The organism is Helcococcus massiliensis, assembly GCF_900258485.1.
GTDB lineage: Bacteria > Bacillota > Clostridia > Tissierellales > Peptoniphilaceae > Helcococcus > Helcococcus massiliensis.
The window spans coordinates 1-57,671 of sequence record NZ_OGVE01000001.1; the positions used below are offsets into that span (position 1 = coordinate 1).

The following is a 57,671-nucleotide window of genomic DNA, read 5'->3' on the forward strand; positions in this document are numbered from 1 at the left end:
CTAGAAAAGAAGTAAAAGCTGATGAAAATGGAGATTGGTCATATAGCTTTGAAAAGCTAGCTAAGTATGAAAATGGTGAAGAAGTATTCTACACCGTTTCAGAAGAAAAGGTTGAAGGCTATGTAAGTCAAGTAAATGGTTATGATATAACCAACACCTACAAACCAGGAAAGACAAGCATAAATGTTGTAAAACACTGGAACGATAAAAATAACCAAGATAAGCTAAGACCAACAAGTATAAGCATAGTACTTCTAGCAGATAGTAAAGAAACTGATCAAAAATTAGTATTGAACAAAGAAAATAATTGGTCAGGACAATTTGCAAACCTTGATGAATACAAGGATGGTAAGAAGATTGTCTACACCATTAGAGAAGAAAAAGTAGAAGGCTACACAAGTGAAATTACTGGTAACCAAGCTGACGGTTATGTGGTAACAAATACACATAAACCAACAACTCCACCAACACCAGAAATGCCACCAAAAACACCAAAGACAGGTGATGATACAAATATCGCTTTATATGCGGGTGTTGGTTTAGTTGGACTAATAGTATTATTATTTATTAGTTACAAAAAAAGAAATAAATAGTTAATTTTAAAAAAGGACTTTTATGAAATATAAAAGTTCTTTTTTATTTTAATAATTTTATTGAAAAACAATTAAACACACAAATTTTCCCATTCTCCTCCAATAATGGTATAATTTTATTATGAGTAAAAAAGGAAAAGATATGAAAGATTTAATAGGAAAATTAGATATAAATAAAAAGGGCTTTGGCTTTGTCATACCAGATGATGAAAATGAACAAGATATTTTTATTGCTAAAGATGATTTAAATAGAGCTTTAGATAATGACAGAGTTAAGGTTAAGATAACTAAAGAAGCGGGAGATGGAAATAGACCTGAAGGAAAAATTATAGAAATCATTTCTAGAAACCAAGACATATTAATCGGTGAATTCCAAAAGGTTAAGAAGTATGGATTTGTTATATTGGATGATAGCAATGCCAGATATGATATTTTTATACCCCAAGAGAATATAAATGGGGCTAAAAATAGAGACAAAGTTATAGTAAAAATAGTTGACTTCAAGAAAAAAGATAAAAATCCTACAGGAAAAATTGTTGAAGTATTAGGAAATATAAATGATACAGGTATAGAAATACTTTCTATTGCTAAAAAGTTTGACTTGCCTGATGAATTTTCTTATGAAACCTTAAACTATGCTAAGTCTTTACCAGATAAACCTAGCAAAAAAGAAATTTCTAAAAGGATTGATTTTAGGGATTTATTTACAGTTACCATAGATGGTGAGACAGCGAAAGACTTTGATGATGCTATTTCCATTGAAAAAAATGGTGAGGCTTATGACTTATATGTCCATATAGCGGATGTAGCCAATTATGTAACGGAAAATTCAGCTATCAACCAGGATGCCTATGAAAGAGGAAACTCGGTTTATCTATTGGATAGGGTTATACCTATGCTACCAGAAGAGTTATCAAATGGACTATGTTCATTAAATCCTGGTGTGGATAGGCTAACTGTAACAGTTAAAATGAAGATAGACAAAAAAGGTAAAGTTTTAGACTATGACTTTTATGAGTCTGTTATAAAGAGTGACTATAGGTTAATATACGATCAAGTGTCAGACTTATTAGAAGGAAAAAATAACATTTATAATGATGATATATTAGTAGAAAAACTTTACTTAATGAAAGACCTTCACCAAATTTTACAAGATAAACGTGAATTAAAAGGGGCTCTAGATTTTGACTTTAAGGAAACTATGATAGTTTTAAATAAAGTTGGTCGTCCAATTGATATAAGAGAAGTTGAAAGACGTGTTGCTAACATGATTATTGAGTCATTTATGATAGTGACCAATGAAGTTGTTGGGGGTCATTTTGCCAATATAAATGTTCCATTCTTATATAGAATCCATGAGGCGCCAAAGGAAGAAAAGGTTACTGAATTTAGAAATCTGATAGCTAAATTTGGACTTCAATTAAAGGGACAGGAACTTTATCCAAAAGACTTCCAAAATATATTGAAAGAAGTAGAAGATTCAAATCTATTCTATTTAATTTCTAATATAATGCTAAGGACAATGACCAAGGCTGAATATAGGAGAGAAGCTGATATCCACTTTGGTTTAGCGACAGAAAATTATTCACACTTTACAGCTCCGATTAGAAGATATAGTGATCTTGTAGTTCATAGGATCTTGAAGGCTAGCCTTCACAACAATTACAAAGAAGCTAAAAGAAATTATTTGAAAAAACTTGATAAGATTGCCGAACATGTATCTGAGACAGAAAGAAAGGCTGAAGAGGCTGAAAGAGATGTAGAAGACTTGAAAAAAGCAGAATACATGTATGAAAGAATTGGCAATGAATATGATGGTATAATATCATCAGTTACCAGCTTTGGTATTTTTATAGAGTTAGAAAATACTATAGAAGGTATGGTTCATTTTAGAAATCTAAATGACGACTATTATGAATTTGATGAAGAAAACTATGTAATTGTTGGTCAAAATACAGGAAAAACCTATACTTTAGGTCAAAAAGTAAGAATAAAAGTAGATAATGTAAATGTCAATTTAAGAGAAATAGATTTTTCAATTATAAGTGATGGTGAAAATGAGTAAAATATTAGCAAGAAACAAAAGGGCCAAGCATGATTATTTTATAGAAGAATATTTTGAAGCGGGCTTAGTTTTAGAAGGAAATGAAGTTAAAAGCATAAAAGCTGGTAAGGTTTCTATAAAAGAGGCCTATTGCCAAATTAGAAATGGTGAAGCATTCATAATAGGTATGCATGTCACACCTTATACTCAAGCTAATAACTTTATAAACCTTGATCCTATAAGAACTAGAAAATTATTGCTTAATAAAAAAGAAATTAAAAAGATAGGATCAAAAACTGTAGAAAAAGGATGGGCTCTTTTACCTTTAGAAATTAAAGAAAAGAATGGTTTGATAAAGATTGATATAGGCCTTGGAAAAGGTAAGAAGCTTTATGATAAAAGAAAAGACTTAAAGGAAAAAGATGCGAAGAGAAGCATTGAAAGGACCATGAAGGAGAGGTATTAATGGAAATTAATAATTATCTAGATCTTTTGAGCGAAAGTAATGCAAAGGCTGGTGGAGGATCTGCATCTGCTTTTGCAGGAGCTATGGCAACTTCCTTGATATTAAAAGCTTACAACATGATTAAAAAAAGAGATCCAGAATTAGATGATAAGTTACAAGAACATTATGAACAAGATTTATTAAGATTAAGAGAATATTATAAGGAAATGATAATTACTGATGGTAAGCTTTTTGAAAAAGTTTTAGAAGCCTATTCTTTACCAAAGGAAACTAATGGGGATAGTATATATAGGAAGCAAAGGGTAGAAGAGGCTTATAAAGATGCCTTTGATTCACCATATAATATGATGATCCATGCAGTAAAACTATATGACTATATATTCACTATTAAGGATTTTTCAGATAGGATGTCTGATTCAGAACTTTTAATAGCACAAACTCTTATTGATGCTTGCTATAATTCATCTAGGGTAAATATGGCATTAAATAAGAAATATATTACTGATAAAGACTTTTTAGACAAGAAAAAACACAATATATTAAAAATAGAACAAAGTTACGTATATAAGAGGAAAAAGTTTTTCGTTTTATTTTTATCTAGAGATTAGTTAGGAGAAGATATGATACAAATAGTTACAGATTCTGCCTCAGATATCACTCAAGATGAAGCTAGAGAATTGAATATTCATGTAGTACCTTTGAAGATAGAATTTTCAGACGGTGAAGTACCTAATAATTCATTGGAAGACTATCAAAAGTTTTTTAAAAAGCTAGAAGAATCTAAAGATCTTCCAAAAACTTCTAGTCCAAGCCCAGCTTTATATTTAGATATATATACAAAGGCTGAAGAGGATAATAACCAGGTAATAGTTATTTCTCTTTCAAGTGGTTTAAGTGGGACTTATGAATCATCATTATTAGCTAAAAATATGATAGACTATGATGATATTTATGTGATTGATTCTTGCCAGGCTATACCTGCTCAAAGGCTATTGGTTGAACATGCAGTTAAGATGAGGGACCAAGGCCATAGTGCAGAAGAGATTGTAAATGAAATTGAGACTTTAAAACATAAGGTGTCTGTATCTGGTTTGTTAGATACGCTTACTTATCTTGCGAAAGGTGGTAGGATACCTAAATCAATTGAATTGTTAGGAAATGCCTTATCTATAAAACCAAGTATAATTTTAGAAGATAAGATTTTACAATCATTAAAATTATCAAGGGGTAGAAAATCAGGTAAAAAAGCCTTGTGGAAGAATTTTGAAAAAGACTTTGATCCATCATATCCGGTTATTTTCGCCTATACTTCAAATGAAGAATTGGGAAAAGAATTTATGGAAGAAACTAAGGAAAAATATGGATTAACAGATACTAAACTAGTAGCTATAGGTGGTGTTATTGGCACCCATGTTGGAGGAAATGGTATCTCTATAGCTTATGTAAAGAAAGATTAAATAATATTATAGATTTTAGTAATTTTGTAATAAATATGTGTTAAAATATGAAAGACATAAAATTACAAGAGGAGTTGAAATGGAGTTTTTTAAGACTTTTTTTAGGGGAAGCGAAGATGCTTTTGTATTCCCTAAGTATGGAAAGGTTCACCTACTTATGCTAGCAATATTTTTTGTAGGTATATATTTTATTTACAAAGGATATTTTGGCCTTAAAGATGAAAAAAAGAATAAGAAATTTATGAATACAATGTTGGCTATTTTATTTATAGACCAAATCGTGCTATATAGTTGGCAAATCGGATCTGGATATTTCAATTGGGCTATGAGTTTACCTTTGTACCATTGCAGGATATGTGTATGGTTTTTAATCATCGGCATATATTTTGATAGACCCGTGGTTAAGACGCTTGGTTTATATTGGGGCATACTAGGATCACTATTAGCAATGTTACTACCTGATTTATATAAGTTTTCATTCCCACACTATACAAATGTTCAATTTTTCATTGTCCACATATTGATGGGTTGGGTAATAAGTGATTTAATATTTAGGAAGAAATATATACCAGGTAAAAATGAAAATGTAAAAGCTTTGATTTTTACAAATTTCTTTAATTTAGGTCTAATAATCTTTAATTTATCTATGAGAAAGTATTGGCCAAATGTGAATTATGGATATATGCTTGAACTACCAATCGAACAAAACCTTATACCTAGTTCAGCCACACCAGTAATCATGTTTTTAATGTTTAATTTTGTTATGCTTGTATTTGCGGGCGTAAGTGTACTTGCAAGTAATAAAAGGAAAAATGCTTATGAAGAAATTGACTGCTTATCTGAATAAAAACAAAGAATTATTATATGTTTTAATCTTTGCAGCCTTTTCTGCAATAACTTTTGAATTATTCAACAAACCATTCGGTACTGTTACAAATATAAAAATAGATTTTGATGATAAGATTCCATTTATAAAGGAATTAATACTTGTATATCATACTTTTATGCCTTTACTTATCTATACAGGATTTATTCTTTATAATGACAATAAAGAAAACTATAGAAAATATGTAGCAGCCTTATTTTTATCACAAATAACAGCTTATATAGTATATATGCTATTTCAAACTGAGGTGCCAAGATATGACACTAATCTACTAGGAGATGATATTTTCTCAAGATTGGTGAAGCTTACCTATATGGTAGATAACAACTATTCAGGAGCGCCATCCTTACATGTTTGCCATACGCTTTTAGCATCCATATATTTGTATAAGAGTGGCATCGAGAGAAAATATGTAATCCCATTGATCTTATATCTAATGCTAGTTGGAGCAACTACAGTTTTAGTAAAACAACATGTAGTTTTAGACATACCAGCAGGGATAGTCCACGCTGTAGTAAATTGCTTGATAATAGGATTGATATTTAGGAATAGAAGTAAATCAGAATAGAATTATTTTAGATTGTTTACACTTTTGTAAGCAATCTTTTTTATTTTAAAGCATTTTATTGACTGTAAAAGTCATATTTGATATTATCTTGTTATGATAACCAGATAATAAAAAAGTGAGGATATTTTGAAAAATATTAAAGACTTTAAATGTCCCTCATGGGAAGATTTACCAAATGAGGGGCTTCGATCTAAGCAAGTGATTGAGTATATTGAATCAGCTCTTAGTCCCATAGTTATAGAAGGACCTATAATAACAGCAACCATGATTCAAAATTATAGGAAATGGGGAGTTATAGATAGAAAACCTGGTCGTATGTACTATAGGGATGATATTGCAAGGTTAATAGTTATATCTATTTATAAGCAAATATTGACTATAGATGAAATAAAAAAAGGAACAGACTTAAGCCTTAAGCAGCAATCTCTTGAAAAATCATACAATAGCTTTGCTAGTGTTTTGACCGATGCTATCAGTTATATAAATAAGGCTTTTGATAATGAAGGAAATCTAACCATAAAAGAAGAAAAGTTTAACTATAAAGAAGTAGGGCTATCAGTATTAGCCTTTGCCTATGCTGCAAGACTACTAGGAACCATAATTATAAAACAAAATGGTATTAAAAATTTAAGGAGTATTTTATATGAGTAAAATTGCAATTTTTGGAGATACAGCCCAAGATTTAACTATAGAATTAGCTAAAGAACATGGTATTGAATTAATACCATATAAGTTAGAAATAGATGGAAAAAGTTATATAGATCAAGTAGAAATTCAATCAAGAGAGTTTTATGAAGGAATGCCTACTTACAAGGACCTTAAAACTGGGACACCAGGACTCCAAGAAGTCATAGAAGTTTTGGATAGACTAAAAGAAGAGGGGTGTACCGATGCTATAATGATAACTTGTTCAAGTAAGTTAACAGGTATGTACAATGTATATAATTCTGTAAAACATATGTATGAAGGTATTAACCTACACCTAGTAGAAACTGACCAAATAGCCTCAAGTACTGCCTTGGTTACTATCTATGCAGCCAAATTGAGAGATGAAGGCTACCAAGTGGATGAGATTTTAGAAAGAATAAATAAGATTTTAGACAAGGTTAATATTTTTGCCTTATTTAGAACCCTAACCTATGTAGCTAGGGGAGGAAGATTTAATAAGTACAAAGGTATGTTAGGAAACTTACTAAATATTCAACCTCTGCTTACACCTATAGATGGTGAGGTGGGTATTGTTTCAAGACCTAGAGGTAAAAAGAAGAGTCAAAATGCCTTAGTAGAAGCAGTTAAAGACTATATTGGTGATAGTAAAGACTACTGGTTATCTATCTTTTCAGCCGATAATGACAAGGAAATGTCTGAAATAAGAGAAAAGTTAAAGGATGAATTTGATAAGGCTAAGTTCGTTTTAGAAAGTGAACTTACACCTATGCTTGGCGTACATTCAGGACCTGAAGCTGTTGGGGTAGCTATATTAAAATTTGATTAATGTCTTAATTTGTTACATAATATATTGTTAGTAATAAAGTAAGGAGTTAATATGAATAATGAATTTAAATCTGTTACAGATAGATTTTTAAGATATGTAAAAGTAGATACCCAATCTGATGAAGCATCTGAAACATTTCCAAGTACAGAAAAGCAAAAAGACTTGGCCAGACTTTTATTGGAAGAATTAAAAGATTTAGGAATAAAAGCTGAGATGGATGAAGAAAATTGCTACGTATATGGCTGGATTGAATCAACTATTCCTAATGAAAATGATAAAAGAAATAAATATACTTTAGCATTTGCATCCCACATGGATACATCACCAGCTGCATCTGGTACAATTGTAAATCCACAAATAGTTGAAAATTACCAAGGACAAGTTATAGATTTAGGAAATGGACTAAAATTAGATCCTAAAGAATTTACTTCTCTAAATATGTTTATAGGGCAAGATTTGATTACTACAGATGGTAAGACCTTGCTAGGAGCTGATGACAAGGCTGGAGTAGCTGAAATAATGACAATGGCAACTTACCTTGTAAATAATCCTCAAGTAGAACATGGGCCAATTGCTATTTGTTTTACACCTGATGAAGAAATAGGGGCTGGAGTTGCAAGGATAGACTTAGAAAGATTAGGAGCAGACTTTGCCTATACTGTTGATGGAGGAGAACTAGGGGAGTTACAATACGAAAACTTCAATGCTGCCAGCGCTAAAATCCAAATAAGGGGTAAAAGTGTCCACCCAGGTTCTGCCAAAGGACTTATGGTAAATGCTGCAGATATAGCGGTAGAATTTGCTGATTCTTTACCAAAAGATCAAGTACCTCAAAAAACTGAAGGCTATGAAGGATTCTTTTCTCTACAAGGTATATCCGGAGACGTATCAAATGCTAGTCTATCCTATATCATAAGAGACCATGATATGGATAAATTTGTTGAAAAGAAAAATCTAATGGCTAAAATAACAGAAGAATTAAATGAAAAATATGGTCAAGGGACAGTAAGTCTTGAATTAAAAGATTCATATTTCAATATGAAAGAAAAAATAAAAGACCACATGTTTTTAATTGAAAAAGCAAAAGAAGCCATGGAAAACTTAGACATAGAACCACTTATAGCGCCAATAAGAGGTGGTACAGATGGTGCCCAATTATCATATATGGGACTTCCAACTCCAAATATTTGTGCTGGCGGGATAAATTTCCACGGAGAATATGAGTATGTAAGTATCCAATCAATGGAAAAGATAAGTGAACTCTTGGTTGAAATTGCAGTTAATATATTTAAATAGTGTAATATCATAGATTAAAAAAATCGGAAAATTAGTATATTCTGGTTTTTTTTATATTAAAATTTATAATTATAAAATATTCAATGATTGAAAAAATATAATATAATTAATAGGAAGGAGGAAATATGGTTTTAGATAAATTAAAAGGTAAACTCATTGTTTCTTGTCAAGCATTGGAAGATGAGCCGCTTCATTCAAGTTTTATTATGGGAAGAATGGCTTTAGCTGCAAAAGAAGGTGGAGCTTCAGCTATCAGAGCTCAATCATATGATGATATTGTTGAAATTAAAAAGAATGTGGACTTACCAATTATAGGTATTGTTAAAAGGAATTATTCAGATAGTGAAGTCTACATCACACCTACAAGAAAAGAGGTTGAAGAACTATTAAACAGCAAGTGTGAAATCATTGCTTTAGATGCTACTGACCGAAAGAGACCAAATGACGAAAAAATTGAAGATTTAGTAAAGCTAATACACGATAATGGTGTTTTGGCTATGGCTGATTGTTCAACTGTTGAAGAATGTATACAAGCTGAAAAAATAGGCTTTGATATCATTTCAACTACCTTGTTTGGCTATACAGGCTATAGTAGAAACTTTGACGGACCAGACTTTGAATCTATTGAAAAGATTCTTGAATCTACACAAACACCACTAATTGCTGAAGGAAAAATTAATACACCTGAAGATTTAAGAAAAGTTTATGAGTGTGGAGTTTTTAGTGCAGTAGTAGGTTCAGCAATTACAAGACCTCAATTAATTACTAAAAAATTTGTTGATGTTTTAGATAAATAAAATATAAAGGAGAAAATATGTTTAAATATTTACAAAAAATAGGTAAATCTTTTATGCTGCCTATAGCACTTTTACCGGCTGCTGGTTTGCTATTAGGTATTGGTGGGGCTTTTTCATCGGAAGCAACCATCCAAGCATATCCATTTTTAGGTAATGATGTGCTACAAGCCATATTTAAGGTAATGGCCGGTGCAGGAAATGTAGTTTTTGCAAATCTAGCCCTATTATTATGTATAGGTATAATGGTTGGATTAGCTAATAGAGAAAAGGGTGTTGCAGCCTTAGCTGGTGCAGTAGGATTCTTAGTAATGAACGCTACAATAAGTACCCTATTATCAATTTTCAATCCAGAAGGACAAGCAATTGATACTGGTGTTGTTGGTGCTTTAGTTATTGGTTTGATAGCAGTTTATTTGCATAACAAATATTACAATATACAATTACCACAAGTATTAGGTTTCTTTGGTGGTTCAAGATTTGTACCGATTGTTACTTCATTTATTGCAATTTTAGTAGGTATATTTTTTTATCTAGTATGGCCACCATTCCAACAATTACTTATAAAAGCAGGTATGTCTATAGCTAAATTGGGACCTATTGGTACATTTTTCTATGGATTCTTGATGAGATTATCAGGAGCTGTTGGTCTTCATCATATGATCTATCCAATGTTTTGGTATACAGAATTAGGTGGGGTAGAAATGGTTGCAGGTACACAAGTTGTTGGTGCTCAAAAAATATTCTTTGCCCAATTAGCTGATCCAAACCATGTTGGATTATTTACAGAAGGAACAAGATTCTTTGCAGGAAGATTCTCTACAATGATGTTTGGTTTACCAGCGGCTGCCTTGGCGATGTATCATACAGCTAAACCTGAAAATAAAAAGAAATTGGCAGGTTTATTCTTAGGTGTTGCTTTAACATCTTTTATAACTGGTATTACAGAACCTCTTGAATATATGTTCTTATTTGTTCAACCATTGTTATATGTATACCACGCATTCTTAGATGGTTTATCATTCTTGGTTGCTGACCTATTAAATATTAGTATAGGTAATACTTTCTCAGGAGGGGTAATAGACTTTACCTTATTTGGTATTCTTCAAGGAAACGCAAAAACAAATTGGATTTTACAAATTCCAGTTGGTCTAATCTGGGCATGTATCTACTACTTCTCATTTAGATTCTTGATTACTAAATTTAATATTTTAACGCCAGGTAGAGGTGAAGAAGAGGTTGAAGATGTAAAGGTTGAAACAAAATCATCCTTGCATGATGATGCTGAAACTATAATAAAAGCTTTAGGTGGTAGTCAAAACATTCAAGATGTAGACGCATGTATTACTAGGTTAAGAGTAAACTTAATAGATCCTTCAAAAGTAGACAAGCAAAGTTTAATGAATCTAGGAGCAACTGGTGTGCTAGATGTTCCTGGTGGAGTACAAGCTATATATGGAGCCAAGGCTGTTATATATAAAAATGAAATTAATAGCATACTTGGTTTAGATGATTAAAAATACAAAAGAAAAAGGTATCAAGTCTAATTAGGCTTGATACCTTTTTGTATCTATAAATTACTTAAAAGAGCATCTATGTCAATATCTGAAGGCATTAAAAATCCAAATTTAGGATTTAATGAATAATCTAATATTTGTGGACCGTCAACAGCGACATTTCTCTTAAATTGTTGGCTAGTAAATCTTCTTAAAAAGAATTTTAACCATTTCAATATAGTTTCTTTATCGTATTTATCTTCAAAAGCATTGATTGTCATGTGATAAATATCTTCTATCTTAGAATTGTTTCTAATTAAGTGATAGATGAAAAAGTCATGTAATTCATATGGGCCAACTGTATTTTCAGTTTCTTGTTTGATAGTTCCATCTTCATTGGTTGGTAGAAGTTCTGGTGATACAGGTGTGTCTATGATATCAGTTAAAACTTCACTTATCCTAGCGTTGTCAGAATGATCTTTTACATATCTAACAACTTCTCTAAGTAAGGTTTTAGGTAGGCCTGAGTTTACATTGTACATAGACATGTGGTCTGCATTATAGGTTGACCAACCTAGGGCTATTTCTGACATATTACCAGTACCTAAAACAATTCCGCCCTCTTTATTTGAAAGGTCCATTAGTATTTGTGTTCTTTCTCTAGCTTGAGCATTTTCAAAAGTCACTGATAGGTCACTTGGATCATGGTTGATATCTTCAAAATGTTGTAGCACAGATTTTTTTATATTTATGGTTAATATATTTGTACCGGCTTCTTTGGCTAGGTCTAGGGCATTATTTTTTGTTCTATCACTGGTGCCTAAGCCTGGCATAGTTACTGCATAAATATTTTTTCTATCCATATCTAACTTATCCAATGCCTTGCAAGCAACTATAAAAGCAAGAGTTGAATCAAGTCCACCTGATAGACCTAAAAATATTTTATTATCAGGTATTTGTTTTAACCTTCTAGCTAAGGCGTGGACTTGGATATCTAAAATATTTTTCATTATTTGTTGGTTGTTTCTTATATCATTTAAATATGGATGAATGCTTAACTTTCTCTTTAATTGATAATTATTTTGTGTAAATTCGATATCGCTTATATAAATATGGCTATTTGTTTTATTGCCTATAAATGAATTTGTTTCATCTAAGTTTATATCGTTATAGATAAGTCCATTATTGAATGAATCACTTGATTCTATGCAAGTTCCACTTTCTATAATATATTTTTCCCCAGTAAATACTGAGTCTGAGCTAGATTCATTTGATGATGGTCCAGCATAGACCAGGGTTGTTGAGGTCATTTTAGAAATATTTGTTAAGTCATTTTCTAAAGAGCTCATTTTTTTATAGTCTGTAGCCTTTGATCCTAGAACTGCAAGTATATTTGTGGATGAATCAATATTTGTATATTTAGAAAGTAGGTCCTCTTCAAAGACTATTTGTATATTTACATTATTTTTAGAGTCAGATAAGATTCCATCTACTAAAATAGGGAAGTCAACATTTTCTAAAATACCTTTTTCAAGTTTTGAGAAAAATAGGTCATTTGTTTTATAGCTTTTATTTTTATTTATAGACTGTAAAATAGATCCGTTTTTAATGGCAAGTCCTAGATTATAAGTCTGATTTCTATGTTTATATGATAAGCCTAAAACTATTAATGTATCTATATCTTTAGTAAATTTTAATAAATCTTTTAGGTATCTATCACTTGTAGATAAAATTTCATTTGAAGCTATCATTTGTCCAGCTGATACACCGGTAAAGGTAAGCTCTGGAAAAACTAAAAGATCAATATTCTTTTCCTTAGAAAATTCTATGCATTTTTTTATTTGTTTATAATTTTTATCTATATTTAAAATATTTGTTTCAATATTAGCAGCAGCTAATCTTATGAAGTTTCTATTCATAGTAATTCCTTTCTTTTATATCTATATTATAATACATAATAGTCTTTTATATAAAAAAACTCTACAATAGTTTATGGTCTAAACTAAGGTAGAGCTTATAATTTCATATAATATTATTTTTTGAAATAGGCTATGGCTATAGCTCCAGGTCCTGCATGGGTACCAACAACACTTCCGATACTTATGTGGTCATAGCTTTCAGTCCATAAGTCTTTTGAAGATTCAAAGTAATTTACTAAGTTTTCATCTGACAAGCCAGTGTAACCAAATAAGAATGGTAAATCATAATTTATTTCAGAATTTTCACTTAACTCTTTATTAAATATGCTTATAGCTTTTTTATTTCCACGTGCCTTAGCTGGTACAGTGATTTCGCCAGCTTCAATAGATATAAGAGGCTTGATTTTCAATATTTCACCTGCAAAAGCTGCTGCCTTCGATAGTCTACCACCCCTTTGAAGGTACTCTAGAGTATCAAATATACCTAATATTCTTATTTTCTTTTTCTTTTCTTCTAATTCATCTATGATTTCGTCTAAGGCAAGACCTTGGTCGATTAATTCAATCGCATATTCTATTAATATACCTGAACCAAGTGCTACGGATTCAGAATTAACAATATGAATATTATCATAATCTTGGGCTGCTAATATAGCACTTTGATAGGTCCCTGAAAGATTAGCAGCTAAGGTAATAACTAAAGCTGAATCATTTTTGTCTATTTGGTCAAATACCTTTATAAAATTATCTGGACCAGCTTGACTAGTAGTAGGAGAAAGATCGGATGTTTGTAATTTTTTGTAAAAATCGTAATTGCTTATATTTACTCCATCTATGAATTCTTCATTTCCAAAATTTACTGTTAAAGGGACTATATAATCTATTTTCTTTTTGATAGTTTCTCTAATATCTGCAGTTGAGTCAATTATAAGTTTTATTGACATTCTTACCTCCTAAGATCCTTATATGCGGATTGTAAATTTTCATTTATTGATTCTAAAGCTTGGTAGAGTATAGATCTTATATCTACTGAAAGATTTTTGCTTGCTAGGTCAACATATTCATCACTTAGAGAAGTTACCTTTGAAGCTATTTTCTTTCCTTTATCTGTTAGATAAAAGATTCCACCATATTTATTTTTGTTTTTAGATTTTTTTACTAAGACACCCTTATCAACCAGGGCGTTAGTCATACGTGATACATCAGCCTTATCTCTTCCTAGCTTATCAGAAAGTTCAGTAGCACTTAAACCCTCAGGATTTTTATAAAGGCTAGTTAGATATAAGAGATGAGAACTCTTAAGTCCATAAGGACTTAGCTCAGTTTGAGCTATTTTTTGCCAGTATTTAATTATTTCATTTATTAGATAGGTAAATTCTTCAAATCTTCCCATAAAAACTCCTAATTGTTGACAAGTCAAAATCTATACTAAGTAATTATAGAATAATTGATAAATTTTTACAAATATTTGATTCCATATACCCTATAGGGGTATACTAAGATAAGGAGGTATTATGAAACAAAAATTTGATATAGAAGGTATGACTTGTGCTAATTGTCAGTTGACAGTTGAAAATGCGGTGAAGAAATTAGGGGCAGGAGAGGTTAATGTATCCCTTTTGACTAATATGATGGAAGTTGAATCGGACTTAAAAGAAGAGGACATTATTAAGGCGGTCTCTGATGCTGGCTATAAGGCCATATCCAAAAATAAAGAAAACAAGAAAAATAAAGTTAAAAGTCCTAAAGAAATTTATGATAAACAAAAAAATGATATGAAAAAGAGATTGAAGGTTTCAATACCTTTTATGGTATTACTCATGTATGTTGCCATGGGGGATATGGTAAATCTTCCTACACCAAATGTTCTAAAAGGCTATGAAGGAGCTGGGTTATTTGCCTTTGTTCAATTACTTTTAAGTTTACCAATCCTTTATGTAAATAGGGCCTATTTCCAAACAGGTTTGAAGTCTCTATATAAAAAACATCCAAATATGGATTCCCTTGTTGCTATAGGATCTGGTGCGGCATATGTCTATGGCATATATGCAATTATAATGATCAACTATGGCTTAGGTATAGGATCAAATGACATAGTAATGGAATATGTCCATGATTTATACTTTGAAGCTGGAGCTATGATTTTAACCTTGATAAGTTTTGGTAAGTACTTGGAAGTTAGGTCAAAGTCAAAAACAAGTGATGCTATCAATAAACTTATTGAAATACAGGAAGATACAGTAACTGTAGTTGTAGATGGAGTTGAAAAAACTATAGATGTAGAAGACTTAAAAATAGGCGATATTGTAAAGATATTTCCTGGAGAAGTTATTGTTGTTGATGGTCTTTTAGTAAATGGGGCATCTTTAGTTGACACATCTGCAATAACTGGTGAATCAATGCCTGTTGAAGTTAATGAAGGTGATGAATTAATAGCAGGATCAGTAAATACAACTGGTACATTTTTAATGGAAGCTAAAAAAGTAGGGAATGATACTACAGTTTCTAAAATAATAGAATTGATGGAAGAAGCCTCTGCTAGCAAGGCACCTATTTCTCAAATGGCAGACAAGGTATCATATATATTTGTGCCTACAGTAATTGCTATATCAATCATTTCCTTTATAGTATGGATGCTTGTAGGAGCTAGTTTTACCTTTGCTTTTTCAATAGCTATAGGTATTTTAGTTATTTCATGTCCATGCGCCTTGGGACTTGCTACACCTGTTGCTATGATGGTTGCTAATGGTAAGGCTGCTGAGAATGGGATTTTAGTAAAAAATTCTGAATCATTAGAGATATTAAATAAGATTGATACTATTGTTTTCGATAAGACAGGAACAATAACTCAAGGAAATCCAGCCTTGAAGGATATAGTTTTATTAAATAATTCTGATTTGGAAGAAACTTTACAAATAGCAAAGTCCTTAGAAGCTAATTCCCAACATCCTTTAGCCCTAGCAATATTAAATTATGCCAATGAAAGGTCAATAGATACTATAGAAAACAAAAACTTTGATTCAATAACCGGTATGGGAGTAAAAGGGGAAATAAAAGGAAGTGAATATTTTATTGGTAATGATAAACTACTTAAAGAGTATAGTGGTTTAAATGATGGTCAATTAAAGCAGGTATTAGATTTAGCTAGTGATTATTCTAAAGAAAATAAGACTACAGTATTCTTATTTAGCGAGAGTGAAGCCATGGCAATTTTGACAATCCTTGATCCAATAAAATCAACTTCTAAAGATGCCATAAAAGATATTTCAAATATGGGAATAAAGACAGTGATGCTTACAGGTGACAATGAAGATACTGCCAAGGCAATCTCCAAAGAAGTAAACATAGATGAATACAAGGCAGGTTTGTTGCCACAAGACAAGGATCAGATAATACAAGACTTGCAAAAAGATGGAAAGTTAGTTGCCATGGTTGGAGATGGAATCAATGATGCTCCATCACTTATGAGATCTGATGTAGGAATAGCTATTGGAGCAGGTACAGATGTTGCAATAGAATCAGCAGACCTAATTCTTATAAAGTCAAACCTACAGGACATAGTTTCAGCTATAAAACTATCTAAAAAAACAATTAGAAATATAAAGGAAAATCTTTTCTGGGCCTTTATTTATAATATAATTTCAATTCCTCTTGCTATGGGTATCTTTTATCCAAGTTTTGGAGTAAAACTTAACCCTATGGTTGGAGCCTTTGCAATGACAATGTCATCCTTATTTGTTGTAGGTAATTCATTAAGATTGAATAATTTCAAAATAGATAATAAAATAAAAGATGATGAAGATATTGACAGAAGTGAAGTTAATATTGAAAAAATAAATATTGATAAATTAAATAATATAAAGACTAAAGAAGAGGAAGGTAATAATATGAATAATGTATTGATAAAAATAGATGGTATGTCATGCCTACATTGTAAAAAGACAGTAGAAAATATTTTGTTTAAGTATGACGACAATGCAGAAATTTCCTTGGAAGACAAGAGTGCTAGATTGAAAAAGACAAAAGACTTTGACCAAGAAAAAATAGTGAAGGCTATAGAAGATGCTGGATATAAAGTATTGAGTGTAGAAGATGAAAGCAGATAATAAAAAAATTAAAAATAGGCTAAATAGGATAAGAGGACAAATTGATGGTATAAACAAGATGGTTGATGAGGATAAATATTGTCTAGATATTTCTGCTCAGTTGCTTGCTGTATCGTCAGCGATAAATTCTGTTAACCAGGAAATATTATCAGCACATTTGAAGTCTTGTGTTGCTGATTCCTTGACTTCTAATAATAAAGAAGAAGTTGATAAGAAAATAGATGAAATAGAAAAAATTATTAAAAGACTAAGTAAATAATTTTTTTTCATAAAAGAGGGTATATGATTAATATAGTTTTATTTGAACCGGAAATAGCAGGAAATACTGCAAATATAGTTAGGTCATGCAACCTAACTAAGAGTAATCTACATTTGATAAGACCATTTGGCTTTATTTTTGATGAAAAACACATGGGAAGAGGTGGTTTAGACTATTGGGAAGGTACCAATATTGTAATCCATGATTCTTTTGAAGATTTTATGGAAAGTGTAGAGGAAGGAGCGAATGTCTTCTTGTCTACAACCCATACTAATAAGTTTTATACAGATGTAGAATATAAGGATGGCGACTATATTTTATTTGGCAGTGAGTCTAAAGGTGTTTATGACTACATTCATGAAAGATTAGATAACCATGCTATAAAAATTCCTATTAGAGAAGATTCTGATAGGTCCTTAAATCTTGCTAATTCTGTAAATATAGTTTTATATGAAGCTATGAGACAATTGAACTTTAAGGGAATGAGGTAAAATATGCACGATGTAATTATTTTAGGAGCTGGTCCAGCAGGCTTAACAGCAGCCTTGTATGCTGCTAGGGCAGGCTTGGATACACTTATAATTGAAAAAGGGCAAGTAGGTGGACAAATATCTACAACCCTAGCTGTAGACAATTATCCTGGTATACTTGATGCTCAAGGTCCAGATATGTCTGAAGTAATGCTAGAACAAGCTCAAAGTTTCGGAGTAAAAAGACTTGTCGATGAGATTGTATCTATAGAATTAGATGGAGATACAAAAATATTGAAATCATCTAAGGAAACCTACAAGACAAAGGCTCTTATTTATGCAACAGGAGCTAATCCTAGAAAACTTCAAATTCCTGGTGAAGCAGAATACACAGGTAAGGGTGTAGGATATTGTGCAACCTGTGATGGTGCTTTTTACCAAGGATCTGATATTTATGTTGTAGGTGGTGGAGATGCCGCTGTTGAAGAATCAATATTTTTATCTAAGTTTGGTAAAAGAGTAATTATCCTATACAGGGGAGAAAAGTTAAAAGCTGCCCAATCCATCCAAGATAAGGCTAAAACTATTCCAAATATTGAAGTAAGATACAATGAAGAAGTTAAAGAAGTAATGGGTGAAATGTTTGCAACAAAATTAAGAGTTGTAAATAATAAGACTGGTGAAGAAAAAATATATACAGCAGAAGAGGGAGATCCAGATATAGGTTTATTCATTTTTGCTGGTTATATACCAAATACTCAATTGGTAGATGGTTTACTAGACTTAGAACATTCATATATAAAAGCTGGTGAAGATACTAAGACCAATGTTCCAGGAATCTTTGCAGCTGGGGACGTAAGAACTAAGACAGTGAGACAAGTGGTAACGGCAACCGCAGATGGTGCCGTAGCAGCACTAGCAGCAGATAAATATATTCAAAGCTTGTCTTAATATTATTATATTAAAAATAGTTAACAATTAATAAATATGACTTACGATTTCTTAACATGAAAAACTTATATTATGTTAAATAAATGTTAATCTATTGATGAAAAAAAATGACTGATGTATACTTATAGTGTATAAGTGATTAGAATCACAATATTTGCCTAGTCACGAAAAAATTAGGAGGGAAAATGAAAGTAGCAATAAGTGGTTTCGGTAGAATAGGAAGAGACGTTGCTAGAATTATATTAGAAGAAGGTAGAGATAATGTTGACCTTGTAGCTATCAATGATACAGGTGTTAAAGAAACATCTGCTAGATTGTTCAAATATGATTCATTATACGGTAAATTTTCAAAATCTATAGAACTAACTGATAAAGGTGTGAAATTTGGTGACAAAGAAGTAGTTTTTGTTTCAAATAGAAACCCTGAAGAACTTCCATGGAAGGAACTTGGAGTTGATTTAGTTATCGATTCAACAGGTGCATTCAACTCTCAAGAGGGTGGTGAAAAACACTTAAAAGCAGGTGCTAAAAAAGTTATCTTTACAGCTCCAGCAAGTGGAGTAGACAAGACTATTGTAATGGGAGTAAACCAAGATGAATATGATGCAGAAAAGCATAATGTTATTTCTAATGCGTCTTGTACAACAAATGCTTTAGCTCCATTAGTTAAAGTTTTACTGGAAGAATTTGGTCTAGAAAAAGGGTTAATGACAACAATTCATGCCTATACAGGTGACCAAAACATTCATGATAACAAGCATAAAGATCCTAGAAGAGCTAGGGCTGCAGCTTTATCACAAATTCCAACAACAACAGGAGCAGCAAAGGCTGTATCAGAAGTAATACCAGAAGTAAAGGGTAAACTTACAGGTCTTGCAGTTCGTGTTCCTACTCCAACAGTTTCTTTAGTTGATTTGACTGTTCAATTATCAAAAGAAGCATCAGTTGAAGAAATTAATGCTGCTTTCAAGAAGCATGCTGAAGGAGACTTAAAAGGAATCTTAGGTTATGCAGAAGATGAATTAGTTTCAATAGACTATCAAGGTGATAATAGATCTTCTATTTTTGATCCTTACTTAACTTATGCTATAGGTGACCTAGTAAAGGTTATATCTTGGTATGATAACGAATGGGGTTATTCATCAAGAGTTGCTGATTTAGCAGAATATGTTGCATCAAAATAGTTTTTCATAGGAGGAATAATGAAAAAAACATTAAAAGACTTAAATGTAGAAGGTAAAAAAGTTTTAGTTAGAGTTGATTTTAACGTACCTTTCTCAAAAGAAAATAAAAAAGAAATTACAGATGATTCAAGAATAGTTGCAGCTTTACCAACTATCAAATACTTAGTTGAAAATAATGCTAAAGTTATTTTAATGAGTCACTTAGGTAGACCAAAGGGTGAAGCAAATCCTGATTTTTCTTTAGAACCAGTAGCTGAAAGACTAGCTGAACTATTAAATGGAGTAGAAGTTAAATTCTTAGACTCTGATGTAGTTGTTGATGACCATGTTAAAGAAGAAGTTGCTAAATTAGAAGAAGGTCAAGTAGCTTTATTACAAAATACTAGATATAGAAAAGAAGAAACAAAGAATGGTGAAGAATTTGCTAAAGAATTAGCATCACTTGCTGACCTATATGTAAATGATGCCTTTGGTACATCACACAGAGCTCACGCTTCAAACGTTGGTGTTTCAGCAATCTTACCTTCAGCTTTAGGTTTCTTAGTTCAAAAAGAAGTAGAAATCATGGGTGGAGCATTAGAAAATCCAGAAAGACCATTTGTTGCTATCTTAGGTGGTGCAAAGGTATCAGACAAAATTGGAGTTATTGAAAACTTGATTGAAAAAGTTGATAGAATTCTAATTGGTGGTGGTATGGCTTATACTTTCTTGAAAGCACAAGGCCATGAAATAGGTAAGTCATTATTAGAAGAAGATAAGATGGACTTAGCTTTAGATTTAGTTAAAAAAGCAGAAGAAAACAATGTTGAATTATTATTACCAATTGACTTTGTAGTAAGTCCTGATTTTGGTGAAAATGCTAAGGGTACTGTAGTAGAAGAAATACCTGCAGACCAAGAATCATTAGATATTGGACCAAAAACAATTGACCTATTTGTATCAAAAATTAAAGATGCTAAGACAGTAGTATGGAATGGACCAATGGGTGTATTTGAATTCCCAGAATTTGCTAAGGGAACAAATGCTATTGCTAAGGCATTAAAAGAATCAGATGCAACTACAATCGTTGGTGGTGGTGACTCAGCATTAGCTGTTGAAAAAGCTGGTTATAAAGATGATATAACACATGTTTCAACAGGTGGTGGTGCTTCATTAGAATTATTAGAAGGTAAAGAATTACCTGGTATTGCAGCTGTAGAAGATAAATAATATAGGAGGAATGATGAGAAAACCAATAATTGCCGGTAACTGGAAGATGAATAAATCATATTCAGAAGCTAAGGTATTATTAGATGAAATTAAAAATTTAGAATTGAATGATGACGTTGAGGCTGTTGTATGCCCACCTCACATAAATTTAGCTTTAGCTAAAGAACTATTAAAGGGCACAAATGTTAAAGTGGGAGCACAAAACTCACATGATAAGGATTCAGGGGCTTATACAGGAGAAGTATCTCCAGCATTTTTAGAAGACTTAGGTGTTGAATATGTAATATTGGGTCATTCAGAAAGAAGAGAATACTTTGGTGAATGTGATAAATTCATTAATTCAAAAGTAAAAGCAGTTTTAGGTCACAACTTATCACCTATTTTATGTGTTGGCGAAACTCTAGAAGAAAGAGAAGCTGATAAGGCAAAAGACAAGGTTAAAACACAAATTGAGGCAGATCTTGAAGGAGTTGATGCTAAAGAATTTGATAAAGTTGTAATAGCATACGAACCAATTTGGGCTATAGGTACAGGTAAAACAGCTTCAGCAGATGATGCAGAAGAAATGTGTGCTTATATAAGAGAATTAATCAAAGAAAACTTTGGTGAAGAAGCAGCAGAAAAAGTTAGAATCCAATATGGTGGATCTGTAAAACCTGACAATGTATCAGAAATAATGTCAAAAGAAAATATTGATGGTGCCTTAGTAGGTGGAGCAAGCTTAGAAGCAGAATCATACCAAGCTTTAGTAAATTTTAAGTAAAAAGAGAACCGAGGAAAATGATGAGTAAGAAAGCAATGCTAATTATTATGGATGGCTGGGGATATGGTAAAGACTATGAAGGTAATGCCGTATTAAAAGCAAATACTCCAGTTTTCGATAGTAATTTAGAAAAATATCCAAATACTTCAATTAAGGCAAGTGGCCTAGATGTTGGACTTCCTGAAGGTCAAATGGGAAATTCAGAAGTAGGACATATGAACATTGGTGCCGGAAGAATTATATACCAAGACCTTACACAAATATCAAAAGATATAGAAGAAGGTATATTCTTCAAAAATGAAAGCCTAGTAAAGACTGTAAAACAAGCAAAAGAAACAGGTAAAGCCCTACATTTAATTGGACTTTCATCATATGGTGGGGTGCACTCTCACCTAACACATCTTTTTGCTTTACTAAAATTAGCTAAAGAAGAAGGCTTAGATAAGGTGTATGTACATGCTATCTTAGACGGTAGAGATGTATCTCCTACATCAGCTATTTCAGATATTAAAGATCTACAAGATAAGATAGATGAAATAGGTGTAGGTAAAATAGCTACAGTAATCGGTAGATACTATGCGATGGATAGGGATAAGAGATGGGAAAGAACTCAATTAGCTTATGATGCTATAACTTTAGGTGAAGGAAAGAAAGTTCATGATCCACTTAAATCTATCCAAGAAGAATATGACAAATCAACCCAAGAAAAGAATACAACTGATGAATTCATGACTCCAACCGTAGTAGTTGATAAAAATGATCAGCCAGTTGCAACAGTAAATGATGGTGATTCAATTATATTCTTTAACTTTAGACCTGACAGAGCAAGACAATTAACAAGAGCCTTAGTTGATGAAAACTTTGATGGTTTTGAAAGAAGAAAAAGAGTTCATACAAACTATGTATGTATGACAACTTATGATGCAACAATTGAAAATGTTGAAATTGCTTATCCACCAAAAAATATTGAAAAAACTTTCGGCGAAGTGGTTTCAAAAGCAGGCAAGACTCAATTAAGAATGGCTGAGACAGAAAAATATGCTCACGTAACATTCTTCTTAAATGGTGGAGTTGAACAACCATATGAAGGTGAAGATAGAATCTTAGTACCTTCTCCAAAAGTTGCAACATACGACTTAAAACCAGAAATGTCAGCTCCAGAATTAGCTGAAAAGGCAATTGAAAGAATCACAACTGATAAACCTGATGCAATAATATTAAACTTTGCAAATCCAGACATGGTTGGACATACAGGTATCATCCCTGCAGCAGTAAAGGCTGTAGAAACAGTTGATGAGTTGGTAGGAAAGATAGTAGAAGCAGGTTTAGAAAATGGCTATGAATTCATAGTAACAGCTGACCACGGTAATAGTGAGCAATTGATTGACTTTGAAACAGGAAAACCATACACCGCACATACTACAAACTTAGTACCAGTAATTTATATTGCAAAAAACACTAAAAATGTTACACTAAGAGAGGGTGGTAGATTAGCAGATTTAGCACCAACATTATTAGATATATTAGGAATCGATAAACCTGAACTTATGACAGGTGAATCATTAATTAAAAGGGGGTAATAACCATGGGTTATATTACAGATATTTATGCAAGACAAGTTCTAGATTCAAGAGGAAATCCAACTGTTGAAGTTGAAGTATTTACAGATTTAGGCGGATTCGGTAGAGCATTAGTTCCATCAGGAGCTTCAACAGGACAATTCGAAGCTGTTGAATTAAGAGATGGTGACAAATCAAACTACCTAGGTAAAAGTGTTTTAACAGCAGTTGACAATGTAAACACAGAAATTGCTGAAGAAATTATCGGATTTGATGTATTTGAACAAGTTGCTATTGATAGAGCAATGATCGAATTAGACGGTACACACAACAAGGGTAGATTAGGTGCTAACGCAATATTAGCAGTTTCAATGGCTGTAGCAAGAGCAGCAGCTGATGAATTAGGTATTCCACTATATAACTATGTTGGTGGATTTAATGCTAAAGTTTTACCAGTACCAATGATGAATATCTTAAATGGTGGTGAACACGCAGACAACAACGTAGATATCCAAGAATTTATGGTTATGCCAGTAGGTGCAGAATCATTTGCGGATGCTTTACAAACAGGTGCTGAAATCTTCCATAGCTTAAGATCAGTATTACAAGCATCAGGTCACAACACAGCTGTTGGTGATGAAGGTGGATTTGCTCCAAACTTATCATCAAACGAAGAAGCTTTATCAACAATCGTTGAAGCTATTGAAAAAGCTGGATACAAACCAGGTGAAGATGTAATGATCGCAATGGACGTTGCTTCATCAGAAATGCTAGATGAAAACGGAAACTACAACCTAAAAGGTGAAGGCGTAGTTAAGACAAGAGAAGAAATGGTAGACTGGTATGAAGAATTAATAGCAAAATACCCAATTATTTCTATCGAAGACGGTCTTGATGAAGAAGACTGGGATGGTTGGAAGTTATTAACAGATAGATTAGGTAAAAAAGTTCAATTAGTTGGTGACGACTTATTTGTAACAAATACTGAAAGATTATCAAGAGGTATCGAAGGTGGAGTTGCAAACTCAATCCTAATCAAGGTAAACCAAATTGGTACATTAACAGAAACATTAGACGCTGTAGAAATGGCTGCAAGAGCAGGATACACATCAGTAATTTCACACAGATCAGGTGAAACAGAAGATACAACAATTGCTGACTTAGCAGTAGCATTAAATGCAGGTCAAATTAAGACAGGTGCTCCATCAAGAACAGATAGAGTTGCTAAATATAACCAATTATTAAGAATTGAAGATGAATTATATGATACAGCTCAATTTAGAGGTAAAGATTCATTCTTTAACTTAAAATAGTTTGTATAGATAATTAAAAAAGTAGGACATGGTATAAATTACCATGTCCTTTTTCATTGATATTTCTAATATAAATTTACAAAAAATGAAATCACTAAGGCTGTTAATATTCCACTTACAGAAAGTGATAGAGATGCAATAGCACCTTGTTTTTCACCAAGTTCAAAAGCCTTTGAAGTCCCCATAGCATGGGCAGATGAGCCAAGGGCTATACCTTGGGCTACAGGACTTGTTATTTTGAATATCTTAAAAATATAATCACTTATGATTGAACCAAATATGCCGGTTAAAATTATTATTATAATGGTTATTGGAACTATTCCGCCAAACTGTTTACTTAAAACCATTCCTATAGCTGATGTGATTGATTTTGGTAGTAAGGATACATAATTTTCATGGCTTAGCTTAAAGAGAATGGCAAGAGGTAGTACTGTCATAGCTGAGGTGATTAAGCCAGATATTATACCTGCAGAAATCGCTTTAAAATCTGTTTTTAGTATATGTAAGTTTTCATATAGGGGAACAGCCAAACAAACAGTTGTAGGTGTCAATAAATATGAGATATACTGGCTTCCTTTGGTATAATTTTGATAGTCTATATCTCCGATTAGCAAAACTCCGATTACTAAAAGTATAGATACCAGTAGTGGGTTTAATATGGTTAATTTTGTTTTCTTTTTTAGTATTAATGCCACGTTATAGGCTATAAAGGTTAGGCTGATACCAAAAAATATATTTGATGTGATTATTTCTTTCATTATTGATCTCTTTTCTTAGTTAATGTTTGTGTTATTTTTCCGGAAACAATCATTACAATTGTCGTACTTACCATGATCACGAGGGAATAGGCAAGTATATTTTCTTTGAATAGGGGCCATACAGCTATGATACTTATGGCTGGACCTACAAACATTATTGACATATTATTTATTAAAAAAGTTGATGTTTCTTTGACATCTTCAACCTTTATAATTTTTGTGATTAACAATAAAAGCAATATGATAAGTCCATATACACTGGCGGGTATTGGAAAATCAATAAGTGTATTTAATAATTCACCAATAAAAGATATAGCGAATATTATAGTGAATTGTTTCATATAGTTCATAATAAACTCCTTAAGTTATGATATGATTATAATAACCTATTTTTAATATAAAGTGAAAGGAATTTTATGGAAATTAAAGTTGTTGCTACAGATATGGATGGTACATTCTTATCTGATGATAAAAAATATAATAAAGAAAAATTTAAAAAGGTATTTGAACATTTTGAAGAAAATGATATAAAGTTTGTTGCTATAAGTGGTAACCAATACTATCAAATAAAAACTTTTTTTGAAGATTATAGCGATAAAATCACAATAGTTGGTGATAATGGGTCAGTATTTTTTGAAAATAATCAAAAAATAAGGGTTGAATCCATGCCAAATGATGTTGTAGAAATGATCCTGCATTATCTATCAGATAAGGGATATGACCAAGACATGCTACTAGATGCTGAAAAAACTGCCTATATGTTGAAAGATATGGATTCAAATTACCAAAAGAATTTTATGTTTTACCATGAAAAGGTAGAATTGGTTGATTCATACTTCCCATTAAGAGATGATAATTATACAAAATTTACCTTCAATACAGATGTTGATGAGACTTATGGGGTTATAGACCATTTAATGTCTTCTTATGGTGACTATATCCAAGCTGTTACTTCTGGTAATGGTAATATAGATATAATTAACAAAGGAACAAATAAGGGATCTGCGATGAAGTATTTATTAGATAAATGGGATATAAGCCTGAAAATTTAATGGCCTTTGGAGATGGAGACAATGATCTTGAAATGCTTGAATTGGCAGGTCTACCATATTCTATGCCAAGGGCTAGTGAAAATGCTCATAGGATTGCTGGAAAAACTAAATATTCAAACAATGAAGATGGTGTATTAAATCAGATAATTGAATACTTTGATATAGAAATATAGGTGCTGCACATGAAATTAATTAAAAAACTTTCTATATTTTTATTAACTATATTATTAATTTTTAATAGTGGAGTAAATGTATTTGCTGAAAAAGAAAATAAAGAAATAGTTTTGGATGAAGAAATTATCTATATGGTTTTGACAGACAGGTTTTATGATGGGGATGAATCAAACAATAATCCTCGCAATATTGAAGGCTCTTACGACAAAGATCACTTAGAAGCCTACCATGGTGGAGACTTTAGGGGAATTATTGAAAAGATTGATTATCTAAAGGAATTAGGTATTACAACTTTATGGATTACACCTATAGTTAAAAATATTGAAGCCAATATGATGGAAAATGATAATGGTAAGCAGTATGGCTACCATGGATATTGGGCTGAAGACTTTACTGAATTAGATCCCCATTTAGGTAATGAAGAAGATTTGAAAGAATTAATTGACCTTCTACATGAAAATAATATAAAACTTATGGTTGATGTAGTTTTAAATCATTCAGGATACGGAACAAAAAACCAAGGACCTTTTGTAGGTATGCATAGGGAAGAAAGCAAAACTGGCGATATAGAATCTGAACTTGCAGGTTTACCAGATTTTAAAACAGAAGATAAAGAAGTAAGAGATAAAATTATTAAATGGCAGGTTGATTGGTTAAAAAAATTAAAAACTGATAAGGGAAATAGCATTGACTATTTCAGGGTTGATACTGTTAAACATGTAGACCATCAAACTTGGATTGATTTTAAATCTGCAGTTTTAGAAGAAGATAAAGATTTTAAAATGATTGGTGAAAATTTTGGAGCTTCTGTATTTAACCATGGTGGTTACTTAAGTCCTGAAATGATGGATTCACTGTTAGATTTTGAATTCAAGGATATAGCTAAAAATTATGTAAATGGAAGGATAGAAGATTCAGAAAAATCACTTATAAAAAGGAACCAAGCAATAAGTGAAGAAAAACAAATGGGACAATTCTTATCATCTCATGATGAACATGGTTTCTTGAAAATGAAACTTGGTGGAAATGTAGATAAGTTTTTACCAGCAGTATCCTTGCAATTGACAGCTAAAGGACAACCTGTAATCTATTATGGTGAAGAAATTGGGATGTCTGGTCAAAAAGATGACTTTAGTAAGGGGATATATAGTGAAAATAGGGCGGATTTTGAATGGGATAAAGTGAAAAATAATCCTATATTAGATCATTACAAGAAATTGATAGCTATAAGGAATGCCTATGCTGATATTTTTGCTAAAGGTGATAGGAAGACTATATATGCAGATAAAAAGGTATCAGTATTTTCTAGATCTTACAATGGTAAAGATATTTATGTTGCTTTAAATACAAGTGACCAAGACCAAGAAGTGACATTTGCTATTGATGATAAAGATATCAATTTAATAGATGTCTATGGCAATAGAAAAATTAATAAGAAGAATAATGAAATCACAGTTAAAATACCAGCTAATAATAAAGCTGGAACGGTGATTATGGTAGCAGATGATGATATAGCTGCAAGTTTAAAGACAAGTGATAATTCTATAATAGGTCAATACAAAATACATATATTGATAGTTATAGTGTTGTCGGCTATTTTAACTACTTTCTTTATATGGAAAAATAAGAAAAAATAATAATTTTTAATGGATTTTAGATTAAGCTAAGGTCCATTTTTTTTGTCAAAAGACCTAATATTTATTATACTAAATATGTGTCCAAAGATAACTCTGTTAAATAAAAGGACTGAGAGGTAATAATGATTGAAATCAAAAATTTAAAAAAGGTTTTTGATAATGGTTTTGAAGCGTTAAAAAGCATAAACCTTAATGTAGAAGAAGGTGACTTAGTTTGTTTACTAGGACCATCAGGTTGTGGTAAATCAACTATATTAAACTTAATATCAGGCTTATTAGATCCTACAGAAGGAGAAATTAAGTTTGATGGTAAATCTATTGTGGAACTACATCCAAAAGATAGGGGAATAGGACTTGTATTCCAAAACTATGCCCTTTATCCTCATATGACTGTTTTAGAAAATGTTATGTTCCCACTTACAGTTGGAAAAAACAAAAAATCTAGAAAAGAAGCAGAAGAAATTGCAAGAAAATATATGAAGATAACAGATATAGAAGAACTTGAAGATAAAAAGCCAGGAACTATGTCTGGTGGTCAGCAACAAAGGGTTGCTATCACAAGAGCCCTTGTGCAAAATCCAAGAGTTTTGCTTTTAGATGAGCCTTTAAGTAATCTAGATGCTAGATTAAGATTAAAAATAAGAGAAGAAATTAGAAGATTAGTAAAAGAGATTGGTATAACAACAATCTTTGTAACCCATGACCAAGAAGAAGCCTTATCAATAAGTGATAAGATTGTTCTTATGGATGAGGGTGTTGTACAACAATATGATATACCACACAACCTATACTTAGAACCAGCAAACTTATTTGTTGCTAAATTTATGGGTAATCCTGTAATCAATATTTTTGAAAGCAAGTACGAAAATGGTGTATTAAAAGCTGGGGAATTAAATATTAAATCATCTAAATTAAATCAAGAAAAATTTAAAACTCAGCTAGAAGAAAATAAATCATACTTTATTGGTATAAGACCAGAATACTTCTTAATGAGTAAAGATGATGAAGATGCAATTGATATTGAAGTAGAATCAATAGAGTTAATTGGTAAAGATTGTATAATAAACTTTGAATTAGCAGGTAAATTCGCCAAAACTATTATAGACTCAGACCATAGGGTAAGTCCTGAAGATAAGTTAAGACTTACTGTTGATTATGACAATATATACTTGTTTGAAAAGGATGGAAAGAGGATATACTAATGAAAAAATTATTTAGATATAGGGCTGAGAACTCACCGAGAGGTTGGTTATTCTTAGCTCCAGCACTAATATTTATTGCTATATTTAATGTTACACCTCTGATTAGAACATTTGTTATAGCCTTTCAAAAGGGGACATTGAACAATCCGGAATTTGCAGGTATTAGCAATTTCCAAAGAGTTTTAGCTGACCCGGTTTTTCATAAGGCTATAAGGAATACAGCTTTATATGCATTTATAGTTGTTCCAGCAGGTATGGTTATTTCTTTATTTATAGCCATGTCTATTCATAAAAGAATGAAATTGAAAAAGGTTTGGGAATCAATATTTTTCCTACCTTACCTTACATCTATGATTGCGATTGGTATAGTATTTAGATTTTTATTTAACCAAGACTATGGTTTAATAAATTATCTATTAGGGTTATTTGGTGTTTCAAATATTAACTGGTTGAACTCACCAGAAATGTCAATGACAACTGTTATAATCTTTGGTATATGGATGGGATTAGCCTTTAATATTATAATTTTATTAACAGGTTTAAGAAATATTGATGACTCTTACTATAAAGTTGCAGATATGTTTGGGGCAACTAAGAGAGAACAATTCTTTAGAATTACTCTACCACAACTTATTCCAACTATAACATTCTTATTATTAATGAATTTTATTTCTGCATTTAAAATATATGGACAAGTCTTTTCACTCTTTAATGGTAGACCAGGGGTAGCAAACTCTGCTACAACAGGAGTGTTCTATATATTTACAGAATTCTATACTAATAATAATTATGGTAAGGGTATGGCTGCAGCAGTTATATTATTTGTAGTTATTCTAATATTTACATTAATTCAAAGATTAATAATGAAGAAAATATCAAAGTAGGTGAATATGAAAAAGTTTAATGATTTAATAATGAAAATTGTAATCATTGCCTTAGCAATTATTACACTGTTTCCATTTGTGTATATGCTTTTATCTTCTTTGATGTCATATCAGGAAGTTAATTCAATACCTCCAACATTAATACCAAGTAAACCTTTATTCCACAACTATGTAGAAGCCTTCCAAAAGGCTCCATTTGCAAGATACTTCTTTAATACAGTATTTACAGCTACAGCAACTACTATTATGACATTGATCACAACAGTGCTGGCTGCATTTGCATTTGTTAAATTACAATTTAAAGGTAAAAATGTTGTTTCTTTAATATTTGCAGCTTTGCTGATGGTACCATATGAAATAACAGTATTTACAAATTATCAAACTATTCTTAAATGGGGATTTGTTGATACCTATCTTGCACTGATACTACCACATTGTGCATCAATATTTTATATATTTTATTTAAGAGGCTACCTACAATCAATACCAATGTCCTACTATAATGCGGCTAAGGTTGATGGGGCTTCAGACTTAGAATTCATATGGAAAATATTGGTTCCAATTTCAAAACCAGCCTTATTTACAATGGGGATATTAAGTTTCATATCCGGATGGAACTCATTCTTATGGCCAATCTTGGTAACTAACGAGAAAAATATGAGGTTGATATCAAATGGTCTTGCAGCCTTTACATCAGAAGCTGGTTCTCAAACCCAGTTACAAATGGCTGCTTCAGCAATAGCTATTGTACCAATTTTGATATTGTACTTTGTATTTAGAAGCCAAATTATGAGAGGGGTATCTAGAAGTGGACTTAAGGGATAAAAAGACAAAGATTACTTTTTATCAAGGAATGAGAACCATAGGTGGGACTATAATTGAAGTCAATTATGGCAAGGATAGTATTTATTTCGATTTTGGTTCAGAATTCAAACCTGAAATAGATGATAAGAATATAGATGGACTAACCAATTTGATCAATTATGGTTTTGCTGTTGATTTAAAAGGCATTTATGATAGGAAGCAAACTAAAGAAGATTCAGAACTTTATAGGAATAAGGGAGTCTTCATATCGCATATACATTTAGACCATACTAAGATGCTAAATTATATAGATGAAGAAATTCCTGTATATGCAAGTAAAGATACAGTCAATTTGCTTAAAGCATTAAATTTCAATAATGATTTTTTATATGCCAATTCATATTTAAAAGATAATACTAGGAAAGTAATTCCAGTAAACTATGGAGATGAAATCACTATAGGCGAAATACATGTTGAGTTTATAAGGGTTGACCATGATGGTTATGGAGCTTGCGGGTTTTTAATCCGTACACCAGATTTATCAATTGCATATACTGGTGATATTAGATTGCATGGCTATAGAAAAGAAGATAGTTTGAATTTTATAGAAAAAGCCAAAGACTGTGATATTTTAATTATTGAAGGTGTATCGGTATCTTTCATCGATGAGATAGATGAATTTAAAACAGATGGTGAACTTTCTGAAGAAGATTTAATAAAAAAATTTGATAAAATTTTAGGAGAAAATACAAGCAAACAATTAACCTTTAACTACTATCAAGCTAATATAGAAAGAATTTTAGAGATAGAAAAACTAGCTATTAAAAATAATAGAACATTAGTTTTAAATGATTTTTATGCTTATATTTTAAGAGCGGTTACAGGTAAAGAAGTTCATTTTTATGGTGATTATAAAAAATACAAGTTGGATGAAAGCTTAAGGGTGGATACAAGTGTATTATTAAAAGATCATTCTAAATACTTATGGCAATTATCTAAGGAAGAATTACACTTACTTGACCATATGCTTGTTGGGGGCATATATATACATTGCGATTCAGATCCATTAGGAGATTTTGACATAAATTACAAGCCTTTTATGGAAATGTTTAAAAAACATAAAATAAATGTAATAGAATTAAAATGTAGTGGACATGCCTTTCCTAAAGACTTGATATATATTATTGACCAAATAAAGCCGGACTTATTGGTACCAATACATTCACAAAAACCGGAAATGTTGTATAATAAATATGGTGATAGATTATTACCAGAAAAAAACCAAACAATTTATGGGAGGAAAAATGAAAAAAAGTAGATTGATAGCTCTTGTTTTAGCTTTAGTAATGGTTTTTGCAGCCTGTTCTAAAGGTGGAAACACAAAGGAAACTGGTAAAGAAACTGGAACTGAAACAGGTTCAGGCGAAAAACAAGAAGCAAACATTGTATTTTGGCATGCTATGAATGGAGCCCAAGAAGAATCTCTTAAAAAACTTACAGATGACTTCATGAAGGAAAATCCAGAAATAAAAGTTGAATTACAAAACCAAACAGGATATAAAGAGTTGCAACAAAAAATTACTGCAACACAAGTAAGTCCTAAAGATTTACCAACTATGACTCAAGCATATCCAGACTGGATGTATAATCCAATTAAAGATGGTTTAGTATATGATTTAACAGAATATACAAAAAACCTAGAAGGATATGATGATATCTTAGAAGGATTTAGAGAAGGTACTGTAATTGATGAAAAAGTTTATTCAATGCCTTTTAACAAATCTACAGAAGTTTTATTCTATAACGAAGATGCACTTAAAGAATTAGGTCGTGAAGTACCTAAGACACCAGAAGAAGTAGTTGAAGTATCAAAAGCTTACCAAGAAGCTACAGGAAAACCTGGTATAGGTTTTGACTCATTATCAAACTACTATACAACATATATCACAAATAAGGGACAAAAATTTGATCCTAACTTTGATATTAAAGGTGACCTATCTAAAGAAGCTGTAAAATGGCACTTAGATGGTGTAAATGAAGGATATATGAAGATAGCAGGTACAGATGATTACTTCTCATCATTATTAGGAAATGAACAAGTATTAATGTACGTTGGTTCAAATGCTGGTCAATCATATGTTCAAGAAGCTGTAGATGGTAAATTCACAGTAAAGGCAGCACCATCACCATTTGAACAAACTATCCAACAAGGTACAGACTTATTTGTTTTTGATTCAGCAACAGATGTTCAAAAACAAGCAGCTCAAAAATACTTAACATTCTTAACAAGTAAAGAAAGCCAAATTTACTGGGGTGTTCAAACAGGTTATGTTCCTGTAAGAAAATCTGCTTTAGAAGATCCTGAATATATGAATGCAGGTACACTAATAGCACCAATCTTAAAAGAAGCTACAGAAAAAATGTTTACAAACCCACTATTAGGTGGAGCTAACCAAGCTTATAGAGAAATTGGTGTTATGATGGAAACAGTATTAGCTCAAGGACAAGCAGCTGATGTTGATTCAGTATTAAGTAACTATGCATCAACAATTGAAGGATACTGGTCAAAATAGTTAAATAAGATATTAATTAAACTTCAAAATCCATAATATGGGTTTTGAAGTTTTTTTTGTTGAATAATAGCTGTAATATCAAGAAATAAAAAAGTGTGGTTTTTTAGATTTAATTTAATATGATATAATTAAATTTACGAAATAAAGGAGAACTTATGAAAATAGCTATTTATCATACAACAGACATGCATGGACATGTATTGCCTACAAACTATGTTGAATATCAAGAGCTGGGTATGCTTAAAATACTTTCTTTTATAGATGAAGATAGAAAAAACTATGATCATTCACTTGTTTTAGACGGTGGTGATTTAATTCAAGGTACAGTTTTAACTAGTTTTTTAGCAAAAAATCCTAATGAAGACAACCCAATCTTAAAATTACTAGATAATTTTTCTTATGATGCTTATGTAATGGGAAACCATGAATTTAACTATGGTATGGACCATTTGCTGAAATCCTTCCATAGGGTAAGTGACAAAATTTTGAATTCCAACATTGAAAATTTAGATTTCAAGTCTAATCCTTATAAAATATTTGATTTTGAAGGATTTAGGATTGCTGTTTTTGGAGCAACTACTTCGTATATTCCAAATTGGGAGCAAGAGAAAAATATTGAAGGTTTAGTCTTCCATGATCCTATAGAAATGTATAAGAAATACGAAGCTGAAATGAAAGAAAATTCAGATATGATTATTGTCTTATACCATGGTGGTTTTGAAAAATCCTTGGATGAACATTTTATTCCTACAGAAATTTTAAGAAAGGAAAACCAGGGAAGTGAGTTTCTCGAAACTTTTGATAGTATCGATGTTATGTTAACTGGCCACCAACATAGGGGCTTTATAACTAAACTAAAAGATGTAATTTGTAGCCAACCTATAAACAACGCCAGAAACTTTACTAAAATAATATACGATACGGAAAGTGATGAATGGTCATATGAATTGATTGATATTACAAGTATGGATATTGTAATCAAAGATGAATATGAAAGAGTTTTTGATGATATCAACAACGACTTAGATGAGTATCTAAACCAAGTAATAGGACACTTTGATGAAAGTATGAGACTTGGTGATAAATTTGATGTTAGATTAAATGGCCATCCATATATAAATTTCTTGCATGAGGTCCAATTAGATGCTTTAGATGCAGATTTTTCATCATTAAGCTTGTTTGACCAAGCAATTGGTTTTGATAGAGAAGTCACCATAAAAGATGTGCTTGTAAATTATCCTTATCCAAACACTTTGAAAGTAATGGAAATAACAGGTGAAGATTTAAAAGAAGCTATTGAGATTTCTACTAACTATTTCAAATTAGATGAAAATGATAATATTATTCTTAATCCAAGATTTCAAGTGCCTAAGGTGAGAAATTATATTTATGATTTCTTTTATGGACTTGATTATGTTGTTGACCTAGGCAATGACAGTGGAAAAAGAGTAGTATCAATGAAAAAAGATGGCAAAGATATAGACTTAGATAAGACTTATAGGATAATAATGAATAACTATAGGGCAAGCAATACTGCTGAATATCCTTGTTATCAAGATAAAGAAATAGTTGATGAAACATCTTTAGATATGAGTGAATTAATGATAGCCTATATAAGTAAAAAGAAAAATTTAAAAATTAATAAGACTAAAAATTTTATGATAACTAATTAATAGTAAACAGTAAATATTTATGAATTGAGATAAAAGAGATCAAATATATGAACTTATTTTAATTCAAAATATTTACTGTTTTTTATTTATCAATTTATCTCAATATTATGTATATATTAGGTGACATCGCTACCAATTTATATGAATATTTGCTATTATTAGAGTATGAATGTGAATATAAAATAAGGAGTTGAAATTGAAAAATAGAATATATATTACCGGGCATAAAAATCCGGACACAGATTCTATTGCATCAGCAATAGTTTATGCGGATTTGAAAAATAAAATAGATAAAAAAAATGAATATATACCTATTAGATTAGGTAGCCTAGATTTAGAATCCAAGTGGGTTTTAGATAGGTGGAAAAGCAAGGCTCCAATATATATAGACAACTTAAGGCCAACCATAGATGATTTAAATCTAGAAATGCCTTTAGTAGTTGATAGAGATATTTCACTATATGAAGCAGCCAATTACTTACAGCCTAAAAATGTTTCATTCTTACCTATAGTTGATAGAGAAAACAGGTTAGAAGGTATAGTAACCTTATCAAACTTGACTAAGTCATATATGAATGTATGGGATGATGATATCTTATATAGGTCAAAGACTAAGGTTGAAAATATAGTAGATGTACTTGCTGGAACATTGGTTCACAGTCCAGAAAAACCAAACTACATAAATGGTAGGATGTTGGTGTATGCTTCTGACGTTGATGAAAAGGGCCATGTAAGTCCTGGTGATGTAATCATAGTAGGAAATAGGAGAGATGCGCAAAGAGAAGCTGTTGATAGGAAAGCTGGTATCTTGATAGTATCGTCTGGATATTATGTTGATAATGATATTCTTTATTTAGCAAAGAAAAACAATGTAACGATCATAAAGACAAAATATAATTCATTTATGGTTGCTAGACTATTACCACAAGCCATTCCAGTAAGCTATGTAATGACAAGTGATAATCTTCTTTATTTCACTCCTGATGATGATATAGAAGAAGTAAGCAAAAAAGTAATGGATACAAGATTTAGAAATTTCCCTGTTGTTGATAAAAATATGAAGGTGATAGGGGAACTTACTCGAAATGATTTATTGATAGATAAGAAAAAGAAACTTATCTTAGTTGACCACAATGAGGCAAGCCAATCTATAGATGATAGAGATAGGGTAGAAATACTCGAGATAATCGACCACCACAGGGTAGCAAATATTTCTACAAGTAATCCAATCTTCTTTAGAAATATGCCTGTTGGATGTACATCTACCATATTAGCTATGATGTACAAGGAAAATGGTTTGGTACCTAGCAAGGAAATGGCAGGCTTGATGGCCTCTGCTATTATATCTGATACCTTATTATTTAGATCACCAACTACAACTGATATAGATATTAAAATATTAAATGAGCTAGCAGAAATTGCAGAAATAAACTTGGAAGAATATGCTTCCGAAATGTTCGCTGCCGGGACATCACTAGAAGGTGTATCTGCTACAGACTTATTGATAACTGATTCAAAGAAATTTGAAATAGACAATATAAAAGTAAGAGTTTCACAAGCATTCACTACGAATTTACCTTCAGTAGATAAGATGATTGCTGATATAAAAACATCAATGAAGCAGATAAAGGAAAATGAAAGAATCGACTTTTTTGCTTTATTTATTACAGATATTTTCAATGAACAATCTTTGGTTATAACAGATGGTGTATATAGTCAAGCCTTGGCTGAAGCCTTTAAACAAGAATTCATTGAAGATGGATATATGGTAAAAGACCTATTATCCAGAAAAAAACAATTTATACCGGTATTAACGACAACAATAAATAATTTTAATAAGGAAGGTTAGCATGAACTTAAATATTTTTTATAGAGAAGACTTAGATACTCCTATACATTTATATAACGAAGGTAAAAATTATGAATCCTATAAATTTTTAGGATCACATAAAATTAAGAAAAATGGTAAGGATGCGACTTCCTTTACAGTTTGGGCTCCCCATGCAAGAGAAGTTTACCTAGTAGGTGACTTCAACGGCTGGAATGAAACAAATATGCCTATGAAAAATATAAATAATTCAGGAATATGGAATATATGTTTTGATGCCTTTTATGAATATGATAACTACAAATATAGAATCATAGGTCCTGAAGGACAAGTTTTAATGAAAGCAGACCCTTATGCCTACCACAATCAATTTAGACCTGAAACATCAAGTAAGGTTTATGATTTAGAAGGGTTTAAGTGGTCAGATGATAAATATATGAAAAATAGGTATAAAAAAGACTTCCTAAAGAGTCCTATTTCAATATATGAAGTTCATCTTGGTTCATGGATGAGACATCCTGACAACACATACTATTCATTTGAAGACTTAGCAAGAGTATTACCTGACTATGTTAAGAAGATGGGCTATACCCATGTTGAGTTTATGCCAATAACAGAATTCCCATATGATGGATCTTGGGGTTACCAAGTAACAGGATACTTTGCTACAACATCAAGATTTGGTACTCCTAAACAATTTATGAATTTAATTAATGAATTCCATAAAAGAGATATTGGTGTGATTTTAGACTGGGTTCCAGTTCACTTTACAAGAGATGCTCATGGTTTATCAAACTTTGATGGTAGGGCAACTTATGAGAAAGATGATCCATATAAGGCTTCAAATGAAGGTTGGGGAACCCTATACTTTGACTATTATAAGGCACAAGTTAAAAACTTTTTAATCTCATCAGCCTTATTCTGGTTGACAAACTTCCATATCGATGGATTGAGGGTTGATGCTGTATCTGCCATGCTTTACTTAGACTACGGTGGAAAAAACTTACAAAACATGTATGGTGGAAATGAAAACTTAGAAGCTATTGAATTTGTTAAGGAATTAAACTCAGTTGTTCACTTATACCATTCAGATGCTTTGATGATAGCTGAAGAATCAACAGCCTTCCCACAAATTACAGATAAGATTGAAAATGGCGGTTTAGGATTTGATTTCAAGTGGAATATGGGATGGATGAATGACACCCTTCAATATTTCGAATTGGATCCGATCCACAGAAAATATCACCAAAACAAATTAACATTCTCAATAACTTATGCCTTTTCAGAAAACTATATTTTACCATTCTCACATGATGAGGTTGTGCACTTGAAAAACTCAATGTTAAATAAGATGCCAGGATACTATGATGACAAATTCAAAGGTTTAATGGCCTTATATGCATATATGTACGCACATCCAGGAAAAAAGTTAAACTTTATGGGTAACGAAATAGGTACTTTTGATGAATGGAACCATGATACTGAATTGCCATGGTCTGTTTTAGAATATGATAGACATAGGTGGTTACAAGATTTTGTAAGAAAATTAAATGAAGTATATAAGAGTGAACCTAGTTTATACGAAGTTGATGATTCTTATGATGGATACGAATGGATTGACTTCCATGATAGTGATTCAAATGTAATTGCTTTTGAAAGAATTGATTCAAAGGGTGAAAAGGTATTATGCTTCTTTAACTTCTCACCAGTTTATAGGGAAAAATATAAGTTTGGTGTAGATAAAAAAGGAATGTACAAAGTATTATTAAACTCAGCCCATAAAAATTTCGGTGGTCCAGTAAATAGAAACCAACCTTTATATTCTAAAGAAGAACCAGCACATTACAGAAGATACTCTGTATCTGTTGATTTACAACCATATCAAGCATTATTTATAAAATATAACAAGTAAAATTGAATAAAAAATAAGGAGGAGAACTTATGTCAAGTAAGGTAGATTTAGTAGCCATGCTTTTAGCTGGCGGTCAAGGTAGTAGGCTTAAGTACTTAACATCAAACACCGCAAAACCTGCAGTTCCATTTGGCGGTAAGTATAAAATAATAGACTTTGCCCTTTCTAATGCGAGAAATTCCTTGGTAGAAAATATAGGCGTATTAACTCAATATAAACACTTCTATTTGAATGAACATATTGGGATTGGTCAGCCTTGGGACTACGATAGGTTAAGTGGTGGACTAAAACTTTTACCTCCTTATTTTACAGAAGATGGGGGAAGGTGGTATAAGGGTACAGCCAATGCTATTTATGAAAATATAGATTACCTGGATAATTTAAATCCAGAATATGTACTTATCTTATCAGCCGACCATATCTACAAGATGAATTATAGAAAAATGCTAAGTTTCCATAAGGAAAAAGGAGCAGATCTTACTATTGCTGTAATGGAAGTTGATTGGGAAGAAACTTCCAGATTTGGAATAATGAATACCGACCAAGATCAAAAGATAGTAGAATTTGAAGAAAAACCTAAAAATGCTAAGTCAAACCTAGCATCCATGGGAATATATATTTTTAATTGGACTTTACTAAGAAAAGCTTTAATCGAAGATTACGAAGATAAAGAATCAAGCTATGATTTTGGTAATGATATCATTCCTAGATTATTAAAGTCAGGTACAAATCTATATGCTTATAAATTTGAGGGATATTGGAAGGATGTAGGTACTGTAAGGTCTTACTGGGAATCCAATTTGGAGCTAATAGAAGATAAAAATGGTTTAAATGTTTATGACCATGCTTGGAAGGTATACACTAAATCTAAAAATCTTCCACCACATTATATTGGGAAAAATGCACAATTAAATAAAACTCTAGTTAATGAAGCATGCCGAATTTACGGTAAGGTTGATAATTCTGTTTTGTTTGACCAGGTTACTATTGAAGAAGGAGCAGAGGTATATAATTCTGTAATACTTCCTGGAGTGGTTGTTAAAAAAGGTGCCAAAATCTTTAATTGTGTTGTGACAGAAAACATGACGATCAATGAAAATGAATTTTTTGGTGATATAGATGACGATAGTGTATATTTAATTTCACAAGCAGGTATATTAAAGGAATAGGAGGGTCTATGAAAAATTTAGCTGGTATTATAAAATCTGGTTTTGATAACAAGTCTTATGCAGGATTATTGAAAAGTAGACCTGACTATATGCTTCCATTTGGTTCAAGATATAGGCTGGTTGATGCATGCCTATCAAATTTTAATGAATATGGAATCTATAAGGTTTTATTACAAGGTGATAAAAATATAAAATCTACCTTAGACCATGTTTCAAATGGGGAACACTGGGATATGGACTTAAGAGAGGATGGGTTAGCTATTTCTGTACCTAGTCCTGAAGAGTACAATTCAAATAATAGGAGAATATATTCTTACTATAGTTCCATATCTTTTATAGATGAAGAATTCATTGACAACATTTATATAGCAAATCCTATGGTTGTTTCTAGGATAAATATAGAAAGTATATATGAAGACTTTTTAGAAAATGACTATGATGTTATGTTTTTATATAGAAAACAAGAAGACCATGAAGGAAAGTACCTTAATTCTAGAAAAGTAATTTTTGATGAAGATGGTAAGGTCCAAAATATTGGAGTAAATTTAGGCACTGAACCTATATTTAATTTATTTATGGACCATATTTTAATCAAAAAGAAAGTATATATAGACCTTGTGACTGAAGCTTTAGAAAAAGATAATGCTTATACCTTGACGCAAGCTATTATGAATAATAAAGAAAAGTTAAGCATTGGGTCTTATGAAATTATTAACCATGTAGAATATATTAAAGATTTAAATTCTTTTTATGATGCAAATATAAATTTATTAAACGAAGGGATTTATACAGACCTATTTCTAATGGGATCTGGAATTTTAACAAAAAATAAAGATGAACCATCTACTTTTTATGGTGAAGGCAACTATGTTAAAAATTCATTAATTGCTAATGGTTCATTTATATTTGGAAGAGTTGAAAATTCTATCCTATTTAGACAGGTTAATATTGATAAAAATGCACAAGTTAAAAACTCAATTCTATTCCAAGGAGTAATTATAGAAGACGGTGCACATGTTGAGAATGCTATACTTGATAAGAATGTTATTATCAGGTCTGGTGTAAAACTTATAGGAGATAGACATAATCCTATAGTTGTGGAAAAGAACAAAATATTGGAGAAATAGCATGAATATATTATATATAGCTGCTGAGGCTACTCCATTTATCAAAACAGGGGGACTTGCTGATGTAGCAGGTTCCCTTCCTAAAGCCATAAATAATCAAGGTCATGACATAAGATTAGTTTTACCTCTGCATGGCCAAATATATGAAAAATATATAGATAAGTTAGAAAGTTTAGGATCATTTGAAGTTGATTTAATTAAGAAAACTGTGGATGTAGAAGTATTTCATTTTAACAACCAAGGCTTAGAATGTTATTTCTTGGCAAATAAAGAATTTTTCGACAGAAATGATCTTTATGGTTATGAGGATGATGATTTAAGATATCTCTTATTTTCTAAGGCTAGTGTCTTACTTTTAGAATTTTTAGATTTTAAAGCCGATATCTTGCATGCTAATGATTGGCATAGTGGCTTAGCTATTCTATATCAAGATTATTTTGCAAGGATAAAAGATTTCTATAAAAATACTAAGAGTCTATATACTATCCATAATATTATTTATCAAGGAACTTTTGACGATATTATATTGGGTTATATGGAAATGGACTTGCTTAATATTTATAGAGAAAGCCTAGATTTTTATGGAAAAGTATCTTTTATGAAGGCTGGTATTATAAATTCAACAGCCTTTAATACTGTGTCGAAAACCTATGCTAATGAAATAAAACATAAAGAATATGCCTATGGCCTTGAAGAAGTGATAAACACTCATAAAGACAAGTTATCGGGTATAATAAATGGTATTGATTATGTAAAATACAATCCGAAAACTGATATGCGTATTGAGAGCAATTATGATGTAAATTCTATTGATAAAAAGCTTGCAAATAAAACTTATCTACAAAAACTATATAATTTAGAAGTTAATAAAGATATTCCTTTGATAGGAATGGTTACAAGATTAGCTCATATGAAGGGGATGGATCTATTATTTGAGGCCTTTGATCAACTTATACAAGAGGATGTGCAATTTGTATTGTTAGGAACTGGTGAAGCTAATTATGAAAATATATTAAGAGACTACCAAAACAAGTATCCTAAAAATGTTGCAGCAAGACTATATTTTTCAGACCAAGAAGCCAATGCAATTTATGCTGGATCTGATCTTTATATGATGCCATCCATTACTGAACCTTGTGGGATTTCACAATTAATAGCCATGAGGTATGGGGCAATACCAATAGTTACAGAAACGGGTGGCCTAGAAGATACTGTTCATGCTTATAACAAGTATACAGGAGAGGGAAATGGATTTTCTTTTTATGATAAAAAGCCAGATGTCTTATTAGAAACAACAAAAAGAGCTATAGAAACATATAGAAATAAGGAAGAATTTATTGGATTAATAAAAAATGCCATGAATTCTAAATATGATTGGGAAAATTCATCTAAGGAATATATACAACTTTATAGGAGTTTATAATGATTGATAAAAAGACTTTACATGAAAGTATTAAAAATAATCTATTTGAATTGTTCGCTAAAGATTTTACCTATGCTAGGGATCCAGAAATTTATACTGCTTTAGCAAATAGCGTAAGGCAATTAGTAGGAGAAAAATGGTTTCATTCTCTATATGACAACTTAGATTCAAGAAGACTTTATATTCTATCGTTTGAATATACTTTAGGAGATAGCTTACTAAAAAACCTAGTAAAATTAGACTTATATGATACTGCTAAAGAGATTTTAGCGGACTATTCTATTGATATTAAAGATATACTTGAATGGGACATAGAGTTTGCCTTAGGTTATGGTGACTTGGGATCTGTTTCAGGATACTTACTAGAGTATTTATCTAAATATCACAATAATATTTATGCTTACGGGTTGAGATATAGAAATGGTATGCTTAAGCAAGAAATAATTGATGGGGAACAAGTTGAAAAGCCTGATAATTGGAGGGTAAATAAAAACCCTTGGGAACATGAAAAAGGCTTTAACCATTGGGTTGATTTAAAAGATGACACTGTAAAGGCTATTCCTTACGATATTCCAATTTTATCAAGTGATTCAAACAATGTATCTACTTTAAGATTATGGAAGTCATATTCTGTAGAAGATTTGGACTTTGAAAAGTTTTCAAAGGGGCAAATTCAAGAATCCTATGAAAGAATTAATAGGGCAAATTCTATAGTAGAATTTTTATATCCTAGTGAAGACAATTATGAAGGTAAGAAGCTTAGATTAGAGCAAGAATATTTCTTTGCTAGTGCAAGCATACAAGACATTCTAAAGAAATATAAAAAATATATTGGTAAAGATATATCAAAATTAGCAGATTACATTACAATCCAAATCAATGATGTTCACCCAAGTTTGTCAATTTTAGTATTTATTGAATTACTAATGAAAAAATATGACTATAAATTTGAAGACGCTTTAGCTTTAGCAAAAGAAGTCTTTATCTTTATGCAATTGTCAATACTTCCTGAAACAATGGAAACATGGGATTTAGCCCTTATTGATAAAGTATGTCCAAATATGATAAATATTATTTATGAACTAGATAAGCATTTAAAATTAGACCTTTCAAATAAAGAGATTAATAATCCTGAACCACTATTAATAATCAGAGAAGGTAAATTAAATTCTATAAATGTTTTATACTATGTATGTAAAAATATTATTTCATTAGAGAAAAACCATAAAAACTTATTAGAAGATAAATATCTTTCATCTCAATATAATGCTTACCAAGCAAAGATTGATTTTATTAATTTTAGCTTTGATACTGACCAATATTACAAGGAAAGACAAATAAAAAGACAAGACAAGGTCTTAGAAATTACCGACCTAGAGGTTAAAGAATTGAAAGATATTAAGTTATCTAATAAAAAATATCTTTTAAATGAATTAGACCTAGATTTGAATTTATATAATTGCAAGTCCTGCTTTGTTATGCACTTAGGTAATTTCCATGAATATAAGAGACAAATTCTTTCTGTCTTATCTGTAGCCTTAAGCTATTACAGGATGAAAAAAAATCCAAACAAGGATATACCAGAAAGGACCTATTTCTTTGCTGGTAAATCATATCCAAACTATTATTTAGCTAAAGAGATGATTAAATTTATAAATGCCTTAGCTAAAACAGTTAATAATGATTTATTTATAAAAGATAAGATAAAAATAGTTTTTATTGAAAATTACAACTTATCCAAGACTGATATAGCAATACCTGCAAGCGACATATATTTAAACTTAGAGCAATTAAATATGGAATCAGACAAGGTATCAATTTACAAGTCTATAGCTAGTGCATCAGCCATATTAACAAGTAGGGGGAACTTTGAAAATACATCCTTTACTGATTATGGAATTTCCATGTTTAAATTTGGTGATAAGGCCAGTGAATTAATGAACAATTATTCATACAATGTTCAAGAATACTTGGATAATAATGTTGAAATAAAAGAAATGTTTAACTTTTATAAAAACTTAACTAAGGATGAATTCTCTTATGATATAAATAAAATTGAGGAATTAATCTTGCATTATAACGACAGGAACTTTATAATAAAAGACCTGTTGGACTTTACCAACGAATTAGAAAATGCTGTTAGATCTTATAGTTATGATGAAAATTGGTATAAAGACCTTTATTCCAATGCAAGTAAAATTATAAGAGAAGATAGTAGTGTAAAAAAATATATAGAATTAACGGAGAAATAATTAATGATAAGTAACTTATATACGGATAAAGAATTAGGACTTACCTATACTAAGGACTATTCAATTTTTAGAGTATGGGCGCCGTCTCAAGAAGAAATATTTTTGTGTCTTTATGAAAATTTTGATGAACAAGATAGAAAAACATACCATATGACAAAAGACGAAGACGGATGTTTTGAATTAAAACTTGATGGTGACTATGAAGGTAAATTCTATACTTATTTAGTTAAAGACCAAGAAGTTGCAGACCCTTATAGTTTTGCATCTTCTGCAAATAGTAAAAGAACAGCTATTATAGACCTAGCAAAGACAAATCCTGAAGGCTATTTAGACCATAAAATACCAAACAATGATAAGGATAAGGCTATTATAGTTGAAACGCATTTAGCTGATATAACAATAGACCCAAGCTCTGGTGCAGACCACAGAGGTTTATTTTTAGGTGCAGCTCAAAAGGGGACAAATTATAATGGGCTTACAACAGGAATGGACCACTTTGCTGAAATAGGAGTGACTCATGTCCATCTTTTACCAATCACAGACTATTTAACTGTAGATGAAAATAAACCTCTTGCTAAATATCCAGATAATTATAATTGGGGCTATGACCAAGAATTATACAACAATATTGAAGGATCATTTTCAACAAACCCAAATGACCCATATTCAAGAATTAGAGAATTTAAAACTCTAATAAAAAATTACCATGAAAACGGTTTATCAGTTGTGTTAGACGTGGTTTACAACCATACCTTTAGGACAGCTGACTCAATTTTCCAGGTATTGGAACCTTACTATTACTATAGAACTAATGGACAAACTGAGTTTTCAAATGGATCAGGCTGTGGTAATGAGGTTGCTTCAGAAAGACCAATGGTTAGAAAATTTATAATAGATTCACTTGTGTATTTAGCTAAAGAATACAAGTTGGATGGTTTTAGATTTGACCTAATGGCTCTTACAGACATCGATACAATTATGATGGCTATAGAAGAGTTAAGAAAGATTAATCCAAATATCCTTATATATGGAGAACCATGGATGGCTTTACCAAGTCCTCTTCCATATGACAAGCAAATTAATATTGGAATGCAAAAGAATAAAAACTTTGCAATCTTCAACCCTCATATAAGAGACAACTTAAAAGGGGATACTGATGGAAGTGAAAGAGGCTACTTGCAAGGTGAATATTATCTAAAGGGCGCAATCCAAGAAGGTATTGCCGGATATGCAAATATCTATGGAAATGAAACAGCCTATGCTCATCCTTTAGAGTCTATAAACTACTTTAATGCCCATGACAACTTAATATTTAATGACAAGTTGATAAAATCAGGTGTTCCAGCAGACAAGTTAAAAGATATAACCTATATGGGACATGCTATATTATTAACCAGTCAAGGCTTACCATTCCTCGTAGCAGGAAACTCATTTATGAGAACTAAAAAAATGAACCACAACTCTTATAATGCTCCAGCAGACATAAATGGTATAGATTGGACCTTAAAGGAAAAAAATCAAGATTTATTTGAAGCTGTTAAAGATTTGATAAAACTAAGAAAGGATCTAGGAATTTTCAACATGAAAACAAATGATGAAGTTCTAGAAAAACTTAGCTTTATAGATGGTTTGCAAGATTATTTAATTGGATATATAATAAAATCAGATAATGGTAACTATGCTATCTTCCATAATGTTTCAGACTTTAAGGAAGAAGTAGATAAAAGCTTATTTACCGACCAAGAAGAAATACAACATATTTTCTCAAATGGTTTTGTAGATAGTAAGGTTACTGATATAAAATTAGATGAGTATTCCATCAACGTATATAAATTCTAGGAGGTTAGAATGGATTACATGACAAAATATCAAGAATGGTTAGATAGTGATTTTATCGATGCCGAAACTAAAGAAGAATTAAAATCTTTAGAATCAAATAAAGAAGAAATCCAAGATAGATTTTATCAAGATTTAAAATTTGGTACAGCTGGCTTAAGAGGTAAAATTGGTGCTGGTACAAATAGAATGAACAAGTATACTGTAGCTTTGGCTACTCAAGGACTAGCTCAAACAATAATTGACCATGGTAAAGAAGCTATGGAAAAAGGTGTTGCTATTTCATATGATGTAAGACATAAATCAGATGAATTTGCAAAAATCACTGCAGAAGTTTTAGCTGCTAATGGCATAAAAGTTTATACCTATGACCAAATCACACCTACACCTGTATTATCATATACTATCCGTCATTTAGGAACTATATCAGGTGTTATGATAACAGCTTCACACAACCCTAGAGAATATAACGGATACAAAGCATATTGGAATGAAGGTTCACAAATCTTAGATGATATAGCTAGTGAAATATTAAAAAATATAAGCAAGGTTGGAGATGTAAGCAATGTTAAATCAATGGACTTTGATAAGGCTGTTGAAGAAGGACTTATCACAATCTTAGATTATTCAATAGTTGATAAATATATGCAAGATGTATTAGATCTAACAATTGAAGATGAAAATATTGATAAGGATATTAATGTTGTTTACTCACCATTAAATGGATGTGGTAACAAATTAGTTAGAAGAATCTTGGATGAAAGAGGATTTAAAAATATCCACATAGTTAAAGAACAAGAAAATCCAGATCCTGACTTTACAACAGTTGGATATCCAAACCCAGAAGATCCAAAGGCATTTAAATATGCTATAGAATTAGGAAACAAGATTGATGCTGATATTTTAATAGCTACAGACCCTGATGCTGATAGGGTTGCTGTAGAAGTTAAAAATGAAGAAGGTGGATATACTTTCTTATCAGGTAATGAAACTGGATCCCTATTAACCTACTATATTTTAAGTAGATTATCTGAAAAAGGTAAATTACCTAAGAATGGTGCAATTGTAAAATCTATAGTTTCAACAGACTTACCAGAAAAAATTGCTGATAAATTTGGCGTAGCTAATTTTAATGTTTTAACAGGATTTAAAAACATTTATGCTAAGGCTAACGAATGGGACAAAACTGGTGAATACCAATATATCTTTGGTTTTGAAGACGCTATTGGATATTCATATGGAGACAATGTAAGAGACAAGGATGCTATTTCTTCATCAATGATGGTAATTGAAATGGCTGCATATTACAAGGCTCAAGGTAAAACATTATTAGATGTTCAAAAAGAAATTTTCGAAGAATTTGGCTATCATGCACAAAACTTAAATTCAGTTGTTTTAGAAGGGTTAGATGGTCAAAAATTAATAGCTAGAATTATGGAAGAATTTAGAGCAAATCCTATTGAAGAAATTAATGGAATAAAATTAGAATCCATAACAGACTATCTAAACGATGAAACAGGATTAGAAAAACAAAATTGTCTTGGTTACAAACTAGAAGATGGATCATGGTATATCTTAAGACCTTCTGGTACAGAACCAAAGATTAAATTATACATCTACTCAAGTGCTGACACAGCAGAAAAAGCACAAAAAATGGCAGATGCAATATTTGAAACAGCAAATGCAAAAATTTTATCAGTAGAATAGAATAATTAGAAATCCAAAAATCTAGGTCATAGACCTAGATTTTTTTGTAAATTAAGTAATCTATAATAAATTCTTAAGAAATATTTTATATTATTTATTTATGATTTGGTATAATAGTAATTAATAAAGAGAAGGAGTCTATATGAGAGAATTATTAAATATAGTAAGAAATGCTTTTTTTACTAATATTATAGGAAACTTAAATTTATATACAATTATTTCGTCTATAGTGAAATTTATACTCGTCTATATAGTTTTATATTACATTTATATCATTGTAAAATTAATTATCTTAGATATTAGGAATATTGATTTTGATAAGGTAAAAAGAGATTATTATTTGATTGTTAGAGATCAAAATGGAGCTTCAAAAAGTTACTTATTAGAAGGCTATACTAGCATAGGGAGAAATCTTGGAAATGATATAGTTTTAGATAGTGACCTAGTTTCATCTTATCATGCTGAGATAATCAAATCTGAAGATTCTTTTTATCTAGTTGACAAGGGATCATTAAATGGAACTTATTTAAATGGAGAATATTTAGATAGCAACCTAGAACTACTAGTTGGTGATGAGATAGAGATAGGACCCTATGTTTTAAGCTTGAATGCTGAAATAAACTAAAAGGAGTAAGTTTATGAATAAAATTAATAGGGTAAATTTCAATGATACAAGAAGGATTAGTTTTCATAATAAACTTATTATACTTCTATTTATTTTTCAATTTCTTGGAATAAGTTTAGCTATTATACATAATATAAAGATACAAACTAGCTCAATTTACTTGGCCTATGCCTTTATAATGGTTACAGCCATTATAAATTATACAATTCCAAAATTTATTAATGGTGACTCCACTTATATATATTTGGTAAATCTATTATATAGTATAAGTTTAATTAATATAATTAGATTGGACTACACTTTAATAAACAAACATATAATCTGGTATTTCATAGGATTTTTTATATTCATATTAGTTAGATATTTTATTAAGTATTTTAATAAGTTTTTAGAAGATAAATTTATTTTATTTTTTATTATAACTTTGTTTACTTTTATAATTACACTTTTATTTGGATTTTCCCAATATGGAGCCAAGAACTGGATAAATATTGGAGGGCTTTTTACCCTGCAATTGTCTGAATTTGCTAAAGTGTCATATATATTTATGATTGCTGCTTATTATAACAATTACGAAAAATATACAAGCCAAAGATTTGGAAGGTATTATTTAGCAGGAGCAAGCTATATATTTGCTGGATTGTTCTTCTTACAAGGAGAATTGGGAACAGCTATGGTGTTTTTTGCCCTTATGCTTGCTTCTATGCTAATTTTCGAAAAAAGATATATCTTTATAATTTTAAATATTGGATTAGCCTTTTTAGGGGTTTATTTGGCATCCTTAGTTCTATCCCATATCAAAGTAAGAATTGATATATGGTTAAATCCTTGGGATGATTTTAATGGTAAGGGATATCAAATAATTCAATCTTTATATGCAATTGCTAATGGCGGATTTTTCGGAACAGGTATAGGATTAGGAAGTCCAGGTTTAGTACCAGTTATTCAAACAGACTTTATAATGGCAGCTATTATTGAAGAAATGGGATTGTTTATGGGATTTGCGATTATACTTATCTTTATATTGATTTTCTATAAATCTATGAAGGTATCCTTACAATTCAAATCTGACTATTTGTCTTCATTAGCCTTATCAATAGGCCTACTATTTTCAATTCAAACAATAATTATGCTTGCTGGTATATTGAAGCTTATGCCGTTAACGGGAATTACTACACCTTTCTTATCTTATGGTGGTAGTTCAACAACGTCTAGTTTCATATTATTGGCTGTCTTACATTATTTAACAAGTAAAACAGGAGAAGAGTATGAAGGATAAAAGAGATAAAAAACTAATTTTAGTTTTGATAATTGTAACGGCTTTATTTTTAGCTATTTCTCTATATTTACTATATTTTCAAATTATTAAAGCAGATAAGTTAAACAAAGATCCTAGAAATGCAAGAAATTTCGAAGATGATGTTTACGCTAAAAGAGGAAGTATACTTGATAGAAATGGAAAAGTATTAGCGTATTCAGATTTGAATGACGATAAAAAAACTTATACAAGAAAATATAGCTACAATTATCTATATTCAAACATTACAGGATACAGTGATCCAAACCTAGGTAAAATGGGTATTGAAGCTTATCATAACAAAGACTTAGCTAATATAAGTAAGAAAGATGATATTTTTACAAGACTCGATAGTTTAGTTTCTGAAACTAATGCAAGTGATGTATATTTGACTATTGAAAATGATGTACAAGAATTTGCTTGGGAGGCTTTAGGTGACTATAAGGGATCAATCATAGTTGCCGATCCAAAAACTGGAGCTATTTTAGCCATTGTTTCTAAACCAAGTTTTAATGTAAATAATTTAAGGGCGGATTGGGAAAAACTTATAGCTTCTGAAGATGGAAATTTACTAAATAGACCTAGTCAAGGATTATATGAACCTGGATCTGTTTTTAAGGTAGTTTCGTCAGTAGCCTTTTTAAGATCTGGTATGGATCTTAATTACAATGATAAAGGTTCCGCAACCATTGCTGAGCATACAATTCATAATTATGGGAAAAAAGCTTATGGTGAAATATCTTTGGAAGAAGCCTTGATGTACTCTTCAAACACATATTTTTATGAAAAATCTAAAGAAATAAGTAATGAAGAATATACACAAGTACTTAAGGATTTTGGAATATCAAAGGATTATGATTTTTCCCTTCCAAAGAAATCTTCAATATTTCCATTTAAAGCAGGTCTATCAGACTTAGAAAAGGCAAATGCTGCTTTTGGTCAAGGTAATATGTATATGACTCCTATGGATATGCTTTTAGTTGCTATGGGAATTGCTAATGATGGGGAAGTGTATAAGCCATATATTGTCGAAACAATTGATAGAAATGGGATTAAACAAGATACTGAACCTAGTGTATTATCTTCAAATATAGAAGCAGAATATGCAAAAACTATTAGAAATTACCTTACATCTACAGTTAGATACAATGGTTATAATCTAAAAAGTGGTATTGCTTCTGCAGGTAAAACAGGTACAGGTGAAAGTGCAAATGGATTAAATAACAACTGGTTTATAAATATGGCTCCAGCTGACAACCCTAAATATGTAGTAGTAGTCACAATAGAGGGAAGCAAGCAAACTGCACATAACAATGCTGCTCCTATAGGATCTAGAGTATTAAATTATGTTTTAAATAGATAGTGAAGGACGTAAAAAAGGATTATTGCAAAATCTTGCAACAATCCTTTTTTTTTTATATAAATTTATCCCTAATATTTTTCCAAAACCATTTTTCATCGAAAACAATTTTGTTTATTGAATCCTTTGATAATTGAATATTAATGGACTTTATATCAGTATGGTTACATTCTAAACCATCTATTCCTATTAAAAATTCATCATCATTTAAATCTTCTGTTACTAATTTTATTTTTGTATTTTTTGGAACTACAACACTTTTATCTAATGATTTATATATACTAGATTTAATTGGAGCCAATGGGGTTATTTGAAAAGCATCTATATTTTGATAAACAATGGCACCACCGGAAGAAAGGTTATAAGCAGTAGATCCAGATGGGGTAGAGAATATCATTCCATCACCAGCGAATTTTTGTAGTTTCATATCATCTACAAATAAGTCAAACTTTATAATAGAAGTTGATCTAGATTTTATAACAATTTCATTTATACTTTTATATATAAAATCTCCGTTCTTGGTTTCTATATGACACTCAATAACCTTAAGTTCATTAAGTATATATTTTTTATCTTTCAACCTTTCAATAGCTGATTCAACATCATCTGGTTTTATATCATTATAGAATCCGAGCTTACCAGTATTTATACCAATAAAGGGGACATTAGAAAAATTGGATTCATGGACAGCCTTTATAAAGGTTCCATCACCTCCAATTACAACATTAAAATTAGCCTCTTCATCATGTTCATAAGAAATTTTAAAATCATGACTCAAGAACTCTTTTTCAACTACTTGTCTTATCTCATCACTTAAGTTGTATAAGTTTGTAAATATATTTGCTTGCTTCATAAATCCTCCAATATATTTTTATTATACAATTTATTTGCAATTCTTTTCAAATTTCTATTACTGTGATATAATAACAGTATCCACAAATGATTTTGATAATTAACCTACACATACTATAAGGGCATACGGAGTTCGATAAAGGATACAAAGCCTTAGATGGACTGTAGAATTTGTTGACAGTTAGCCCACCTTCACATACGAAGGTATAATTATAGTCATTTGTGGATTTTTTTATAAAAACAGGAGGTAAATATGTCAATTAGAGATTATTTTGTTGCAAAACAAAGAGAAATTGAAAGAAGAAAGAGAAAAGACACTGCTGGTAAAGTTGGATTTGGTCTAGCTTTAGGTGCCTTAGTTGGTTCAGCTGCAGGTGTATTATTTGCACCAAAATCAGGTGAAGATACAAGAAAAGATATTAAGGATGCTGTAGAAGATACAGGTAAACAAATTCAAAAAACTTCAAAAGAATTTAGTGAAAATGTTCAAAAAACATACCATGATACTGTAGAAAAGGTATCAAACTTTGGTGAAAAAAAACTTACACAACTACATAACGTAGCTGAAGATGTGGAAGAAAAAACTGAAGAAATAGCTGGTAAGGCTAAAGAAAAAGCTGAAAAAGCAGCTGAAAAGACAAAAGAAAAAGCTGAAGAAACAAAAGAAAAAGCTGAAGAAAAAGCTGAAGAAGTTAAAAAAGACGCTGCTAAAGGTGTAGAAAAGGCAGCAGACAAAGTAAAAGAAGGAGCTGATAAAGTTTCTAAAAAAGCTGAAAAAGAAAGTAAATAATAATTAGGAGGTAAACATGCAATATGATTTAATAGATATTCTATTAGCCTTACTAATTATAGCTGGTGTTGTTGCTTTAGTAGCATTAGCTAAACTATTATTTAATATATCTAAAACAGTTGGTGTTATTGCTGATACTGTAGAAAGCAATAGACAAAGTTTAGATAAAACTATTGAAGATTTGCCAAAGATCACAAACAATTTAAATAATGTTTTAGATTCAACTAATGGCTTAATAGAAGATGTAACACCCCAAGTTGCATCAGCTTTATATGATGTAAGCAATCTTACATCTCAAGTATCTAATATTACCAACACAGTAGCAGATACAGTTGATGTTGTTGGAATTGCAGCTGCAGATACTGCTGCAAAATTCACCAATACTTTCCGTAGTGCTACAAATAAAACAGGTTTTATTAAAGGTTTTTTAACCGGTTTTTTGAAAAGATAATATTTAAATGAAAAATTAGATGGAGACATCTAATTTTTTTTATCTTAAACAAAGTATAAATTTCTAATTATCTTTTTATATTTTCTTAAATGCTCGTAAAGCCTTATTCTATGTGCTTTCGAGTATTTTTACTGTAGGAAGATACTTCACGTTTCTTTGCATATTTCCTCATGTCTTAGCTGTCAGAAGTGGTAAATAAGTAGTAAATTCATTTGTACTACTAAGCAACAAGACGCTCCTGTTGCTTCTCTTTATTCAAGCGTTTCATTTCTGCCATTGCAGAATCGAATGTTGCATGTGCGTAATAGTTCAGCGTCATGGCTATATTAGCATGTCCCATAATGTACTGTAATGCCTTTGGATTCATTCCTGCATTTGCATAGTTGGTACAGAATGTATGTCGCAAACTATGTGGAGTGATGTGTGGCAATTTATCCTCGTTATACTTATTGTATTTCTTAACAAGACCTTTCATCATGCCGTTGTAATCACTTGCCACTTTTGGATAGTTCTTTCTATTAAGAAAGAGGAAATCACTATATCCATCAATCTCAACACGCTTATCATTCTTTCGATTCGCTAACACTCGCTTAAATGCTTGATAGGCTTCTTCAACCATAGGAACTTGACGTTCGCCACTTTTGGTCTTTGGTGTTTCAATGTAGTACCCAATTTCAGTATCTCTCAATAGCTGATGGTCTATATTGACAAGACGATTCTCAAAATCTAAATCTGGAAGTGTCAAACCACCAAACTCTGAAATACGAAGACCTGTTTTTAAGAGTATCAGAATTTCATCATAATTTTTGCTGTAGGTTTTATCAGCTTTTGCAAAGGCTAACAGTTTTTCTTCCTGTTCTTCTGTTAGTACGGTCTTAGGGACAGTATCATCATCAAGAACTGCTTTCAGTTGAAAGTCAAATGGATTCTTCCGAACACAATCATCTTGTATAGCAATATAGAATGAAGCCTTTAAAGAACGTTTGTAGTTATTGATGGTTTGATAAGCATAACCATTTTCACTCATTCTAATAGCCCATTCTTTAGCGTCTGATGGCTTAATACTGTCAATACTTCTTACACCTAACTTGTCTTTCTTCAAAATATCCATAAGATATTTGCGTCCAGTTTCAGTGTTTTTTCTAACCTTTGGTCTTTGAGCGTTCTGTTTTGCGTAAAGCTGGCAGAGTGTCATTTTCTTTCCTACAACATCAATACCATCATGAATGTCTTTCTGTAACTCTGCGATTTTCTCTCTAAGTGAGATACAATCACGCTTTCCTGCTGGTACTCGGTCTGTAGCCACAAGTTTCCACGAGTAAACAAATTGCGGTTCTCCAAATGAATCTATATATTTGTATAAGTATCTTCCGTCTTTTCGTTGGCTCTCTCCAGTCTTTAAGATTCGACCTTTATTGTCACGTCTTTTTTCTGACATGGCATTTGCTCCTTTCCTTTATGGAAAGAGCCTTGATACGACTTAATACTATTTTATCATATACAAGACCCTTTGGCGACGCTAGATTGCGTCCAATGTATCTATAATTTTTTCAAATTGTTTTCGTTTAATCTGAATACGATTGCCATTCATAATCAGCCAATTTGCATTTTTATTTTCCTCTGCCAAGCGTCGTAGCTTGTTTTCGCCAATACGAAAATATTTTGACGCTTCTTCAATGGTTAGGGTATAACGTTCCCAAATAGGAATGTCAGTCTGCTTCATAAAATCCTCCTTTCCAAATCACTTATTTGGATTTCATAAAAGTTGTTTTACCAGCAATCGATCAGCTTTAGCAAAGCTCACGGGAGTTCCACCCCTGCATGGTTCTCATGTAGCCATACTCATTGCCTGCGACGGTTTTATCACGCTCGGACTATTGACTGTATGGGAGTATCATTATCACGATAAGAATGTCGTTGCAGGCAATCCTGCTAAAGATTGCTTCTCGGATCACTAACATGAATCGCTCGCTATCTTTATAAGATAGGTCATGGCGGTTAGTTCCGTTGGCTCTTTTCTTATCGAAACGTATTCGATTACTTTTATTCAGTTTTCAAAGAACAATGGCTCGTTAGCCTATCAAAACACATTGAAAGCTCAATATGCTTTGGTGGAATAACAAACCTCCCTGTTCGGGAAGCGTGGAATGGTTTAGCACGCTTCCACGAAAGGAGAGAGGATATTACTTAATTTCAAATGACAAAATCTTTGTAATCAGTCTGGTTTCCATTCTTCCACGTAAGACTTCATCAACGACCATACTTTGATTGCCATATTCATCTTTCATAAGTCGTAGGGAACGCTTCGTTATGTACCCTCTGTAATGATGTAGAATCTGGTTAATCGCTTCGGTATCGCCATCTGTTGCCTTTACAATGAGAGGAAAGGGAATCATAGGATATTGTGTTTTCATTCTTCAAATTCCTCCATAAACTTTTTAATTAAGGCTAGTCCACTGGTTCTATGCCGATAGACAGTAGAACGGTTCAATTTCAACAGGTCTGCAATTTCTGAATCGCTCATGTCCATAAAGTAAAACAGCAGTAGAATTTCACGTTTCTTGTCTGGCAACTCACGTAATGCTTCACTCAACAAATCATTTTCAACGCCTACTGATAACCCATTGAGTGTAAAAATCTGAAAGTCAGTTGAATAGTTATCTGTTGTCGCAAACTGGCTAACAAGATAATCGCCAACATCCGAAAAGGACACCTCACGCTTTGCAATCCTTGAAAGATAAAGCATATAATTCTTTCGCTCGTCTTCCATAGCACGTTTACAGATATAGTCAAACTGATTTTCTATTGTGGTCTGAAAAGAAGATGGTTTCATGTTTCTCACCCCCTTTCTGTCTAGGAAAGGAAGTGAGCCTTGCTCGTTTATCTCCTTTCACTCTTAGTCCCAATGTGAAAGGGGGATTTGTTGCATTACTGATAAATAAACTTTGTAAAAAAGTTCTGAATAGCCAAAAAAGCATATAAACAGATTTATTTCTCTGTTTACATGCTTCTGTTATTCTATCTATATGATTTATAAAACCACATTGGTGGACGTACTTATCTATTGCAGATAGACGACTTTTTTTGACAAGAACCCAATGTAAGGAAATTTATTGTATATGATGTACTTCATGGCGACGTTGACCTCCAACAAACCGCCATTTGGAAGTAATATACAATATTTTAACAGCGTAAATAGCACTACCATATAACGGTTTTTTTTATTGGCGTTTAGTAGTGCTTTTTATTAAATATAAACCTATAAACCATATAACACGTTTTTCTATACCTGTTTTTAATTCAGTAGGAACAATAAAATGTATAGAGGTGGTCTACTATGCGTAAAAAAGAAGATAAATATGATTTTAGAGCCTTTGGTTTAGCCATTAAAGAAGCTCGATTGAAACGAGGTTTAACTCGTGAACAAGTGGGAGCATTGATTGAAATTGACCCACGG

Annotated in this window: 52 protein-coding genes and 1 pseudogene (1 of these 53 running past the window's edge); 43 read left to right on the plus strand and 10 right to left on the minus strand. The window is 31.3% G+C overall.

The genetic code is table 11. The annotated features are described in order from the left end of the window. The 12 genes from C4Q29_RS00005 to C4Q29_RS00060 all read left to right on the plus strand — a co-directional run. Nucleotides 1-593 (plus strand): Cna B-type domain-containing protein (locus tag C4Q29_RS00005; RefSeq protein ID WP_159459164.1); only part of this gene is annotated, 593 nt, incomplete at its 5' end. Between the two features lie 142 nt (nucleotides 594-735). Further along, nucleotides 736-2,658 (plus strand): ribonuclease R, encoded by a 1,923-nt coding sequence (rnr, locus tag C4Q29_RS00010; RefSeq protein WP_103980794.1) that lies wholly within the window; start codon nucleotides 736-738, stop codon nucleotides 2,656-2,658. Then, on the plus strand, nucleotides 2,651-3,103 hold the full coding sequence (smpB, locus tag C4Q29_RS00015; RefSeq protein ID WP_306456997.1) for an SsrA-binding protein SmpB: 453 nt from the start codon (nucleotides 2,651-2,653) through the stop codon (nucleotides 3,101-3,103). Before rnr ends, smpB begins: the two co-directional genes overlap by 8 nt. After that, the gene (locus tag C4Q29_RS00020; RefSeq protein ID WP_103980796.1) at nucleotides 3,103-3,711 is read left to right on the plus strand and encodes a cyclodeaminase/cyclohydrolase family protein; all 609 of its coding nucleotides are present in this window, start codon (nucleotides 3,103-3,105) and stop codon (nucleotides 3,709-3,711) included. The genes smpB and C4Q29_RS00020 overlap by 1 nt, the downstream gene beginning before the upstream one ends. 12 nt (nucleotides 3,712-3,723) lie before the next feature. Beyond that, nucleotides 3,724-4,560 (plus strand): DegV family protein, encoded by an 837-nt coding sequence (locus C4Q29_RS00025; RefSeq protein ID WP_200813091.1) that lies wholly within the window; start codon nucleotides 3,724-3,726, stop codon nucleotides 4,558-4,560. A 79-nt stretch (nucleotides 4,561-4,639) separates the two neighbouring features. After that, nucleotides 4,640-5,407, plus strand: coding sequence for a YwaF family protein (locus tag C4Q29_RS00030; protein WP_103980797.1), 768 nt, complete (start codon nucleotides 4,640-4,642; stop codon nucleotides 5,405-5,407). Then, nucleotides 5,379-6,014, plus strand: a complete 636-nt coding sequence (locus C4Q29_RS00035) for a phosphatase PAP2 family protein (RefSeq protein ID WP_159459165.1) — start codon at nucleotides 5,379-5,381, stop codon at nucleotides 6,012-6,014. The genes C4Q29_RS00030 and C4Q29_RS00035 overlap by 29 nt, the downstream gene beginning before the upstream one ends. A 126-nt stretch (nucleotides 6,015-6,140) precedes the next feature. Then, nucleotides 6,141-6,665: a DUF1836 domain-containing protein gene (locus tag C4Q29_RS00040; protein ID WP_159459166.1), complete on the plus strand. Its 525-nt coding sequence runs from the start codon at nucleotides 6,141-6,143 to the stop codon at nucleotides 6,663-6,665. Next, complete coding sequence (locus C4Q29_RS00045) at nucleotides 6,658-7,509, plus strand: DegV family protein (protein ID WP_103980800.1); 852 nt, start codon at nucleotides 6,658-6,660, stop codon at nucleotides 7,507-7,509. The genes C4Q29_RS00040 and C4Q29_RS00045 overlap by 8 nt, the downstream gene beginning before the upstream one ends. Nucleotides 7,510-7,560: 51 nt before the next feature. Next, on the plus strand, nucleotides 7,561-8,805 hold the full coding sequence (gene pepT, locus C4Q29_RS00050; protein WP_103980801.1) for a peptidase T: 1,245 nt from the start codon (nucleotides 7,561-7,563) through the stop codon (nucleotides 8,803-8,805). A gap of 125 nt (nucleotides 8,806-8,930) precedes the next feature. Further along, nucleotides 8,931-9,602 carry an N-acetylmannosamine-6-phosphate 2-epimerase gene (locus C4Q29_RS00055; protein ID WP_103980802.1) on the plus strand — a complete coding sequence of 224 codons (672 nt, stop codon included), beginning with the start codon at nucleotides 8,931-8,933 and terminating at the stop codon, nucleotides 9,600-9,602. A gap of 17 nt (nucleotides 9,603-9,619) precedes the next feature. Next, nucleotides 9,620-11,116 (plus strand): PTS transporter subunit EIIC, encoded by a 1,497-nt coding sequence (locus tag C4Q29_RS00060; RefSeq protein ID WP_103980803.1) that lies wholly within the window; start codon nucleotides 9,620-9,622, stop codon nucleotides 11,114-11,116. A 53-nt stretch (nucleotides 11,117-11,169) separates the two neighbouring features. Here C4Q29_RS00060 and C4Q29_RS00065 read toward each other — a convergent pair whose 3' ends face one another. The 3 genes from C4Q29_RS00065 to C4Q29_RS00075 all read right to left on the minus strand — a co-directional run bounded on the left by C4Q29_RS00065 (nucleotide 11,170) and on the right by C4Q29_RS00075 (nucleotide 14,407). After that, entirely contained in the window at nucleotides 11,170-13,014 is a 1,845-nt protein-coding gene (locus C4Q29_RS00065; RefSeq protein ID WP_103980804.1) for an NAD(+) synthase, read from the minus strand. 113 nt (nucleotides 13,015-13,127) lie between these two features. Next, nucleotides 13,128-13,958: a DegV family protein gene (locus C4Q29_RS00070; RefSeq protein WP_103980805.1), complete on the minus strand. Its 831-nt coding sequence runs from the start codon at nucleotides 13,956-13,958 to the stop codon at nucleotides 13,128-13,130. 2 nt (nucleotides 13,959-13,960) lie between these two features. Further along, on the minus strand, nucleotides 13,961-14,407 hold the full coding sequence (locus C4Q29_RS00075) for a MarR family winged helix-turn-helix transcriptional regulator (RefSeq protein ID WP_103980806.1): 447 nt from the start codon (nucleotides 14,405-14,407) through the stop codon (nucleotides 13,961-13,963). A 121-nt stretch (nucleotides 14,408-14,528) separates the two neighbouring features. Between C4Q29_RS00075 and C4Q29_RS00080 the strand changes: the two genes are divergently transcribed. From C4Q29_RS00080 to eno, 9 genes are all read left to right on the plus strand, one after another. After that, entirely contained in the window at nucleotides 14,529-17,120 is a 2,592-nt protein-coding gene (locus C4Q29_RS00080) for a heavy metal translocating P-type ATPase (RefSeq protein WP_103980807.1), read from the plus strand. Continuing rightward, entirely contained in the window at nucleotides 17,107-17,379 is a 273-nt protein-coding gene (locus C4Q29_RS00085) for a metal-sensitive transcriptional regulator (protein ID WP_103980808.1), read from the plus strand. Before C4Q29_RS00080 ends, C4Q29_RS00085 begins: the two co-directional genes overlap by 14 nt. Before the next feature lie 23 nt (nucleotides 17,380-17,402). Further along, complete coding sequence (locus C4Q29_RS00090) at nucleotides 17,403-17,870, plus strand: tRNA (cytidine(34)-2'-O)-methyltransferase (protein ID WP_103980809.1); 468 nt, start codon at nucleotides 17,403-17,405, stop codon at nucleotides 17,868-17,870. A 3-nt stretch (nucleotides 17,871-17,873) separates the two neighbouring features. Continuing rightward, nucleotides 17,874-18,800 (plus strand): NAD(P)/FAD-dependent oxidoreductase, encoded by a 927-nt coding sequence (locus tag C4Q29_RS00095; protein WP_103980810.1) that lies wholly within the window; start codon nucleotides 17,874-17,876, stop codon nucleotides 18,798-18,800. Nucleotides 18,801-18,985: 185 nt separating this feature from the next. After that, nucleotides 18,986-19,984, plus strand: a complete 999-nt coding sequence (gap, locus tag C4Q29_RS00100; RefSeq protein ID WP_103980811.1) for a type I glyceraldehyde-3-phosphate dehydrogenase — start codon at nucleotides 18,986-18,988, stop codon at nucleotides 19,982-19,984. A gap of 15 nt (nucleotides 19,985-19,999) precedes the next feature. Then, nucleotides 20,000-21,193 (plus strand): phosphoglycerate kinase, encoded by a 1,194-nt coding sequence (locus C4Q29_RS00105; RefSeq protein ID WP_103980812.1) that lies wholly within the window; start codon nucleotides 20,000-20,002, stop codon nucleotides 21,191-21,193. A gap of 13 nt (nucleotides 21,194-21,206) precedes the next feature. After that, nucleotides 21,207-21,956 carry a triose-phosphate isomerase gene (gene tpiA / locus C4Q29_RS00110; protein ID WP_103980813.1) on the plus strand — a complete coding sequence of 250 codons (750 nt, stop codon included), beginning with the start codon at nucleotides 21,207-21,209 and terminating at the stop codon, nucleotides 21,954-21,956. A 20-nt stretch (nucleotides 21,957-21,976) separates the two neighbouring features. Further along, complete coding sequence (gene gpmI / locus C4Q29_RS00115; protein ID WP_103980814.1) at nucleotides 21,977-23,536, plus strand: 2,3-bisphosphoglycerate-independent phosphoglycerate mutase; 1,560 nt, start codon at nucleotides 21,977-21,979, stop codon at nucleotides 23,534-23,536. Between the two features lie 5 nt (nucleotides 23,537-23,541). After that, nucleotides 23,542-24,828, plus strand: a complete 1,287-nt coding sequence (gene eno / locus C4Q29_RS00120; protein ID WP_103980815.1) for a phosphopyruvate hydratase — start codon at nucleotides 23,542-23,544, stop codon at nucleotides 24,826-24,828. 65 nt (nucleotides 24,829-24,893) lie between these two features. On the opposite strand, the gene C4Q29_RS00125 is transcribed toward eno, so the two are convergent. After that, nucleotides 24,894-25,586 (minus strand): LrgB family protein, encoded by a 693-nt coding sequence (locus C4Q29_RS00125; protein ID WP_103980816.1) that lies wholly within the window; start codon nucleotides 25,584-25,586, stop codon nucleotides 24,894-24,896. Beyond that, a complete protein-coding gene (locus C4Q29_RS00130; RefSeq protein ID WP_103980817.1) occupies nucleotides 25,586-25,936 on the minus strand; it encodes a CidA/LrgA family protein in 351 nt (116 codons plus the stop codon). The genes C4Q29_RS00125 and C4Q29_RS00130 overlap by 1 nt, the downstream gene beginning before the upstream one ends. Nucleotides 25,937-26,029: 93 nt before the next feature. Here C4Q29_RS00130 and C4Q29_RS00135 point away from each other — a divergent pair. From C4Q29_RS00135 to C4Q29_RS00225, 19 genes and pseudogenes are all read left to right on the plus strand, one after another. After that, nucleotides 26,030-26,811, plus strand: a pseudogene (locus C4Q29_RS00135) (Cof-type HAD-IIB family hydrolase). Between the two features lie 9 nt (nucleotides 26,812-26,820). Then, nucleotides 26,821-28,449, plus strand: coding sequence for an alpha-amylase family glycosyl hydrolase (locus tag C4Q29_RS00140; RefSeq protein WP_103980818.1), 1,629 nt, complete (start codon nucleotides 26,821-26,823; stop codon nucleotides 28,447-28,449). Nucleotides 28,450-28,571: 122 nt separating this feature from the next. Then, on the plus strand, nucleotides 28,572-29,651 hold the full coding sequence (locus C4Q29_RS00145) for an ABC transporter ATP-binding protein (RefSeq protein ID WP_103980819.1): 1,080 nt from the start codon (nucleotides 28,572-28,574) through the stop codon (nucleotides 29,649-29,651). After that, complete coding sequence (locus C4Q29_RS00150) at nucleotides 29,651-30,535, plus strand: carbohydrate ABC transporter permease (protein ID WP_103980820.1); 885 nt, start codon at nucleotides 29,651-29,653, stop codon at nucleotides 30,533-30,535. Before C4Q29_RS00145 ends, C4Q29_RS00150 begins: the two co-directional genes overlap by 1 nt. Nucleotides 30,536-30,541: 6 nt before the next feature. After that, complete coding sequence (locus tag C4Q29_RS00155; protein WP_103980821.1) at nucleotides 30,542-31,360, plus strand: carbohydrate ABC transporter permease; 819 nt, start codon at nucleotides 30,542-30,544, stop codon at nucleotides 31,358-31,360. Further along, nucleotides 31,344-32,657 carry an MBL fold metallo-hydrolase gene (locus C4Q29_RS00160; RefSeq protein ID WP_103980822.1) on the plus strand — a complete coding sequence of 438 codons (1,314 nt, stop codon included), beginning with the start codon at nucleotides 31,344-31,346 and terminating at the stop codon, nucleotides 32,655-32,657. Before C4Q29_RS00155 ends, C4Q29_RS00160 begins: the two co-directional genes overlap by 17 nt. Then, nucleotides 32,644-33,912: an extracellular solute-binding protein gene (locus C4Q29_RS00165; RefSeq protein ID WP_159459168.1), complete on the plus strand. Its 1,269-nt coding sequence runs from the start codon at nucleotides 32,644-32,646 to the stop codon at nucleotides 33,910-33,912. Before C4Q29_RS00160 ends, C4Q29_RS00165 begins: the two co-directional genes overlap by 14 nt. 155 nt (nucleotides 33,913-34,067) lie before the next feature. Then, nucleotides 34,068-35,585, plus strand: a complete 1,518-nt coding sequence (locus C4Q29_RS00170) for a bifunctional metallophosphatase/5'-nucleotidase (protein WP_103980824.1) — start codon at nucleotides 34,068-34,070, stop codon at nucleotides 35,583-35,585. 196 nt (nucleotides 35,586-35,781) lie between these two features. Further along, the gene (locus C4Q29_RS00175) at nucleotides 35,782-37,434 is read left to right on the plus strand and encodes a putative manganese-dependent inorganic diphosphatase (protein WP_159459169.1); all 1,653 of its coding nucleotides are present in this window, start codon (nucleotides 35,782-35,784) and stop codon (nucleotides 37,432-37,434) included. 1 nt (nucleotide 37,435) lies between these two features. Next, on the plus strand, nucleotides 37,436-39,325 hold the full coding sequence (glgB, locus tag C4Q29_RS00180) for a 1,4-alpha-glucan branching protein GlgB (RefSeq protein ID WP_103980826.1): 1,890 nt from the start codon (nucleotides 37,436-37,438) through the stop codon (nucleotides 39,323-39,325). Nucleotides 39,326-39,354: 29 nt separating this feature from the next. After that, nucleotides 39,355-40,494, plus strand: a complete 1,140-nt coding sequence (locus tag C4Q29_RS00185) for a glucose-1-phosphate adenylyltransferase (protein WP_103980827.1) — start codon at nucleotides 39,355-39,357, stop codon at nucleotides 40,492-40,494. Nucleotides 40,495-40,502: 8 nt separating this feature from the next. Continuing rightward, a complete protein-coding gene (gene glgD, locus C4Q29_RS00190) occupies nucleotides 40,503-41,621 on the plus strand; it encodes a glucose-1-phosphate adenylyltransferase subunit GlgD (RefSeq protein ID WP_103980828.1) in 1,119 nt (372 codons plus the stop codon). 1 nt (nucleotide 41,622) lies between these two features. Beyond that, the gene (locus C4Q29_RS00195; protein ID WP_103980829.1) at nucleotides 41,623-43,044 is read left to right on the plus strand and encodes a glycogen synthase; all 1,422 of its coding nucleotides are present in this window, start codon (nucleotides 41,623-41,625) and stop codon (nucleotides 43,042-43,044) included. Further along, a complete protein-coding gene (locus C4Q29_RS00200; RefSeq protein ID WP_103980830.1) occupies nucleotides 43,044-45,296 on the plus strand; it encodes a glycogen/starch/alpha-glucan phosphorylase in 2,253 nt (750 codons plus the stop codon). Before C4Q29_RS00195 ends, C4Q29_RS00200 begins: the two co-directional genes overlap by 1 nt. A 3-nt stretch (nucleotides 45,297-45,299) precedes the next feature. Next, nucleotides 45,300-47,135 carry a type I pullulanase gene (gene pulA / locus C4Q29_RS00205; RefSeq protein WP_103980831.1) on the plus strand — a complete coding sequence of 612 codons (1,836 nt, stop codon included), beginning with the start codon at nucleotides 45,300-45,302 and terminating at the stop codon, nucleotides 47,133-47,135. A gap of 9 nt (nucleotides 47,136-47,144) precedes the next feature. Continuing rightward, nucleotides 47,145-48,839, plus strand: a complete 1,695-nt coding sequence (locus C4Q29_RS00210; RefSeq protein WP_103980832.1) for a phospho-sugar mutase — start codon at nucleotides 47,145-47,147, stop codon at nucleotides 48,837-48,839. 142 nt (nucleotides 48,840-48,981) lie between these two features. After that, nucleotides 48,982-49,464, plus strand: coding sequence for an FHA domain-containing protein (locus tag C4Q29_RS00215; protein WP_103980833.1), 483 nt, complete (start codon nucleotides 48,982-48,984; stop codon nucleotides 49,462-49,464). Between the two features lie 178 nt (nucleotides 49,465-49,642). Continuing rightward, on the plus strand, nucleotides 49,643-50,743 hold the full coding sequence (locus C4Q29_RS00220; protein ID WP_234994008.1) for an FtsW/RodA/SpoVE family cell cycle protein: 1,101 nt from the start codon (nucleotides 49,643-49,645) through the stop codon (nucleotides 50,741-50,743). Then, nucleotides 50,733-52,124 (plus strand): peptidoglycan D,D-transpeptidase FtsI family protein, encoded by a 1,392-nt coding sequence (locus C4Q29_RS00225; RefSeq protein WP_103980835.1) that lies wholly within the window; start codon nucleotides 50,733-50,735, stop codon nucleotides 52,122-52,124. Before C4Q29_RS00220 ends, C4Q29_RS00225 begins: the two co-directional genes overlap by 11 nt. 52 nt (nucleotides 52,125-52,176) lie before the next feature. On the opposite strand, the gene C4Q29_RS00230 is transcribed toward C4Q29_RS00225, so the two are convergent. Beyond that, on the minus strand, nucleotides 52,177-52,974 hold the full coding sequence (locus C4Q29_RS00230) for an NAD(+)/NADH kinase (protein ID WP_103980836.1): 798 nt from the start codon (nucleotides 52,972-52,974) through the stop codon (nucleotides 52,177-52,179). 252 nt (nucleotides 52,975-53,226) lie between these two features. Here C4Q29_RS00230 and C4Q29_RS00235 point away from each other — a divergent pair, with 252 nt between their 5' ends. Beyond that, nucleotides 53,227-53,763 carry a YtxH domain-containing protein gene (locus C4Q29_RS00235; RefSeq protein ID WP_103980837.1) on the plus strand — a complete coding sequence of 179 codons (537 nt, stop codon included), beginning with the start codon at nucleotides 53,227-53,229 and terminating at the stop codon, nucleotides 53,761-53,763. 16 nt (nucleotides 53,764-53,779) lie between these two features. Next, on the plus strand, nucleotides 53,780-54,214 hold the full coding sequence (locus tag C4Q29_RS00240; protein WP_103980838.1) for a hypothetical protein: 435 nt from the start codon (nucleotides 53,780-53,782) through the stop codon (nucleotides 54,212-54,214). A 220-nt stretch (nucleotides 54,215-54,434) separates the two neighbouring features. Here C4Q29_RS00240 and C4Q29_RS00245 read toward each other — a convergent pair whose 3' ends face one another. The 4 genes from C4Q29_RS00245 to C4Q29_RS00265 form a co-directional block, all read right to left on the minus strand. Beyond that, nucleotides 54,435-55,652 (minus strand): tyrosine-type recombinase/integrase, encoded by a 1,218-nt coding sequence (locus C4Q29_RS00245; RefSeq protein ID WP_001291561.1) that lies wholly within the window; start codon nucleotides 55,650-55,652, stop codon nucleotides 54,435-54,437. An 81-nt stretch (nucleotides 55,653-55,733) separates the two neighbouring features. After that, nucleotides 55,734-55,937 (minus strand): excisionase, encoded by a 204-nt coding sequence (locus tag C4Q29_RS00250; RefSeq protein WP_000814511.1) that lies wholly within the window; start codon nucleotides 55,935-55,937, stop codon nucleotides 55,734-55,736. Between the two features lie 460 nt (nucleotides 55,938-56,397). Then, nucleotides 56,398-56,628 carry a helix-turn-helix domain-containing protein gene (locus C4Q29_RS00260; RefSeq protein ID WP_000857133.1) on the minus strand — a complete coding sequence of 77 codons (231 nt, stop codon included), beginning with the start codon at nucleotides 56,626-56,628 and terminating at the stop codon, nucleotides 56,398-56,400. Then, nucleotides 56,625-57,047 (minus strand): sigma-70 family RNA polymerase sigma factor, encoded by a 423-nt coding sequence (locus tag C4Q29_RS00265; protein ID WP_000804885.1) that lies wholly within the window; start codon nucleotides 57,045-57,047, stop codon nucleotides 56,625-56,627. The genes C4Q29_RS00260 and C4Q29_RS00265 overlap by 4 nt, the downstream gene beginning before the upstream one ends. Before the next feature lie 504 nt (nucleotides 57,048-57,551). Between C4Q29_RS00265 and C4Q29_RS00275 the strand changes: the two genes are divergently transcribed. Then, nucleotides 57,552-57,671: the beginning of a helix-turn-helix transcriptional regulator gene (locus C4Q29_RS00275; protein ID WP_001227347.1), read on the plus strand. The gene runs 234 nt beyond the window's last position; the window shows 120 of its 354 coding nt (coding positions 1-120); its start codon is at nucleotides 57,552-57,554; its stop codon lies off the right edge, out of view.

Coding starts and splice junctions, on each gene's coding strand:
- rnr (WP_103980794.1), top strand. CDS start 736: ATGAAAGATTTAATAGGAAAATTAGATATAAATAAAAAGGGCTTTGGC.
- smpB (WP_306456997.1), top strand. CDS start 2,651: ATGAGTAAAATATTAGCAAGAAACAAAAGGGCCAAGCATGATTATTTT.
- C4Q29_RS00020 (WP_103980796.1), top strand. CDS start 3,103: ATGGAAATTAATAATTATCTAGATCTTTTGAGCGAAAGTAATGCAAAG.
- C4Q29_RS00025 (WP_200813091.1), top strand. CDS start 3,724: ATGATACAAATAGTTACAGATTCTGCCTCAGATATCACTCAAGATGAA.
- C4Q29_RS00030 (WP_103980797.1), top strand. CDS start 4,640: ATGGAGTTTTTTAAGACTTTTTTTAGGGGAAGCGAAGATGCTTTTGTA.
- C4Q29_RS00035 (WP_159459165.1), top strand. CDS start 5,379: ATGAAGAAATTGACTGCTTATCTGAATAAAAACAAAGAATTATTATAT.
- C4Q29_RS00045 (WP_103980800.1), top strand. CDS start 6,658: ATGAGTAAAATTGCAATTTTTGGAGATACAGCCCAAGATTTAACTATA.
- pepT (WP_103980801.1), top strand. CDS start 7,561: ATGAATAATGAATTTAAATCTGTTACAGATAGATTTTTAAGATATGTA.
- C4Q29_RS00055 (WP_103980802.1), top strand. CDS start 8,931: ATGGTTTTAGATAAATTAAAAGGTAAACTCATTGTTTCTTGTCAAGCA.
- C4Q29_RS00060 (WP_103980803.1), top strand. CDS start 9,620: ATGTTTAAATATTTACAAAAAATAGGTAAATCTTTTATGCTGCCTATA.
- C4Q29_RS00065 (WP_103980804.1), bottom strand. CDS start 13,014: ATGAATAGAAACTTCATAAGATTAGCTGCTGCTAATATTGAAACAAAT.
- C4Q29_RS00070 (WP_103980805.1), bottom strand. CDS start 13,958: ATGTCAATAAAACTTATAATTGACTCAACTGCAGATATTAGAGAAACT.
- C4Q29_RS00075 (WP_103980806.1), bottom strand. CDS start 14,407: ATGGGAAGATTTGAAGAATTTACCTATCTAATAAATGAAATAATTAAA.
- C4Q29_RS00080 (WP_103980807.1), top strand. CDS start 14,529: ATGAAACAAAAATTTGATATAGAAGGTATGACTTGTGCTAATTGTCAG.
- C4Q29_RS00085 (WP_103980808.1), top strand. CDS start 17,107: ATGAAAGCAGATAATAAAAAAATTAAAAATAGGCTAAATAGGATAAGA.
- C4Q29_RS00090 (WP_103980809.1), top strand. CDS start 17,403: ATGATTAATATAGTTTTATTTGAACCGGAAATAGCAGGAAATACTGCA.
- C4Q29_RS00095 (WP_103980810.1), top strand. CDS start 17,874: ATGCACGATGTAATTATTTTAGGAGCTGGTCCAGCAGGCTTAACAGCA.
- gap (WP_103980811.1), top strand. CDS start 18,986: ATGAAAGTAGCAATAAGTGGTTTCGGTAGAATAGGAAGAGACGTTGCT.
- tpiA (WP_103980813.1), top strand. CDS start 21,207: ATGAGAAAACCAATAATTGCCGGTAACTGGAAGATGAATAAATCATAT.
- gpmI (WP_103980814.1), top strand. CDS start 21,977: ATGAGTAAGAAAGCAATGCTAATTATTATGGATGGCTGGGGATATGGT.
- eno (WP_103980815.1), top strand. CDS start 23,542: ATGGGTTATATTACAGATATTTATGCAAGACAAGTTCTAGATTCAAGA.
- C4Q29_RS00125 (WP_103980816.1), bottom strand. CDS start 25,586: ATGAAAGAAATAATCACATCAAATATATTTTTTGGTATCAGCCTAACC.
- C4Q29_RS00130 (WP_103980817.1), bottom strand. CDS start 25,936: ATGAACTATATGAAACAATTCACTATAATATTCGCTATATCTTTTATT.
- C4Q29_RS00140 (WP_103980818.1), top strand. CDS start 26,821: ATGAAATTAATTAAAAAACTTTCTATATTTTTATTAACTATATTATTA.
- C4Q29_RS00145 (WP_103980819.1), top strand. CDS start 28,572: ATGATTGAAATCAAAAATTTAAAAAAGGTTTTTGATAATGGTTTTGAA.
- C4Q29_RS00150 (WP_103980820.1), top strand. CDS start 29,651: ATGAAAAAATTATTTAGATATAGGGCTGAGAACTCACCGAGAGGTTGG.
- C4Q29_RS00155 (WP_103980821.1), top strand. CDS start 30,542: ATGAAAAAGTTTAATGATTTAATAATGAAAATTGTAATCATTGCCTTA.
- C4Q29_RS00165 (WP_159459168.1), top strand. CDS start 32,644: ATGAAAAAAAGTAGATTGATAGCTCTTGTTTTAGCTTTAGTAATGGTT.
- C4Q29_RS00170 (WP_103980824.1), top strand. CDS start 34,068: ATGAAAATAGCTATTTATCATACAACAGACATGCATGGACATGTATTG.
- glgB (WP_103980826.1), top strand. CDS start 37,436: ATGAACTTAAATATTTTTTATAGAGAAGACTTAGATACTCCTATACAT.
- C4Q29_RS00185 (WP_103980827.1), top strand. CDS start 39,355: ATGTCAAGTAAGGTAGATTTAGTAGCCATGCTTTTAGCTGGCGGTCAA.
- glgD (WP_103980828.1), top strand. CDS start 40,503: ATGAAAAATTTAGCTGGTATTATAAAATCTGGTTTTGATAACAAGTCT.
- C4Q29_RS00195 (WP_103980829.1), top strand. CDS start 41,623: ATGAATATATTATATATAGCTGCTGAGGCTACTCCATTTATCAAAACA.
- C4Q29_RS00200 (WP_103980830.1), top strand. CDS start 43,044: ATGATTGATAAAAAGACTTTACATGAAAGTATTAAAAATAATCTATTT.
- pulA (WP_103980831.1), top strand. CDS start 45,300: ATGATAAGTAACTTATATACGGATAAAGAATTAGGACTTACCTATACT.
- C4Q29_RS00210 (WP_103980832.1), top strand. CDS start 47,145: ATGGATTACATGACAAAATATCAAGAATGGTTAGATAGTGATTTTATC.
- C4Q29_RS00215 (WP_103980833.1), top strand. CDS start 48,982: ATGAGAGAATTATTAAATATAGTAAGAAATGCTTTTTTTACTAATATT.
- C4Q29_RS00220 (WP_234994008.1), top strand. CDS start 49,643: ATGGTTACAGCCATTATAAATTATACAATTCCAAAATTTATTAATGGT.
- C4Q29_RS00225 (WP_103980835.1), top strand. CDS start 50,733: ATGAAGGATAAAAGAGATAAAAAACTAATTTTAGTTTTGATAATTGTA.
- C4Q29_RS00230 (WP_103980836.1), bottom strand. CDS start 52,974: ATGAAGCAAGCAAATATATTTACAAACTTATACAACTTAAGTGATGAG.
- C4Q29_RS00235 (WP_103980837.1), top strand. CDS start 53,227: ATGTCAATTAGAGATTATTTTGTTGCAAAACAAAGAGAAATTGAAAGA.
- C4Q29_RS00240 (WP_103980838.1), top strand. CDS start 53,780: ATGCAATATGATTTAATAGATATTCTATTAGCCTTACTAATTATAGCT.
- C4Q29_RS00245 (WP_001291561.1), bottom strand. CDS start 55,652: ATGTCAGAAAAAAGACGTGACAATAAAGGTCGAATCTTAAAGACTGGA.
- C4Q29_RS00250 (WP_000814511.1), bottom strand. CDS start 55,937: ATGAAGCAGACTGACATTCCTATTTGGGAACGTTATACCCTAACCATT.
- C4Q29_RS00260 (WP_000857133.1), bottom strand. CDS start 56,628: ATGAAAACACAATATCCTATGATTCCCTTTCCTCTCATTGTAAAGGCA.
- C4Q29_RS00265 (WP_000804885.1), bottom strand. CDS start 57,047: ATGAAACCATCTTCTTTTCAGACCACAATAGAAAATCAGTTTGACTAT.